The following is a 56,455-nucleotide window of genomic DNA, read 5'->3' as shown; positions in this document are numbered from 1 at the left end:
AGACGCTGCGCCGCCGGCAGCCTGAAGGCCGGCCGCGCGGCCCTCGGCGATGGCTTCCGCGGTCGAGAAAGCGCCGGTGAAGGCGCCGGCGCCAATCCATTGCTGATTTGGCCAGCGCTGCGTCGGCTGCGGCGGCAGGAAGGCCTGCCTGGCGGGATCCCACACGGCCTTGGCGCCGGCCTGGCTGGCGAGATGGATGGTCGGCGACCAACCGCCCGACATAGCCAGGCAGTCGGCATGGATGCTGCGCTCGTCGCCGCTGAGCGCGCCGTTCATCACATCGAAGCGCTGCACCTTGAGGCCGGTGAGCGCCTTGCCGCCTTCGGTCGCGATCACGGCATGGCCGGCAAGCAGCTCGGCCTCGGCTTCGCTCGCCAGCCTGCGCATCTCGTTCGTGACGTCGCTTCGGACGTCGATGATGGCGACGACGGCGGCGCCGGCCTTCTTCAGGGCAACGGCCGAGCGATAGGCGCTGTCATTGTTGGTGAAGAGCGCGATGCGCTGGCCGGGCAGCACGCCGTATTCAACTGCGTAGCGTTCGGCCGCATGCGCCAGCATGACGCCGGGACGGTCGTTGCCGGGAAATACCAGCGGACGCTCGAAGGAGCCGGTGGCGAGAACCACTGTCTTCGCACGTATCACCCAATAGCGCTGGCGCGGCTCGCCCTTGGCCGAGGTTTCCTTGTGGTCGGTTACGCGTTCGAGCGCAGCAAGCGTATTGCCGTCGTAATAGCCCCAGACCGTCGTGCGCGGCAGCAGGCGGACATTGTCATTGCCTTCGAGCTGACCGACGATGCGTCCCGCCCAGTCGGCGGCCGGCGAGCCGTCGATGGTTTCGCCCGACCAGTTGGCCGAGCCGCCGAAATGTGCTTCGAGGTCGGCCAGGATCACGCGGGCGCCTTGGTCTGCTGCGGCCTTCGCCGCCATCAGCCCGGCCGGACCGGAACCGACAACCAGCACGTCGCAAAAGGCGTTCATGCGCTCGTAACGCGAGGTATCCGGCGCGGTGCCCGCTCTGCCGAGCCCGGCGGCGCGGCGGATGAAATGCTCGCAGAACATCCAGAAGCGCGTGCCCTTCAGCGGGCCGATCACCGGCCCCATGAAGGTCTTGTAGTAGAAGCCGGCCGACAGGATCTTGCCGCCAAGCTGGTTGAGCGCGCCGATATCCCAGGCGAGCGAAGGCGAGCGGTTCTGGCTGACGGCGACAAGCCCGTCATAGATCTCGACCATGGTCGCGGGGATGTTCGGCTCGCGCACGTCGCCGCGCAGCACCGTCACCAGCGCGTTCGGCTCTTCGACGCCGGCGGCGAGCAGGCCGCGCGGACGGTGGTATTTGAACGAGCGGCCGAACAGCGTCACGCCGCTGGCGAGCAGCGCCGAGGCCAGCGTGTCGCCGGCATGGCCGGTATAGGGCGCGCCGTCGAAGGTGAAGCGGATGGTGCGCAGCCGGTCTATGCGGCCGCCGGTCTCGGTGCGACGCGGGCTCACGGCTTGCCCTCCGTCCTGTGGCCGGCGGATTTGTGCCCGCCGCGGGCGAAGGCGGTGCTGAGGATCTCATGCGTGAGAGTATTGCGCACGACCCTCAGATGCGCGCGGCAGCCGCCGGAATGCTGCCAGATTTCATTGTGGTCGCCGGCCGGGTTCAGTCGGTCGTAGACATAGGCGTTCCAGGCGTCGAGATTCTGCGAGGCGGGCTGCGGGCGCTCGCGGTTGCCGTCGCCCTGATAAGTGAATTCGATGACGTCGCGCGGGCCGCAATAGGGACAAGTGATCAGCATTTCATAGTATCTTTTTGTTGAACCATGATCTTTTCCAAAAACCGGTTTCCACTTTTTGGGATCATGGTTTCCTAATGCAGTCGTGGATTCGCGCCCTGGCCTTTGTCGTCGATGATCAGGCCGCGATAGAAACGATCGAGCGTGAAGGGTGCGTTGAATTCGTGCGGCTCGTCCCTGGCAATGGTCCAGGCGAAGCACCAGCCGGAGGCGGGCGTCGCCTTGAAGCCGCCATAGCACCAGCCGCAATTGAGATACATGCCGGGCAGCGGTCCGGTGGTGATGATCGGCGAGCCGTCCATCGTCATGTCGCAAAGGCCGCCCCAGGAACGCAGCATGCGCACGCGCGCCAGGCCCGGGAACAGCGCCAGCATCTCGCTCATCACCTCGTCGACGATCGGCAGGCTGCCGCGCTGGGCATAGCTGTTGTAGCCGTCCAGGTCGCCGCCATAGACCAGGCCGCCCTTGTCGGACTGCGAGATGTAGAAGTGGCCCATGCCGAAGGTGAGAACGGTGTCGACGATCGGCTTCAGCGATTCCGTGACGAAGGCCTGCAGCACGTGGCTTTCGATCGGCATATGGGAAATGCCTGCCAACTGCATGACGCTGCCGGTGCTGCCGGCAACAGCAAGCGCCACCTTCTTGGCGCGGATCTCGCCGCGTGTCGTCGTCACGCCAACGACCTTGTCGCCGTCGCGCAGGAAGCCGGTGACCTCGCAATTCTCGATGATGTCGACGCCGCGCCGGTCGGCGCCGCGCGCATAACCCCAGGCGACGGCATCGTGGCGGGCGGTGCCGGCGCGCGGCTGCATCAGCCCGCCAAGGACGGGAAAGCGCGCCGAACCCGAGACGTCCAGCGCCGGGACAAGCCGCTTGATCTGGTCGACGTTCATCAGTTCCGCATCGACGCCGAGATGGCGCATGGCATTGCCTCGCCGTGCATAGTCGTCGAGCTGGGCAGGCGTATGCGCGAGGTTGAGGCAGCCGCGCTGCGAGAACATGACGTTGTAATTGAGGTCGTGCGACAGGTTCTCCCATAGCTTCATCGAATGTTCGTAGAAGCGGGTGTTCTGCGGCAAAAGGTAGTTGGAGCGCACCGCCGTGGTGTTGCGGCCGACGTTGCCCGAGCCCAGCCAGCCTTTTTCCAGCACCGCGACATTGGTGATGCCGTGTTCCTTGGCGAGATAATAGGCGGTCGAGAGCCCGTGGCCGCCGCCGCCGATGACGATCACATCATAGGACGCCTTGGGGTCCGGCTTGCGCCAGGCCGGCTTCCAGTCCTGGTTGCCGGTCAGCGCATTCTTGAGCAGCGAAAAGGCTGAATATTCCGCCATTCTTCCCATCGTCCTTTTGGTGCGAGGCGGCAGACTATAGAGCAGGCGGGAAGCGCAAAGCCAAGATTGCGCCATCGCTTTTCGACAGGCCGACTCCGATCCGCGCCGTCAACCCGCGCATGGAGACGGCTTGCCGCCCGGTATGACGGTCTTTATCAAGGGCGGAATTTTCGAGGATTTCCGCCGCGAGTCGCCCGCCACGTCATGATTTTCCGACTGCTACACCTGATCATGGTCGCCATTGTCGTCGTCGCGGCGCAGCCGTCGCCCGGCGCGATGGCGCAGGCGATCGGCCAGGGCTCCGCGCAGCTCGTCGCCGACCAGACCAAGGCCATCCAGGACCTGACGGCGAAGACCGACGGCCTGGAGAAGAAGATAAGCGCCCCCGACCAGGACGATGCCGGCCTTGTCGATATCCGCTTGCAGCTCGAGGATATTTCGCGGGCGGCGCTGAACAGCGCGCTCGCATTCCGTTCGCGCCTCAACGACATCAACAGTCGCATCGAGGTGTTGGGGCCGCCGCCGGCGCAAGGGCAGCCGCCGGAGCCCGCGGTCGTCGCCAATGAGCGCGCCGCGCTCACGGCCGAGAAGGCCGAGATCAATGCGGTGGTGGCCAGCGCGCAGAACCTGTCGATCCGCATCAGCGGGCTGGTCGACAAGATCGCCACCATGCGCAGCGAGCTTTTCCGCAGCGTTCTGACGAAACGCTACGAATTGACCGATGCGCTGAGCCCGCAGGCTTTTTCCGACGCGCACGACCAGTTCACCGGCCTCTACAAGGCGGTGGCGTCCTGGCTCTCCTTCGCGTTGAAGTTCAAGTTCCAAGCCATGCTTGCGGCGACGCTGATGGCGCTGGTGCTGGCAGCCGTGCTGCTAATCGGCGGCAGGCGCCTGTTCGGCCGCATCTTCGAGGCCGATCCTTCGGTCGAAGAGCCGTCCTACCTCAGCCGGCTTTCGGTGGCGTTCTGGTCGACATTGCTGCCGACCGTGGCGCTCGGCGCGTTCCTCGCCTCGACCATATTCTTCTTCAACTATTACAACGTGCTGCGCGGCGACATCGGCGAACTCCTCAATGCGCTGCTCGCGGTCATCGCGGTGGTGTTCTGCGTCAACCGGCTGACCAACGCGGCACTCGAGCCGCGGCTGCCGAACTGGCGGCTTATTCCGGTGGAGACCGGCCCGGCGCGCTGGCTGGTGCGGCTGACCACGGCCATGGCCGTGGTTCTCGGCTTCAACTACTTTCTGTCGGTCGTCAATGAGAAGATGGGTTCGCCGCTGTCGCTGACGATCGCGCGAAGCTTCGTCGCCACCGTCATCGTCGGCGTCATCCTGATCCTGATGGGCGTGCTGAGGCCGTTCAAAGCGCATGACGGGTCCTGGCGCCCGTGGCCGGCATGGCTTCGCCTCATTGCCATCGGGCTCGGACTGTTCACCATCGCGGCGGCGCTGCTCGGCTATATCGGCCTTGCGCTTTTTGTCTCGATCCAGGTCGTGGTCACCGGCACCACCCTGGTCACCGCCTATATCGGCTTCCTGTCGGCGCGGGCGATCGGCGAGGAGGGCGGCTTCGCCGACACTTCGGTCGGGCGCTGGCTGTCGGCCAATTCCAGCTATGAGGACACCGCGCTCGACCAGCTCGGCCTGGTGGTCAGCATCGCCATCAACCTGATGATCGTGCTGGTGTTCCTGCCGCTGATCCTGTTGATGTGGGGCTTCCAGCCCGGCGACATCGAGGCCTGGGCCTACAAGCTGGCGACGGGCGTCACGATAGGCTCCGTCACTATCTCGTTCCTCGGCATCCTCACCGGCGTCGTCGTCTTCGCCATCGGCTATTTCCTGACGCGCTGGTTCCAGGGTTGGCTCGACGGCTCGGTCATGGCGCGCGGCAAGGTTGACACCGGCGTGCGCAACTCTATCCGGCTGGCTGTGGGTTATGCCGGCGTCGCGCTCGCGGCGCTCGTCGGCATATCGGCGGCGGGCATCGATCTTTCCAATCTGGCGCTGGTCGCCGGCGCGCTGTCGCTGGGTATCGGCTTCGGCCTGCAGAACGTGGTCTCGAACTTCGTCTCGGGCCTGATCCTGCTTGCCGAACGCCCGTTCAAGGTCGGCGACTGGATCGTCGCCGGCGACATCAGCGGCACGGTCAGAAAGATCAGCGTGCGCGCGACGGAGATCGAGACGTTCCAGCGGCAGTCGGTGATCCTGCCCAACTCGAACCTCATCAACAACGCGGTCGGCAACTGGACGCACCGCAACAAGCTCGGCCGCGTCGACATCAAGGTCGGTGTCGCCTATGGCAGCGACATCAAGCGCGTCCATGCCCTTCTGCTCGGTATCGCGCGCGCGCATCCGATGGTGCTCAAGAACCCCGAGCCCTTCGTGCTCTTCGCCAATTTCGGCGCCGCCGCGCTCGAATTTGAAATCCGTGTCTTCGTGGCCGACGTGATGAACGGCAGCATCGTGCAGAACGACATTCGCTTCGCGGTTTTCGATATCTTCGAGGACGAGCACATCGAGATCCCGTCGACGCCGCGCGCCGTGGTCGAGACGAAGAAGCACGAATCGTGGCCGATCGACGACGACAAGATCGAGGCGGAATTTGCCGAGCGTGAACGGCTGGAGGCGGAGGCCGCGGCCGAGCGCGAGCGGCTCGCCAAGATGAAGCGGAAGGGTCGTAAGCCCGATCCGGGCTAGGCTTGCGCCGTTAGCGTGGACGGAACTAATGGCGACAAGGCCGCGCGAATCTCCGTCTTGCCGTATCGTATTTCGCCAACGCCCTGTTCCGCGTCGATGCGGCCGGCATTGTGGGCATCGAATAAGTCAGCGACGAGTTGGGCGTAGCTCGCACTCATGCCGCCGGCGACCAGCACAGAGATCCAGTCCTGCCGCGGCATTTCATGCGCCGCGATTTCGCGGCCGGTGATCCCGCTGAGCGCATCGGCCACGTCGACGGCGCTGTAGCGGCGCGGTCCCTCGGCGTGGACGATACGTATTGCATCCTTGCGATCCGCCAGCAGCAGATCCGCTGCGATCAGGCCAACATCTCCTGCCGAGACGGTCGGGAAAATTTTGGATATCGGACGATGCAGGCTGGCAAGCACACCGGTCTGCAAAGCCCGTCCGGTTCCACGGCCCCAGTTCTGCATATGCTCGGCCGAGCGCAGGAAAGTCAGTGCCGCGGGAAGCTTCTTAAGTTCCGATTCCAGATGACGGAAGGTGAGCGTGATGCCGGTGCCGGTCGGCAGCTGAGCGCCATAGTCCGAGATCGCCAGCACGTGCGCCGGTCGGGTCCGAGCCAGCGCATCCGTAATCGTGCCGATCGTGGATTTCATGGCGGCCGATGCATTTTCAGCCTGAACGCGGGTCGGGCAGATCACCTGCACCGCCGAAGCGTCTTTTGTTGCCTCAACCAGCGCTGGCTCATCGTCGAAGTCGGCGACGGCGATGTCGCAGCCGAGCGCCTGAAGTCCATCGGCCTTCGAGAGATTGCGAACAACCGCTCTGACCGGAACCCGATTCTCGCGTAGCGCGCCGATCGTCGCCCGCCCGATCTTTCCCGTGGCGCCCAATATCACGAACATCTCTGCATCCTTCTGTCTGATCGTGGAGCGCTGGATGCCGGATTGCGAAGGCGGCGTCGCTCAGATTTGGACGAAGGAGCGCACGAAAAGACAATGGAATCGATGATCGTGCGACCGAAGGTGCGGGCGCCAGTCACCGCTTCAGGCGGGCGAGTGCCGCTGGTGTGACGCCCAACACGCGCTTCATGCTGCGAGCCATATGGCTTTGATGGGCGAAGCCGGCCTCCAGCGCAATCTGGCTGAGCGGCATCTCGTTCTGATCGAGCAGCAACCGGGCGCGCTCGACCCGTCGGTGGATAACATATTGATGGGCCGGCACGCCGAAGCTGCGGCGAAACAGAGCCTTCAGATGCGACACGCTGATGGCCGCAACCTGCGCCAGATCATCCAGGGAAACATCCTGATCGAGGTTGGCCTCGATGAAGTCCTGCAGCCGCCGCTTCTGGCCTGACGACAGCATTTGTCCTGTCGGGATCCTTTGCGACGCCCCGTGAACCAGTTGCACGGCGAGCGCCCTGGCCAGGCTTTCGACATAGAGCCGGTCCGACGGCAGCTCGGGGTGCAGCCCGCTCGCCAGCGCCAATGCGACATGTTCGATCCTGGGGTTACGGTGCTGGAACTGCGGCTCGACGACGATCCGGTCCGGATCGATTTCGAGATCGCGGGCGGTTTGCCGAACCAGTGCCGGATTGACCCACAAGCGAAGGATGGTGCAGTCGGCGTCGTCTTCCCAGTCGCCGTCCAGCCCCGCCGGAACGATGTCTATGTCGCCATGCGACTGGACCCGCCGATGCCTCTTCCCGTCACAGCGGCAGAAGGCGTTGACGGGCGGCCCGATATGGATGCCCAGCCTGTGGTATGGCGAAGCTGGCACATGGGTCAGGCCCGCGGCGATCTTCCGGTGCTCAACCTCCACACCGATCGTTTCCAGCCAAGTACCGGCCATCGTCTGCGCCTCGCGATTATCCATCTTCGGCATCATATCGGCTTGATGGGCAAAATTAACAGGGTGGCCAGGGCGCGAGAACCAATTGTGGCATGAATGCGGCATTCAGTTGCGGTTCAGGTTACATCTCATATAAGCTCTCACGCAAAGGGCGAGAATGCCTTGCGAAATTGAACAGAGGCGGTGTGGAAACACCGGAAATTGCAATGTGGAAGTCTGTCGTTGCCGCCATCGCTTTTCTGGCCCTGGGCGGTTCGGCTTTTGCCGCCAGCGCGGTCAACAAGGACGCTCAGACGCGGACGTTGATCGTGACCGAAGGCGGCGGCAAGACCGAGCTGGCGCTGGCCGCCGGCGAGACGGTGGAGTTCTGCCAGAATGGCTGCTTCGTCACCCTACCCAATGGTGACCTCGAAGCACTGACCGGCTCTGAGACGGTCGAAATCTCGGGCGGCGTCGCCCGCATCAAGTAAAAACTTAAACATGATCGGCAAAGGCCGGGCGAATGCCTGGCCTTTTATCGTTTCCGGTAGCCGCTGCTTAACGATGACGCCGGAAATACTGTCTGCACAGCGCGCTGCAACCGGACGTTTTAACGTTCGCTCCGCCATCTCCCGTTATATCCGTTGCAAAGACGCCGACACGCGGCGTGGGGCGCAGGGCAGGGCAATGGACGCGCGGTCGGACAGGAACGCAATTCCGCTTGCGGTCGATCTCGATGGCACGCTGATTGCAACGGACCTTCTGTGGGAAGGCCTGTTCATTCTGCTCAAGAAGAACCCGCTCTATCTCTTTCTGTTGCCGCTTTGGCTGACCGGCGGTCCGGCGCGGCTCAAGCAGGAAATCGCCCGGCGCATCGACATCGATCCGGCCTCGTTACCCTACCGGGTTGAATTGCTCGAGCGGCTCCGCACCGAACATGAGGACGGCCGCAAGATCGTGCTGGCGACCGGCACGCCGCGCAAATTCGCCGAGGCGATCGCTGCCTATCTCGGCATCTTCGACCGTGTGCTGGCAACGGACGGGCCGCACAATCTGACCTCGGGCAGAAAGCGGGCGTCGCTGGTCGCCGCCTATGGCGATGCCGGCTTCGACTATGCCGGCAACAGCCGTCACGATCTCAAGGTGTTCGACGCAGCGCGCAACGCCATCGTGGTGGCGCCGGACCGCAGCGCCCAGCGCTGGCAGGCGGCGCACGGCGCCGAAACCATGCCGGCGCCGAAGCCGACGCTCAAGACCTACATCAAGATGCTGAGGGTCCATCAGTGGCTGAAGAATTCGCTGATCGCGGTGCCGATGGTGCTGTCGCATGAGTATTTCAACATCGGCATGATCTGGCAATGCGCTCTGGCCTTCGTTTCCTTCAGCGCGGTGGCCTCCGCCATCTACATCGTCAACGACTTCTTCGACCTCGCGCTCGACCGCAAGCATCTGACCAAGCGCAACAGGCCCTTTGCCAGCGGTGCGCTGTCGATCCCGTTCGGCCTCGGCGCCATCCTTGTGCTGCTCGCGATCGGCATCGCCACCGGCTGCCTGCTGCCGATCGAGTTCCTCGGTGTGCTTTGCGGCTACATAGTCGTCACCACGGCCTATTCGCTGTCTTTCAAGCGCATGTTGCTGATCGACGTGCTGACGCTCGCCGGCCTCTACACGATCCGCGTGCTGGCAGGTGCGGCGGCCACCGGCGTCGACGTTTCCTTCTGGCTGCTCGCCTTCTCGATCTTCTTCTTCCTGTCGCTGGCTCTGGTGAAGCGCTTTGTCGAATTGCGCACCACCGCCATCCCGGCCGGCGAGCGCATCGCCGGCCGCGGCTACCGCACCGAGGACCAGGAGATCGTCGCCCAGGCGGGCATGGCCTCGGCCTTCTCCTCGGCGCTGGTGCTGGCGCTCTACATGGACAGTGTCGCGGTGCGCGAGCTCTATCCGCATCCGTGGGTGATGTGGCCTCTGGCGCCGATCGTGCTTTATCTCACCATGCGCGTCTGGATCCTCGCGCGCCGCGACGAAATGCATGACGATCCGGTCGTCTTCATCATCCGCGACTGGCGCAGCCAGATCGTCGTCGCCATCGGCGCGGTTCTTCTGGTCGCGGGAGGCTGGGGCTGGTGAGGGCGGGCGGCGAACGCTTCGGCAGCTTCGGACTGGCGACGCCGCCGGCGCGCCAGGCGATCCCGGCCGACGATGCCATTGCGCTGCTGAAAAGTGGCGCGGTCAGGCCGGGCTCGCTTATTGGCTATGGTAATGGCCGCTCCTATGGCGACAGCTGCCAGAACAACGCCGGCATGGTCGTCGACATGCGGCCGCTCAACCGTATCCGTTCGTTCAACGCCGAGACCGGTGTGATCGAGGCCGATGCCGGGGTGCTGCTTTGCGACATCATTGCGCACGCCGCGCCCTACGGCTTCTTTCCGGCCGTGGTCCCAGGCACGCAGTTCGTGACGCTCGGCGGCGCCATCGCCAACGATGTCCACGGCAAGAACCATCACCGGCGCGGCACGTTCGGCTGTCATGTCGAATCCTTGACCTTGCTGCGGTCCGACGGCCGGATGTATCGCTGCTCCGACACCGAGAACGCGCGTCTGTTCCGGGCGACTATCGGCGGCATGGGGCTGACCGGACTGATCCTGTCGGCGTCGATCCGGCTGATGCGCGTGCCCTCGCTCGACATCATCGAAAAAGCGACACGGTTCCGCGATCTCGGCGAGTTCTTCGATCTTGCCGGCGCAGCCGACCAGGCCAACGAATATGCCGTTGCCTGGATCGATCAGCTTGCGGGCGGCCACGCGCGAGGGCGGGGTCTTTTGTTCACCGGCAACCACGCCGAGCGCGGCTCGCATGCCGCCTCGCAGGCCGGCGGCCGGCTTTCGGTGGCCGTGCAGCCACCTTTCAACGTACTCAACCGCCCGTTCCTGACCGTCTTCAACGCTGCCTACCGGTGGAAGAAGGGCCGCTCGTCCGATGCGCGCCATACGGGCTATCAGGGCTTCTTCTTTCCGCTCGACGGCGTTCGCGACTGGAACCGGCTCTATGGTCCGCGTGGGCTCTTCCAGCACCAGAGCGTGGTTCCCGAGGCTGATGCGCGCCGCACTGTTCCGGCACTGCTCGACGCGGCGCGGCGAGCCGGGCAGGGCTCGTTTCTCACGGTGCTGAAGCGATTTGGCGACGTCCGTTCGCCGGCGCTGCTGTCGTTCCCGCGACCCGGCTACACGCTAACGCTCGATTTCCCCAACAGGGGTGAGAAGACGCTGAAGCTGCTCATGGAACTGGACCGCATCACGGTCGAGGCCGGTGGAGCAGTCAACCCCTACAAAGATGCCCGCATGGGCGCTGAGATCTTTGCGGCGTCCTTCCCGGAATGGCAACGGCTGGAGGCGCTTCGCGATCCCGCCTTCCTGTCGAGCTTCTGGGCGCGGACGGCGAAAAAACTGGATGCGAGGCGTGGTGCTGCGGAGGCGGCGGAATAGATCGAATTTGAGTAATTCTTGGTAAATGAAGTGTTAATATCAGAGTTTACTCAAAATAATCATGTGATTTCACGAAATATTTGCAGGTTTGTAGTAGGACCGCTCAAGGGCGGGGTGGCAACAATGAAATACATCGTCTTCATTCTCTTCACGGTCATGACCAATGCCGCTGCGCAGCTCATGCTGAAGCAGGGCATGATGTCGCTGGGACCGATCTCGTTCGACGGCGTCAATCCGCTCGTCAAGCTGCTGCAGATCATCTTCAGCCCGTGGGTTTTCCTCGGGCTGTGCACCTTCGTCATCTCGATGGCCTCGCATCTCTACGTGCTGTCGAAGGTCGAGCTCAGCTTCGCCTATCCGTTCCTCAGCCTCGCCTATGTCGCGGTCGCCGTCTTTGCCTATTTCGTCTTCCGCGAGGACCTCAACGGCTGGCGCATCGCCGGCATCGCCTGCATCTGCGTCGGTACAATTCTGATCGCGCAAAGTGGGCGAGGGCATGAGGACCAGACCGCTTCCATCACCTCCGACAAGGTCGGCACTAGCGAGATCCTTCGATGAGACATGTGATTTTCGGCGGCGACGGCTTCGTCGGCCGTCATCTTGCGCCCAAGCTCGTCGCTGACGGCGAGAACGTCGTCGTCGCCGACATCGTCAAGAGCGACCTGCCGCATTATCGTTCGGTGCGCTTCATCACTTGCGACGTCACCAATCCGGCTTCGGTCGCGGCGGTCGGGCTCAGGGCCGACGACATGGTCTACAATTTGTCGGCCAAGATGCTGTCGCCGATCCAGGTCCGCGCCAAGCGGCACGACTTCTTCTTCCCGGTGAATTTCCACGGCACCGAGCACATCATCCAGGCGATGGACAAGGCCGGCGCCTCGAAGCTGGTCCACTACACGACCGACATGATCTACGGTCACACGGTGGTGCTGCCGATGACCGAGGATCATCCGGTCTCGCCGCTCGGCGAATACGGCCTGTCGAAGCTCAGGACCGAGGAGCTCGCGGCCGAGTGGCGTAAGCGCGGCATGTCGATCTCGTTGTTCCGGCCGCGCCTGATCATCGGCCCCGGGCGCCTCGGCATCCTGGAAAAGCTCTTCAAGCTGATCGACTGGAATTTGCCGGTGCCAATGATCGGCTCGGGCAGGAATCCATATCAGTTCATCTCGGTGTTCGACTGCGCCGAGGCGGCGCGCGCGGCCTGGAAGGCCGGCGTGCCGAACGAGGCCTACAATCTCGGCTCGCTCAATCCGCCGCCGGTCAAAAAACTGCTCGGCGACTTGATCCGCCATGCCGGTTCGAAATCGATCCTGCTGCCGACGCCGGGCTGGGCGGTCAAGCGCACGCTCGACCTGCTCGACCTCATGAACATGCCGATCATGGATCCGGAGCAGTATCTGATCGCCGACGAAGAGTGCGTGCTCGATGTGTCCAAGGCCGAGCGTCAGCTCGGCTGGGTGCCGCAATACCGCGACGAGGACATGCTGATCGCCGCCTACAGCGAATACCGCGCCAAGAAGGACGGCCACGCCGTCGCCACCGAACATGTGCCTGCCAAATAAAGGCGACGAAGGGGAGATTTCGAGATGACCGTCATGGCCAAGCCCGAACACACGAGCACGCACGCGCTGGTCGAAGCGCCGGCGCTGTCGCCCGCAGCAATAGCCAAGCCCGACCTGATCAGTGTCGAGCAGGCCAAGGCGATGGATGTCGCCCGCATCACCGACCTGTTCAAGGCGCATCTCAATCCGGGCCAGCTGCATTTCATGAAGCTGCTCGGCTTCCACAAGGTCAAGATCGAGCGTGCCGAGGGCATGTTCTACATCGACCAGAACGGCCGCCAGATCCTCGACTTTTTCGGCGGCTTCGGCTCGCTGGCCTTCGGTCACAACCACCCGCGCATCCTGGAGGCTCGCAAGAAATTCCAGGAGGAGAAGCGCCAGGAGATCGCCATCGCCTTCATGTCGCAATATGCGGCAGCCCTTGCGCACAACATCGCCAAATGCTCGCCCGGCGACCTCGACATGGTGTTCCTGGGCTCCTCCGGCTCGGAGGCCATGGAAGCGGCGGTGAAGCTCGCCGAGCGCGCCGCAGGCCCGAAGCGGCCGAAGGTCGTCTATGCCGAGAATTCCTTCCACGGCAAGACCAAGGGCGTGCTGGCGATCACCGACGGCCAGCTCTACCGCGCCGAGTTCAGGTTGGCGGACAATGTCGTGCGTGTTCCCTTCGCAGACATCGACGCCGTCGAACGCCTGTTCAAGAGCGATCCCGCTGTCGGCGTCATCGTGCTCGAAACCATCCAGGGCGGCGGCGGCATCATCCAGGCAGAGGCGCAATATTGGCGGAAGCTGCGTGCGCTTTGCGACCAGTATGGCGTGTTGTGGGTCGCGGACGAGGTTCAGTGCGGTTATGGCCGCTCCGGCCGCTTCTATGCCTTCGAGCACTACGGCGTCGTGCCGGATGTGACGGCGCTGGCGAAATCGCTCGGCGGCGGCAAGGCCGCGGTCGGCGCCATGATCGCCAAGCGCGACGTCTACATGAAGGCCTATGGCACGCCGAAGACGGCGATGATCCATGCCATGGCGACCTTCGGCGGCATGGGCGAGGCCTGCGTCACAGCGATCGAGGCGCTGAACGTCCTCTATGACGAAGGGCTGATCGACAATGCCGCTTCGACCGGCGAGTACCTTCTGCAGCGGCTGCAGGCGCTGAAGGAGAAATATCCGAAGATCATCAAGGACGTGCGCGGCAAAGGCTTCATGATCGGGCTCGAGTTCCACGATTTCTCGCAGACCCTGCCGATGGTGCTGCGTCCAGTGGTGAGCGTGCTCGACGACAAGCTGAAGGGCTCGCTGTCGGGCTTCGTCGGCTCGCTCTTGTTGCGCGACTACGACGTGCTCGTCGCCTTCACCGAATACAACCGCAACGTCATTCGGCTCGAGCCGCCGCTGATCTGCCAGCGCGAGCACGTCGACCGCTTCGTCGATGCCTTCGACAGCCTGCTCTCGCGCGGCATCGTGGCCATCGTGAAGGACTTCGTCAAAAGCCAGGTCCGCTGAGACAGACGATGCTGACCAGGCTGCCAGCCGCTCCCGCCAATCCGCTCGACCGGCTGACTGGAGCCGGCCTTGCCTGGGGCGAGGGGACTTATGCGCGATGGGCCGCGCCGATCGGCGCGATTACCTTCTCGCTCTATATCCTGCTCACTGCTGTGATGGCCTGGTTCATGCCCGATGCCAATTGGGACATGCTGCCCTATCTGGCGATCGCCGAAGAAGGCACTTATCCCGACCCGCAGGCGCTTCATGACTATGCCTACAGCGCGGTCAAGGAAGGCGTCTCGGCTGGCGACTACAAGACGCTGACCGACGATGGCGGCGGCTTTCGCAGCCACATGATGGAGAATGCCGCCGACTTCCACTCGCTGCTCGGCATGTACCGGATCAAGTTCCTCTATGCCGAGATCCTGTCGAGCCTCAGCCATGTCGTGTCACCGGTCGAGGCGATGCGGCTGGTGCAGGTGTTCTCGGTGCTTCTGTTCGGCGCCATCACACTGCTTTGGCTGCGCGCGGAAGGCGCGCTGGCGCTGGCGCCGGTTGCGGGCGCCATCCTGATCATGGCCGAGTTCGGCGATGCGGCACGGGCGTCGACACCTGATCTTTTGTGCTCGGCGCTGTTCCTCGGCGGGCTGTTTGCCTATGTCCGCAAGCGCGAAGTGGCGACGGCGATCCTGCTTTTCCTCGCCTTCATGGCGCGGCCGGACAACGTCGTTTTCCTGGCCATCTTCGCCGTGCTTTTGGTCACCTTCCGGCAGAAGGCGTGGGGCGCGCTCGCCGGTTTTGCCGCCTCCTTCGCCGCCTATTTCGCCATCTCGCACTGGGCGCAGCATCCCGGCTGGTGGCCGCATCTGTGGTTCTCCAGCATCGAGCAGCACTACAACATGGACGGCTTCGAACCGCCATTTTCGGTGGCGGCCTATCTCAAGGCATTCGCCGCGTCGGTGGTGCGTGCCGTAAACGTCAACAGCTGGGTCGGCGTCAGCGTGCTTGCGCTCGCCGGCTGGTATGGGCTCGACCGCGCCGGCTTGCGGCTCGACCGCCGCGCCGGCATCCTGCTCGCGGCACTCGTGCTCGGCGTGCTTGCCAAGTTCACGGTCTTCCCGATCCACGATACCCGCATCTATTTCCCCAATCTTCTGCCGCCCTTCCTGCTGTTGGCCGCGCCGCTGATGGCGCTGTGGGCATCGGCGAGCAAGGGCCGCGCCGCGTTGCAAGTCATTCCCGAAGACAAATCATAAGCGCGGTTTCCGGCCTCGCGCGCGTTCTCCTGTCGCTCGACTGGCCGGTTGGCCTGACCTTCGCTGTAGGCTTACGCTCCATGACCGCTGTCGGCCCGGTTGCCTGCCCGGCCATGACGCGCTTGACAAACCGGCGAAGGGCCGTTCAACTTGAAGCATTCACCAGGGGAGTCCCGGCAAGGGGCTGAGATACTGCTGGCTTTCGCGGCGCAGTGACCCGTTGAACCTGATCCAGTTCATACTGGCGTAGGGACGGTGCAAGCGCTTTGCGGGACTCCATGCCCGAAGACCTGTGTCGAGCAGGCAGACCAAAGCGTCCTACATCCTTCCGGCACAGAACTGGGTCTCCAATGCAGTTGAGCAAAGGAGCCTCAAATGAATGCCTTGACACCCACCGTTTCGACGGGACCACTGCCCGCCTCACGGAAGATCCACAAGGCCGGCATTATCCATCCGCAGATCGAAGTGCCGATGCGCGAAATCTCCGTTCATCCGACAGCCGGCGAGCCGCCCGTCACCGTCTACGATCCATCAGGCCCGTATACCGATCCGGCGATCGAAACGAACATTGAAAAGGGGCTTGTCCGGCTTCGCCAGGACTGGATCGCTGCGCGCGGCGATGTCGAAGCCTATGACGGCCGCCACGTCAGGCCGGAGGACAACGGATTTGCGACCGGCGAGCGGCTGACGCCGGAATTTCCCGTTCGCAACCATCCGCTGCAGGCGAAAGCCGGCAAGGCGGTGACGCAGCTTGCCTATGCGCGCGCAGGCATCATCACGCCCGAGATGGAATTCGTGGCCATCCGCGAGAACCTTGGCCGCGAGATGCTGCGTGGCAAGCTGCAACAGGATGGCGAGGCATTCGGCGCGTCGATCCCGGATTTCGTCACGCCGGAATTCGTGCGCGACGAGGTGGCGCGCGGCCGCGCGATCATCCCCGCCAACATCAACCATCCCGAGAGCGAGCCGATGATCATCGGCCGCAATTTCCTGGTGAAGATCAACGCCAATATCGGCAATTCCGCCGTCACCTCCTCAATGGCCGAAGAGGTCGAAAAGATGGTCTGGGCGATCCGCTGGGGCGCCGATACGGTTATGGACCTGTCGACCGGCCGCAACATCCACAACATCCGCGAATGGATCGTGCGCAATTCCCCGGTGCCGATCGGTACCGTGCCGCTCTACCAGGCGCTGGAAAAGGTCGGCGGCATCGCCGAAGACCTGAGCTGGGAAGTCTATCGCGACACGCTGATCGAGCAGGCCGAGCAGGGCGTCGACTATTTCACCATCCACGCCGGGGTGCGGCTGCACTACATCCCGCTGACCGTCGACCGGGTCACGGGCATCGTCTCGCGCGGCGGGTCGATCATGGCCAAATGGTGCCTGCACCATCACCGCGAAAGCTTCCTTTACGAGCATTTCGAGGAGATCTGCGACATCGCCAGAGCCTATGACGTCTCCTTCTCGCTCGGCGACGGCCTTCGCCCAGGCTCGATCGCGGATGCCAACGACAAAGCGCAATTCGCCGAGCTGGAAACGCTTGGCGAACTGACCAAGATCGCCTGGGCGAGGGATTGCCAAGTGATGATCGAAGGCCCTGGTCATGTTCCCATGCACAAGATCAAGCAGAACATGGACAAGCAGCTCGCCGTCTGTGGCGAAGCGCCGTTCTACACCCTCGGGCCGCTGACGACCGACATCGCGCCGGGTTACGACCACATCACGTCCGGCATCGGCGCCGCCATGATCGGCTGGTTCGGCACGGCCATGCTTTGTTATGTGACGCCGAAGGAACATCTCGGCCTGCCGGACCGCAACGACGTCAAGACCGGCGTCATCACCTACAAGATAGCCGCTCATGCCGCCGACCTCGCCAAGGGCCATCCGGCGGCGAAGGTCCGCGACGATGCGCTGTCACGGGCGCGGTTCGAGTTCCGCTGGGAGGATCAGTTCAACCTGTCTCTCGATCCCGAAACGGCGCGCGAGTTCCACGACGAGACCTTGCCCAAGGAAGCGCACAAGGTGGCGCATTTCTGCTCCATGTGCGGACCGAAATTCTGCTCCATGCGCATCTCCCATGACATCCGGGCCGAGGCGCAGAAGGAAGGCATGGCGGCCATGGCGCAGAAATACCGCGCCGGCGGCGACCTCTACATGCCGGTAAGCGAAGCTGAACCCAGCACGAGCGAACGATCATGAGAGTGCTGGTCAAGGGGGCCGGCGTGGCCGGCCTCACCGCGGCGTTCGAACTTGCCGGCCGCGGCGCGTCGGTCACTGTCGCCGAGTTCCGGCCTCACTTGGGCGGCAATGCCTCATGGGCCGCGGGCGGCATGCTGGCGCCATGGTGCGAGCGCGAGAGCGCCGAGCAGCCGGTGCTGGATCTCGGGCGGGGCGCCGCCGATTGGTGGGATGCTGTTTTGTCCGGCCAGGTGACGCGGGCGGGAACGCTCGTCGTGGCTGCGCCGCGCGATGCGGGTGAGCTCGACCGCTTCGCCAACCGCACCTCGGACCATCGCTGGCTCGGCGAGGAGGACATCGCTAGGCTGGAGCCCGACCTCGCCGGCCGTTTCAAGCGCGCGCTGTTCTTCCCCGGCGAAGCGCATCTCGACCCGCGCCTGGCGATCGCGGCGCTTCATGACAAACTCGTCGGCATGGGTGTCGACTTCCGTTTCGCAACCGACGGCCAAGGCCTTCCAGGTTTCGAATACGAGGTCGACTGCCGGGGGATGGCGGCGGACGATGCGGCGCTGCGCGGCGTTCGCGGCGAGATGATGATCCTACACACCCACGATATCTCGCTGTCTCGCCCCGTCCGGCTGCTGCATCCGCGTTTTCCGCTCTACGTCGTGCCGCGCGCCGATCACCATTTCATGGCCGGCGCGACAATGATCGAGAGCGAGGATGCCGGCCCGGTCACCGTCCGCTCCATGATGGAACTGGCAAGCGCCGCCTGCACGCTCCATCCGGCCTTCGGCGAGGCACGAATCGTCGAAACGAGCGCCGGTGTCCGTCCGGCCTTTGCCGACAATTTGCCAAGCGTCGAAACGCTCGGCAACGGTGTCGCGATCAACGGGCTTTATCGCCATGGCTTTCTACTTGCCCCCGCCATGGCCCGGCACGCGGCCGACATCCTGTTCAATTCCGATAAACGCGTGGGAGCTTGCGCATGAAGCTGATCGTGAACGGCGAAGCGCTCGACAGTGCCGCAGCGACGTTGGCGGCACTGCTTATCGAGCTTGACTATGAAGGCAATTGGCTGGCGACGGCCGTCAACAGCGACATCGTACACAAAGCCAACCGGGGGGAATTCCAACTGAGCGATGGCGACCGGATCGAAATCCTTTCACCCATGCAAGGAGGCTAACCATGTTCGACCTTCTTGGAACTGCGCTGCCTTCGCGCTTGCTTCTCGGCACCGCCCAGTATCCTTCGCCGGCTATCCTGGCCGATGCGGTCAAGGCGTCAGGCGCCTCGGTGGTGACGGTCTCGCTGCGCCGTGAAATGGCCGGTGGCAGGGGCGGCGAGAAATTCTGGTCGCTGGTCAACTCGCTGGGCGTGAGGATCCTGCCCAACACCGCCGGCTGTCACTCCGTGAAGGAAGCCGTCACGACCGCGAAGATGGCGCGCGAAGTCTTCGGCACCACCTGGATCAAGCTCGAAGTGATCGGCAACCATGACACGCTCCAGCCGGACGTGTTCGGCCTGGTCGAAGCCGCCCGCATTTTGTGCGAAGACGGTTTTACGGTGTTCCCGTATACGACCGACGATCTCGTCGTCGCTGAGCGGCTGCTCGGCGCGGGCTGCAAGGTCCTGATGCCGTGGTGCGCGCCGATCGGCTCGGCTCTCGGGCCGGTCAACATCATGGCGCTGCGCTCGATGCGCGGACATTTCCCCGACGTTCCGTTGATCGTGGATGCTGGGCTCGGACGGCCGTCGCACGCGGCAACCGTCATGGAACTCGGCTTTGACGCCGTGCTCCTGAATACCGCGGTCGCCAAGGCGGCCGATCCGGTCGGCATGGCGCGCGCTTTCGGCAAGGCGGTCGATGCCGGCCGCGAGGCCTTCGGTTCGGGATTGCTCGAGCCGCGCGATGTCGCCGTGCCGTCGACGCCGACATTCGGCAGGGCGGTTTTTTCATGAAGCTCGATCCGTTCTACCTGATCATCGACAGCGCTGCCTGGATCGAGCGGCTGGTGCCGCTTGGCGTCAAGCTGGTGCAGCTCCGCATCAAGGACATGGACGAGGACGGGCTGCGCGCGGAAATCGGCAAGGCAAAGGCCTTGTGCGCCCGACACCGTTGCCAGCTCATCATCAACGATCATTGGCGTCTGGCGATCGAGGAGGGCTGCGACTTCGTCCATCTCGGCCAGGAGGATCTGCAAACTGCCGACCTTCCGGCGATTCGGGCGGCCGGCGTCAGGCTCGGACTGAGCACACATGATGATGCCGAGCTGGAAACGGCCGTTGCGGCGGAGCCCCACTACGTTGCGCTCGGCCCAGTCTATCCCACCATCCTGAAGAAGATGAAATGGGCGCCGCAGGGGTTGGAACGGATCCGAGCGTGGAAGGAACGGGTCGCACCTCTTCCGCTGGTCGCTATCGGCGGCCTCAACGCCGAGCGGCTCGACGGCGTTTTCGGGGCCGGCGCCGACAGCGCGGCGGTGGTCACGGACATAACGCTGAATTCCGATCCTGAAGCGCGCACCAGGGAATGGATCGAAAAGACGGATCAATGGCGCTGAACCGAGACCCGCATGTGTTTGTCGTCGGCGGATCGGATTCCAGCGGGGGTGCCGGGATTGCACGCGATATCGAGACGATCTCCTCGATCGGCCTGCGGACCTGCCTTGCCGTTACCGCTGTGACGGTGCAGACGCATGGCGCCGTGAAGGACATCCTTCATCTGCGACCCGGCCTGGTCGCCGATCAGATGCGAGCAGCGTTGGAGGCCAACGAGGTGGCGGCCATCAAGATCGGTATGCTCGCAAACGCCTCGATCACCGCCGCTGTTGCCGGCGTGCTTAGCGAAAATCCGCAGATACCGGCAGTCCTCGATCCAGTGCTGGCTTCCTCGTCAGGCAGGCCACTGGTGGAACCGAATGCCGTCGACGTCATGAAGCGTGACCTCATGCCGCTTTGCCGTCTGGTCACGCCGAACCTCATTGAGCTGGCGGTGCTGACCGGATCGGATTTGGCCGTGGACGACGAAGAGGTGCTGCGGCAGGGGAGGCGATTGCTTGCGGACGGGCCGCAGGCGCTGCTGCTCAAGGGCGGCCATGCGGCGGGACCAAGCTCAACGGATATCCTATTGAGCCCCAACCAGGAACCTATCCACCTCGACATGCCCAGGCTTGCCGGATCGATGCGCGGGACGGGCTGCATGCTGGCCAGCGCGATCGCCGCGCATCTGGCCAGTGCGAAGTCGCTTGAGGACAGTGTGCGCGAAGCCAAGCAGCGTGTCTTCGACAAGCTCATGGAAGTTTCCGCCTGACTGCGGCGCGCAAAGGAATTCCAGATTGGCGGCATCTGGGGAAGGGTGTTCGTTCATCAGGGTCGCTCGGCTTTTTCGTAATGTCGCAAACAGGCTTCAATCGCCCCACCGCTCGGCCCTATAGTCCGCCCACTTTACCACTTTGGAGTCACGGGCATGGCAGGGTTTCCGGAAAAGGCGAAGGTCGTCATCGTCGGACTGGGCGGGATCGTCGGCGCGTCGGTCGCCCATCACCTGATCGAGCGCGGCTGGAACGATATCGTCGGCATCGACAAGTCGGGCATCCCGACGGACATCGGCTCGACCGCGCACGCTTCCGATTTCTGCTACACGACCAGCCACGATTTTCTGTCCTGCTGGACGACGCTCTATTCCATCGATTTCTACGAGAAGATGGGCCATTACGCCCGTATCGGCGGCCTCGAGGTCGCGCGCGTCGGCGACGATGGCCGCATGGACGAGATCAAGCGCAAGATCGCCTCGGCCAAGGCGTTCGGAACACGCGCGCGGCTGATCGAGCCGGCCGAGATCAAGCAAAAATTCCCGCTGATCGAGGAGGATCTGGTGCAGGGCGGCTTGTGGGACCCCGACGCCGGCCTCGTCATCCCGCGCTCGCAGACGGTGGCCGGCAAGCTGGTCGACCAGGGTGTCGCCTCCGGCAAGCTCCAGGCCTTCGCCAACACCTCGGCCAAGGAGCTGATCGTCGAGGATGGCCGCATCAAGGGCGTGGTGACCGAGCGCGGAACGATCGAGGCCGACTATGTCGTGGTCTGCACCGGCATCTGGGGCCGGCTCACCGCGGCACTGGTCGGCGAAGACCTGCCGGTCATGCCGATCGACCATCCGCTGACCTTCTTCGGCCCCTACAACGAGTTCGCCGGCACCGGCAAGGAGATCGGCTGGCCGCTGCTGCGCGACCAGGGCAACTCGGCCTATATGCGCGACACCGGCGATCCCAAGACCGCCGAGGGCGGGCAGATAGAGTGGGGCTATTACGAGGAGACCAATCCGCGTCTCTGCCACCCGCGCGACCTGCTCGAGAAGGACCAGGCGCGGTTGTCGCCCTCGCAGCGCGACCTCGACATGGAGCAGATCATGGCGCCGCTCGAGCGCGCCATGGAGCTGACGCCGATTCTCGGCGAGCTCGGCTACAATGAGGGCCATTCCTTCAACGGCCTGCTGCAGGTGACCACCGACGGCGGCCCGTCGATGGGCGAGAGCCAGAAGGTGAGGGGCTTGTGGTACGCCGTCGCCATCTGGGTCAAGGACGGCCCGGGCATGGGCAAGCTGATCGCCGACTGGATGACCGACGGCCGCACCTCGATCGACCATCATGCGATCGACTATTCGCGCTTCTACCCGCACCAGACGAAGGAAGAGTTCATCTGGGATCGCTGCACCGAGACGGCGATGAAGGTCTACAATCCGGCGGTGCATCCGCGCGAACCCTTCTCCAAGGGCCGCAACATCCGCCGCTCGCCGTTCTGGGAGCGCGAGAAGGAACTCGGCGGCTATTTCATGGAGCTTGGCGGCTGGGAACGCGCACACGGCTACGCCGCCAACGAGCATCTCTTGGAAAAATACGGCAACCGCGTGCCGGTGCGCGAGAACGAGTGGGACAACCGCCATTTCTGGCGCGTCTCCAATGCCGAGCACCTGGCGATGAGCGAGGATTGCGGCATCGTCAACCTGTCGCACTTCTCGATGTATGACGTCGAAGGGCCTGACCATGTCGCGCTGCTGGAATGGCTGTGCGCGGCCAAGATCGGCGGCGACAACAATATCGGCAAAGGCATCTACACCCACTTCCTCGACGAGGAAGGCATGGTGCGCGCCGACTTCACGGTGATCCGCATGGCCGACCGCTGCCGGGTGATCGACGGCGCCGATGCCGGTCCGCGCGACTTCCGCTACATGCAGCGTACCGCGCAGGACAAAGGTTTTGACGTCACCGTCACCGACGTGACCGAGAAGTACGTCACCATCGGCATCTGGGGGCCGAATGCGCGCACGACCCTGCAGAAGGTGGTCGAGGATCCGAACGGGCTGACGCCGGAGAATTTTCCGTTCGCCGCGATCAAGCCGATCCGCATCGCCGGCAAGGACGTCACCGCCTTCCGCATCTCCTATGTCGGCGAGCAGGGCTGGGAACTGCATATGCGCTACGAGGACGGGCTCGCGGTCTGGGACGCGCTGCGCTCCACCGGCGTCATGCCTTTCGGCGTCGAGACCTATGCCAACACGCGCCGCATGGAAAAGAGCCTGCGGCTGCAGAACGCCGATCTCTTGACCGAATACAATCTGCTCGAGGCCGATCTTGCCCGCCCGAAGGTCAAGGAGAACGATTTTTGCGGCAAGGCCAAGCATCTCGAATATCGCGCCCGCGAGCACCAGCCGGCGATGCTCTGCACGCTGGTGATGACCGAGAACACCGATTCCAAGGGCGTCGCCCGCTATCCGGTCGGCATCATGCCCGTGCTTGATCCGGCCACCGGCGAGACGCTGGTCGATGAGCTCGGCCGCCGCTCCTTCACCACCTCGGTCGCCTACGGTCCGACGATCGGCAAGAACATTGCGCTCGCCTATCTGCCCTGGGCGTATGCCCAGGAGGGTCGCAAGCTCAATGTGGAATATTTCGGCGAGACCTATCCGGTCGAGGTGGCCGGCGTCGGCTACAAGCCGCTCTACGACCCTGAGAACCTCAAGCCGCGCAGCTGAGCGCGTTCTCGTCTGAATACGCAAAAAGGCCCGGTCGACGCCGGGCCTTTTTACTTTGTTCATGCACGATTATCGCCTACCCTCGCGTCATGTCCGCTTTCGGCCGAACAGGGCATTGGCTTTCCGGCGCCGCCGCGCTGGCGCTGCTCCTTAGCCTGACCGCGCGATCGACCGCCGTGGAGTCCGTTGACGTCGAGCTGGTGCTGGCGGTCGATGTCTCGCTCTCCATGTCGCCGGCCGAACTCGAGATCCAGCGTCATGGCTATGCGGCGGCACTGACGCATGACAATGTGCTCAAGGCCATCGCCGACGGCGTCTATGGCAAGATCGCGGTCACCTATGTCGAGTGGGCCGGCACCAGATGGCAACGTGTCGTCGTGCCGTGGACGGTGATCGCCAATCGCGCCGATGCCGAACGGGTCGTCGCCCAGCTCAATGCGCATCCGCCGGACAGCGCGCGACGTACCTCAATTTCCGGCGCGCTGACTTTCGGCAGCGATCTTTTCGCCGAAAGCGGTTTTCAGGGCACCAAGCGCGTCATCGACGTTTCGGGCGACGGACCCAACAACCAGGGCGCGCCGGTCGACATCACTCGTGACGAGGTGGTGAAGCAGGGCATCACCATCAACGGACTGCCGCTGATGACACGGGGCGGCTTCAGCGGTGCCTTCGATGTCGACAACCTCGACCGCTACTACAGCGACTGCGTTATCGGCGGCCCTGGCGCCTTCATGATCCCGGTCAACGATTGGACGCAATTCCCGGAAGCGATCCGCCGCAAGCTGGTGCTCGAGCTCGCGGGTCCAGCCTCGCCACAATGGGCGGCGGAAGAGGCGGCGCACCCGCCGGTCGTGCTCGCCGACGACAGGCCGGCCGCCGATTGCCTGGCCGGCGAAAAGATGTGGCGCAACCGCGGCTGGATGTTGGACAGCCGCTAAAAGCAATTCCAGGAAAAGTGCGTAGCGGTTTTCCGTCCGGAATTGCGTCAGACAAGAGAGCGATTCCAGTAAAAGTGCGCAGCGTTTCCGTCTGGAAACCATCGCCGAGGATCGCCGGGGCGCGGGCTTGCTTCTCGCGATGGCACGATGGCAAAGTGCCGTGGGGTCGGCGCAACCACTCGAAGCGATCAAACGAGGAAAATTACAATGAAACGCCTGCTCATTCCGACCGTATTTGCGTCTCTGCTTTGCGCGGGCAGCGCCAGCGCCCAATTCTACGGCGAAGCAGCCTGCGTGCTATTCGAGAACGGGAACTTCCGCGGACGCTCGCTCGAAATGGGCCCCGACGACTCAGTCAATTTCCGGGGCGGGTTCTGGAACGACCGCGTCTCCTCGGTGCTCGTGCGCCGGGGCTGCACGCTGGTTGCCTATGAGAATTCAGGAAGGCGCGGCCGCTCGATCGAGCTCAACCGCAGGGTCCGCGATTTCGGAGGCACCGGCTGGAACGACCGCATCTCGTCGGCCGAGTGCTATTGCGACCGGTATTGAGAGCCGTCGGCTGTTTCAGGAGAAGGGCGCGCCTTATCATGTGTTCCATGGGCGGCACGTTCGAGGATCTCCGACTTGTCGCCAGCGGTGACTATCCCGCCGACGTGCCGTAGGCGGATAATCAGCAGCCGCGCCGCAGTTCAGGCGGCCAGCAACTGTTTGCGGTCGACGCGTTCCTGCTGCGGCGAGCGGGCATAGAGCTCGCGGTAGCATTTGGAGAAGTGCGAGGCCGAGACGAAGCCGCAGGCCACCGCCACCTCGACCACCGGCATCGACGACTGGATGAGCAGATGCCTGGCGCGGTCGAGCCGGATCTCGAGATAATAGCGGGCAGGGGACCGGCCCATCTCGGTGCGGAACAGGCGTTCGATCTGACGGCGCGACAGATCGACGTGGTCGGCGATCTCGATCAGCGACAGCGGTTCGGAAAGGTTCGCCTCCATCAGTTCGATGATGGTCAGCACCTTGGAATTCTGCACACCCAGGCGCGCCCGCAACGGCAGACGCTGGCGATCGGTCGGGCTGCGCACGCGGTCGGTCAACACCTGCTCGCAGACGCGGTTGACGAGGCTTTCGTCGAAGTCGTCGCCGATCAGCTTCAGCATCATGTCGAGGGCGGCGGTGCCGCCGGCGCAGGTGTAAACGTTTTGGTCGACCTCGAAGAGGTCGGCAAAGACATTGGCCTTCGGGAAAGCCTCCGAAAAGCCCGGCAGGTTCTCCCAATGGATGGCGCAGCGCTTGTTGGACAGGAGGCCCGCGGCCGCCAGGATATGGGCGCCGGTGCACAGGCCGCCGACGGCGACGCCGCGGTTGTACTCCTCGCGCAGCCAGGCGAAGGCCGACTTGTTGTGATAGCGCTCGACATTGATGCCGCTGCAGACGATCGCCATGTTCGGCCTGTCCGCCCCGGACATCTTCCTGCGCTCTTCCTCCAGCGAAGTGTTGACGGCGCATTCGACGCCGTTCGAGGCGCGCACCGGCTTGCCGTCGATGCTGGCCAGCCGCCAGCTATAGGCCTCGTAGCCGAGCATGCGGTTGGCTGAGCGCAGCGGGTCGAGCGCCGTCGCGAAGGCGATCATGGTGAAGTCGGGAACGAGGAAGAATACAAACGATCTCTTGATCGGGTGCTTTACGGCATTCACGGGAAACCTCACGCGGCCATGACGCGAACAGAATGTCGCGAACAGCATAGCGTCATCAGGAAAAACCATTCCTGTCAATCGGCTAGGCGGCTAAGTGAAGATTAAATTTGCGACACGGGTCGCAAATGGGCAATTGGTCCTAGGCCGATGCCTCTGCCATGCAACGAAAGCCCGATAAAAATGAAAACGCCGCCACGGCAAGGTCGGGCGGCGTTGAATTTCTTTCAGCGCGACGGCAGCAAATACCGTCTGAAAGCGGCTGTCTCAGGCAACGAAGCCGAGGCGAGCAGCGGCCATGGCGCCGGTCTGGCCGGGCATGGTCTTGGCGAGACGCTGACGCTCGAGGGCGGTCGTCAGGTTCATTTCGCGACGGGTGAACAGGCGGGCAAAGAGCTTCATCATCATCTCCATTTGGTTGCTCAGACGGGTCGCCTTCGCTTAATGGAGTGGGGCAGCTCGTTTTGGCTGCCGGTGATATAGGCTTGCTTCAGCGAAAACTAAATCGCAAAAACGAAGCGCTTGATATGAAAAGCGACATCAATTGCGACATCTTTGGGCGGTGTGCCCGAAATTTACCATTTTTTACAAAGCGTTAAGTGGGAAATCGCGACGCTATGCGAGTGGTTCATATGCGTCATGCGCCACCAGCATGGCTGGAAAATTTGTTTGAATACAAACAAAAAGGCCTGCCGGTCTGACGCCTCAGCAGGCCTTTAGTACTCGATGCACACTTTATCTACTTTGCTCCGGCCCAGCTTCCAACGCCGAGGCGCACACCGGTCTTGGCATCGGCGGCTTCCGGCCAGCCGATATCCTTCTGCAGTTCGATCGGCAGCGCGTGGATTGCGCGTTCGGTCTGATAGCGGGCGCGGGCCGCGCTGAATTCGGTCGCGAGCCGACCGATGGACGACAGGATAGACATCTCTTTCTCCTCGAATCGGGCTGGGAGGCGCCCGGCAATGCGTTACGTCAGGTCTGTTTCAGCTTCATTTCAGATCGATTGCAGGTCCGCGTCGGGGTCGTTTCATGGCTGCTTGTGGCAGCATCCCGCATCGATCGAGTTGACTATGCGCCCGAAGTGATGTTCAATCAAACGAAATGGGATGATCGTTTGCATCAGAAAAATTGAAGGCAAGCTCCAATGAACGCCCCACTTAACCATCCTCTGCCGCTGCTCGATCTCGATGTGCTGCGCACCTTTGTTGCGATCGCCGAGACCGGCAGCTTCACCACCGCCGCCAATGCGGTGTTCCGCACGCCCTCGGCCGTCTCCATGCAGATCAAGAAGCTGGAAGACATTCTCGGCCGCTCCGTTTTTGCGCGCGACGCGCGTTCGGTGACGCTGACCACCGATGGCGAGATGCTGCTCGGCTATGCGCGGCGGCTTTTGTCGATCAACCGCGAGGTGGTGTCGAAATTCATCATTCCCGACATCGTCGGCGTGGTGCGGCTGGGTTCCCCGGACGACTATGGCGAGCGTATCCTGCCGCATGTGCTGAAGCGCTTCGCGCAATCGCATCCGTCGATCGCCGTCGACGTCACCATCGACCAGAGCATCAATCTGCGCCGGCGCATGGACGACCGGGCGCTCGACCTCACGCTGCTCACCAATTCCTACAAGACCAGCGCGCTCGGCGCCGAGGTGCTCCTGACTGAGCCGATCGTCTGGGCCGGTGCCAAGGGCGGCTGCGCGCATCTGCGCGAGCCGCTGCCGGTGTCGCTGTGGGAAGAAGGCTGCGCCTGGCGGGCCGGCGCCCTGGAAGCGCTCGGCCGCGAGGGCCGCAACTACCGCATCGCCTATATGAGCGCCCATACCGCCGGCCAGCGCGCCGCGATCATGGCCGACCTTGCGGTGGCGCCGCTGCCGAAGTCGTTCCTCGGCGACGACATGGTGGAACTCGGCCAGAAGGACGGCATGCCCGATATCGGCACCTACAACCTCGCCATGGTGGTGGCGCCGGATGCCAGCGCGCCGGTGAAGGCGGTCGCCGACCACATCCGCGCGACCTTCGAGCTGTTCCGCGAAACCGGCAAGTTCTGATTTATTCGGCCGCCGGCGCGGGCCGGGTTGTGACGGCCATTTTCGTTCTGCGCGACGCGCCGGCGAACTGCCGCGTCGCTTCGCCCGTCAGAAAGCCGATGATGCTGTCGCGCGCGCGTCGCGCCTCCGGCATCTCGATCAGCGGCCAGACGTGGAACATGCCTTCCTCGTAGACCACCTCGACCTCGACGCCGGCGGCGCGCGCCCTCTCGGCGAAGATCAGATTGTCGGGACTGAGTAGGTCGTGCGATCCGGTGAGCAGCAGCGTCTTCGGCAGCACCGAGAGATCGCCATAGAGCGGGCTGATGCGCCAGTCGGCGCGGTCGATGCCAGCGCTGTAGAGTCGGATCGCCTCGAGCCCGCCGGAAATGCCGAGCCAGGGATCGTTGCGTTCGGCCTCGAACACTTCCGGATTGGACAGCGACATGTCGAGGCCGGGCGAGATCAGCACATGGCGCGACGGTAATGGCAGACCTTCCTCCGCGGCCATCATGGTGAGCACGACGGCCATGTTGCCGCCGGCGGAATCGCCCATGAAGACGATGTCCTCGGCATCGGTCTCTTCGAGCATGCGCCGGTAGACGTTGCCGACCATGCCGAACATGTCATGGAAATTGTGCTCCGGCGCGATCGGATAGATCGGCACGGTGATGCCAAAGCCCAGCCGCTCCGCCATCTCGGCGATCAGCACCCAGTGATAGGAGGTGATCTGAAAGACGAAGGCGCCGCCATGCATATAGAGGATGCGCCGGCGCTCGCCGGTTTTCGGCGCGATCTCATAGACGGGAAAGCCATCGATCGTGCTTTCTGTCATGTCCAGCCGGGCCTTGAGCAGCGCCGGCGGATGATAGTCCTCGGTCTTGCGGGCGTAGGCGATCCAGCGCTGCAGATTTTCGGGACTGGAAAAGGCCTTCTTGCGGCTGTGCCTAAGAATGAACGAGACGACGTGGCTTTTCAAACTGGGCATTCGGATACACGGACTTCGGCAGAGCCGACTAAGAGAATTCCCCCCATTATCCGAAGATCGTAGCTCAGTTAAAAATGTCAAGGCTCGCCATGGGCACATCGGCGTGATGCGACGGCGGCTGCCTCACCGTCGACCCGGCAGCAACGCGGCGCGCAGCTTGTTGTCGCCGGTCGCCGAGGCCGCTTGCCGGCCCCGGCGCCTGCCGAGCAGCTTGCATTTGTCGGCGAAGGTCATCAGCGCGGCGTTCCCAGGAGCAGCGCGTGAAGGGCTGCCTGCGGGTCGCTAGGCGGCGAGGCCGGCCAACCAATGTCCTTCTGGACATGCGCCGGCAGGTCGTTGAGCGCGCGGATCGCCTTGTTGCGGGCATGGGCCTGCCTGATGGTCACACCGAGGCGGCCGAGATTTTCGTACATCGACATTGTGGTTCCTCCGGAAGGTCGCGCCGGCCTGAAGACATTTCACGCCAGCCCTTCGATGGCGGGCTAAATGCGCCCGACATGTTTCCAGCGGATTTCACGAAAACGGCGTTTCGGTTTCCAGATCGGGCCGATCTGGAAACATTTGCATGCAAATGAAATCGAAATGCGTTTCGGTGAGAAGCGGGCCTATTCGCGGCCGCGCCGTGCCGCACGCTCCTCGCGCGAGCGCCGGCGTGGGGTGGCATCGCCGGCGCCCCCATCCTCGCTCGCCGCCTTGCGCGGCGGCAGCTTTACCGCGGCGGCCAGCTTCGGAAAGGGGTCGACCTTGTTCGGCAGCGCCATGGCGTAGACGAAGTGCTCCTGGAACTTCGGCTCCAGCGCCGTCTCGATCTTTTCGATCCTGCTCACCGTCTCCTCGATCTCGCGGCGGTACCCTCGATTGAGCAGCGCCATGCGCGCGCCGGCGCCGGCGGCGTTGCCGACAGCCGAGACCTTGTCGAGGTCGCAGTCCGGGATCAGCCCCAGCACCATGGCGTATTTCGGATCGATGAAGGAGCCGAAGGCGCCGGCGAAATGGATGCGGTCGACATGGTCGGTATGCTGCTTTTCCATCAACAGCTTGGTGCCGGCATAGAGTGCTGCCTTGGCGAGTTGGATGGCGCGCACGTCGTTCTGGGTGATGGTGATCTTCGGCTCGCCCTCCTTCAGCACGTAGGAGAAGGTGCGGCCGTTGGGGACGATGCGCGGCGAGCGCATGCCAAGCGATCCATCGACGACGCCGTCCTCGGAGATGATGCCCGACAGATACATCTCGGCGATCACTTCGATGATGCCGGAGCCGCAAATGCCGGTAACGCCAGTCGCCTGCACGCTTTCGGCGAAGCCCGGCTGATCGGACCAGAGCTCCGAGCCGATGACGCGATAGCGCGGCTCCAGCGTGTCTGGGTCGATGCGCACGCGCTCGATGGCGCCGGGTGCCGCGCGCTGGCCGCCGGAGATCTCGGCACCCTCGAAGGCCGGACCGGTGGGGGAGGAGGCCGCGACCACGTGCGTGCTGTTGCCGAGCACGATCTCGGCATTGGTGCCGACATCGACGATCAGCATCATCTCGTCCTGACGATGCGGACCTTCCGACAGGGTGACCGCGGCGGCGTCGGCGCCGACATGGCCGGCGATACAAGGCAGCATGTAGAGGCGCGCGCCCTGGTTCAGCTTCAGGCCGAGATCGGAGGCCTTGATGCGCACGGCGCCGGAAACCGCGAGCGCGAACGGCGCACCGCCGAGTTCGGTCGGATCGATGCCGAGAAACAGATGGTGCATGATCGGATTGCCGACGAACACCGCGTCAAGGATGTCGTTGCGGTGGACATTGCCTTCGGCGCAGACCTTGTCGACGAGGCCGGAAACGGCCTCGCGGACCGCAACCGTCATGCCCTCGCGGCCGTCCGGGTTCATCATCACGTAGGAGACGCGGCTCATCAGATCCTCGCCGAAGCGGATTTGAGGATTGGAGGTGCCGGAAGACGCGGCGACGCGGCCGGACAGGAGCGACACCAGATGCATGGCAATCGTGGTCGAGCCGATATCGCAGGCAAGGCCATAGGCTTCGTTCTTGAGGCCGGGCCACAGCGCAATGACGCGCGCGATGTCGCTGTCGGCATCCTTGTGGATGGCGGCGGTGGCGGTCCAGTTGCCCTTGCGCAGGATACCCTGCACCTGCGGCAGCAGGTAGAAGTCGAATTCGAGGCTCTTGAAGCCCCAGTCCTTCATCAAGGCGATCTTGAGCCGGTCGAGATCGCCGAGCGGCTTGTGCATGTCGGGCTCTTCGATCTCGACGTAGCACATGCGGATCGCGGTATCGCGGGCGATGACCCTGGTGTCGGCATCCTTGCGGATGGTCTGGGCGTTGATGACCGTGTCCTGCGGCACATCGATGACGAGATCGCCGAGGATCTGCGTCGAGCACGAGAGGCGGCGGCGCTCGGGCAGGCCGCGTACGCGCTCGTAGCGCTCTTCCTTGGCGCCCTTGGGTGAGATGTGGTCGTTGGACGAGACGATCTTGTGCTTGGCGAAATTGCCTTCCTGCACCTCGATCTGGCAGCGCCCGCAAGTGGCGCGACCGCCGCACACGCTCTCGACATAGACGCCAAGCTGGCGCGCGGCATCGAGCACCGGCGTGCCGACAGGAAACCGCCCGCGCTTGCCTGACGGCATGAACAGCACGAGCGGGTCGGTGATATTGGGAGGCGGGTTCACGATTGCATGCTTATCCGCGAGCCATCCGGGCTTCACGGCCGCCGCGGCGGCGACCGCCATTAGCGGCGCTGCCTTCGCCAGGGGCGGTTACCGCCACCGGAGCGGCAACGGCATGGCCGCCTTCGGCGGGCTTGTAGTCCTTGTAGGTGCGGATCCAGTTGGTGCAGTTCTCGTCGGTGCCGTTGAGCACATTGGCGCCGCGCACGGCTTCCATTTCCTGCGGACGGACCGGGTTCATGATGGCGCTGGTCATGCCGGCGCCGATCACCATCGGGATGAAAGCGGCGTTGATGCCGTGGCGGTGCGGCAGGCCGAAGGAGATGTTGGAGAGGCCGCAGGTGGTGTTGACCTTGAGTTCCTCGCGCAAGCGGCGCAGCAGCGCGAACACCTGGCGGCCGGCATCGCCCAGCGCGCCGATCGGCATCACCAGCGGGTCGACGACGACGTCATGCGAGGGAATGCCGTGGTCGGCGCAGCGCTCGACGATTTTCTTGGCGACGGCGAAGCGGACGTCGGGATCCATCGAGATGCCAGTCTCGTCGTTGGAGATGGCGACCACCGGAACGTTGTATTTCTTGACCAGCGGCAGGATGGCCTCGAGCTTTTCTTCCTCGCCGGTGACGGAGTTGACTAGGGGGCGGCCCTTGGCGACCTTCAGCGCCGCCTCGATCGCGGCGGTGACCGAACTATCGATCGACAGCGGCAGGTCGACCAGGCCCTGCACGATCTCCAGCGTCTGCACCAGCAGCGCAGGTTCCGTGGCGTTGGGATCGACGGCGGTGACGCCGGCGTTGACGTCAAGCATGGTGGCGCCGCAGGCGGCCTGCTCCAGCGCATCCTTGATGACGGTCTCGAAATTGCCGGCCACCATCTCGGCGGCAAGCTTCTTGCGGCCGGTCGGGTTGATACGCTCGCCGATCACGCAGAAGGGCTGGTCGAAGCCGATGACGATTTCTCGGGTCGCCGAGGCGACGATGGTACGGGTCATGCGATCTCTCCGTCGGGATATAAAGAGTTCTTTATATCGTTATCTGATTTTGTTCAAGGCGAATGGTGATCGGCCGCGATTCAGTGCGCGGTCTTCACCATGTCCACCTGGGTTTCGGTAATTTCGTCATGCAGTATGTGGTCGAGCCGCTCGGCGACCACCTGGTCGTCGCGGCGGATCTCCCGCTTCCAGGGCTGGCGGCCCTTCAGCACGCCCGATTCATCGACGATCTCCGCGACATACTCTTCCTGGCGGTAGGCCATCACATGGACGCCGGCGACGCCCGGAATTTCCTTCACCTCGTTGATGATGTCGATGCAGAGCTGCTTGCCTTCCTTCTTCTGGTCCTGCGCGCCTTCAAGCCGCTTGATCACCGCTTCGGGAATGTGGATGCCCGGCACGTTGGAGCGGATCCATTTGGCCGTCTTGGCGGAAGCCAGCGGCCCGACGCCGCACAGGACGAAGACTTTTTCGGTGTGGCCGAGGTCGCGCGCCTTCTGCATGAAGGTTCTGAACATCGGCACGTCGAAGCAGTACTGCGTCTGCACGAACTGCGCGCCCGCGGCGATCTTCTTGCCGAGATGGATCGGGCGGAAATCGAAAGGCGGCGCGAAGGGGTTGACGGCAGCACCCAGGAAGACCTGCGGCGGCGTCGTCAGCTTGCGGCCGGACAGGAACTTGCCGTTGTCGCGCATGATGCGGATGGTTTCGAGCAGCGACATGGAATCGAGGTCGAAGACCGGCTTGGCGCCCGGCTGGTCGCCGGCCTGCACACCGTCGCCGGTGAGGCAGAGCATATTGGCGACGCCCATCGCCGCGCCGCCCAGCACGTCGCCCTGGATGGCGATGCGGTTCTTGTCGCGGCAGGCGATCTGCATGATCGGGGCATAGCCCATGCGGGTGAGCAGCGCGCAGATGCCCACCGACGACATATGGCAATTGGCGCCCGATGCATCGACCGCGTTGATCGCATCGACCCAGCCGTCGAAGATCTTGGCGCGGTTGTAGACGTCTTCCGGATCGGCGCTGTCTGGCGGGTTGAGCTCGGTCGTCACCGCGAACTCGCCGCGCCGCAGCACGCGCTCCAGCCGGCCGCGCGACGTGTGGCCGGGCAGAGGATCGAGCGGCAAGTGGATGCCGGCCGGGTTCTCGTCGCGCTGGCGGGCGTTCATGCCGAAGCTCCGGGGTTTTGGGTCGTTTCCCGCGCGGCGGCGGCCTGCGCCGTCACCCTCAGCCAGGCCGAGGTTTCGCGCAGCGACTGATCGACCGGCTTCTGCACGGTGAGGATCTTGTCGCCATGCACCATGTTGCGCGAGCCTTCCCAGGCCTTGACCCAGACGCAGGGCATGTCCGGCTCGACCTCGCAATTGCCGTTGGCGCGCACGCCGCCGCACGGGCCGTTGCGCAGTTGCTTCGGGCAGTTCATCGGGCACGACATGCCGGTCGACGACAGGATGCATTGGCCGCACATGCGGCAGTCGAACATGAAGCCCTTGACGCGCTTCTCGACGAATTTCACCGGCGCCTCGACGCGGCCATAGCCGATGCCTTTCCACAGCGGATGCAAGAGCAGGAAGACATCCGCGAACCTGCTGTAGAACCATTCGAGCAATCGCGAATGGCGGATCGACCACAGACGCACCGCAAAGGTGCGCTGGACGCGCCGCTGCGGCGACACGTCGGCAGGCTTGTAGTCGGACTTCGGCGCTGCCTTCTTGACCAAAGTGGCCTGGGTAACCGTCGGCTGCTTCTCAGACATTTTCTTTCCCGCCAGCCTTGACCAGAGCGACCAGCCGCTCGCGGTCATATTTCGTGTCGAGTTCCTGGTAGGCTTTCTCGACCTCGGCCTCGATGTCGTCGCCGACCGGAACCGGATCGGCCTTGCGCCATTCCGCCAGATAGTCGTCGGTGCCGCCGGCGCCGGTGCGCATGGCGCACATGTCGATCGCCTCGGTGAAGCGCAGCGGCAATTCACGCTTGGCGTTCTGCCGGCCCTTCTTGACGATGACCTGTGCAGGGATGTCGCGCCAATAGACGACGATCAGATCGGCCATGAAACTCTTGCTCCTTGATGCTGCGAGCATTGCCGCAAGCGCCATGAGGCCGCTTGTTATGGGACGACGCGCGCGCCTTCAAAAGCGACGCTGTCGATGACGCAAAGCGAATGCCGAAAATCCGTCGCCGGCTGACTACCAGATGCGCTTCGTGAGACCGGTCCAGAGATAGAACCAGATCGTCGGGTGATACCATTGCTTCGACGGCAGTCCGGGATCGATCGTCGCGAGCTTTCCGACCAAGGCGTCGCTGACTGCCTCGACGCAGATATCGCGGGAAAATGCAGCCTGGCGCAGCGCGTAGCTGGCGATGGTGTCGCCAGGTTTCGGCTTGCCGCGCGCCTGCTTCAGCACGCCGCCGGTGTCGACGCCGGCATCGACCAGGTGCACGGTGGTGCCGAAATTCTGCGCGTCGCTGGAGGCCAGCGCCCAGTAGCCGCCATTCATGCCGCGATATTTCGGGGCGATGCCGGCATGATAGTTGAGAACCGGGCAAGGCATCTTCGCGAGGATATCTTTGGACAGCAGTCTGCAGCCGGAAAGCAGCACGACGCCGGGCTTGATCTTGTCGATCGCCTGGAGACATTCCGGCCCGTTGGCGGAAGGCACATGGACGATCGCCTGGCCTGGGCGAGGCTCCGTCTCTAGCTTCTCCTCGGTAATCAGGCGCGCGGCCTGGCCGGCAAGGAACCGTTTGCCGAGCCTGGTCAGCACCATCGTGCCGAGCTGGCCGATGGCCGAGATCCAACCCTGGCGACGGGCGCGGCCGAGCAGCAAACGTTTTTTCGATTCAGGGGTTTCGAGGATGACGCTGACCGGGCCGACGCGATCGGCGATGGCGTTGACGATGGCCCAGATATGCGGGCCACCTTCGGTGACGACCACGATCGGTCGCGGACTGGATTCCGACGCTGCCATGGCAAGCACCCGCTCATAAAAACCGGGCGGATGCTATGCGGGGCGGGTTAATCCTTGGTGTGCCACGACCTTGGTCAGTTGTGCAGGCCCGACTCAGCGCTTGAGTTCCATGATGTCGAGCTTCGATTCGTAGTAGGGCGCGGGGAATTCGATGCGCCATTCGGTGGCGCTGTTGCGGAAGGCGTAGCCGACCTGGTCGCTTTCGGGGCCGCTGCCATAGGGCTTGGCCTTGTCGTCGTTGACCGAGAACGAGCCGAGATAGATGGCGCGCTTCTCACCGTCGTCGAAGAAGCGGCCCTGGGTGCGCTGCGAGCCGCTGATCTTCTGCAACCGCCAGCCGGAACCATCGTCCGTCACCTTGCATTTGAACCAGCCATAGATGACGAGCGGGCTTAAGCCGCCTGCCTTGATGGTGCGGCATTTCCAGTTGCCGGTCAGATCCTTGTCGGAGAAGGCGACCAACGGCTTGGCAAGCAGCGCATCGAGCTCTCTGACCTCGGCCGGATCGCCTGCCTTCGCCTCCTCGAGCGCTGCCTTGCGCGTCTCGCCATATTTGTCGAGCCGCGCCTTGTCGGCGGCGGTGATCAGTTTCTGCACTTCGCCGTCGGCATGGGCCGGCAGGGCGAAGCCGATCAGGCAAAGGGCGGCAAGCAGCCGGCGAGGGGTCATGATGTATTTCCCGGATTGGTGGCTGGAACAGTTGTTTTGTCTTCTGGCGCACAACTTACCCGTTCGCGGGCCGCTGTCATCCGTGCTTAACAGCGTGAGAGCGGAAATGGCGGTGATCGATGCGTATCTTGCTCACGGGATCGTCCGGTTGGTTGGGCAGCGCACTGGCGCCGAGGCTGAAGTCACTCGGCCATGAAGTGACCGGCCTCGACCCGGTTCCGTCGGCGCAGACTGAGGTGGTTGGTTCGGTTGCCGATCGCGAGCTCGTCCTGCGGACGGTCAACGAAAACGGCATCGAAGCCATCGTCCACAGCGGTGCGCTGCACAAGCCGAACATCGAGCACTATGATAATGCTGACTTCGTCGCGACGAACGTGCAAGGGACGCTCAATCTGCTCGACGCGGCGGTGGCGACGGGCGTACAGCGCTTCGTCTTCACCTCGACGACATCGCTGATGATTTCGCAAGCGATCCGAGCCGGCTTTCGGGGCGGTGCGCGCAAGGCGGCCTGGCTGACGGAAGACATGTCGCCGGAGCCGCGCAACATCTATGGCGTGACCAAATTGTCCGCCGAGCATCTCTGCCGCCTCTATCATATCGAGCACGGGTTGCCGGTAGTGGTGCTGCGCACGGCCCGCTTCTTTCCCGAAGCCGACGACATGGCGCATGCGATCGAGCAGTCCGACGCCAACACCAAGGCGAACGAGCTGCTGTTCCGGCGACTGACGGTTGAGGACGCGGCGGAGGCCCATGTTGCGGCGTTGGACAAGGCGCCGAGCCTTGGCTTCGACCTCTTCATCGTCTCGGCGCCGACACCGTTCCGGCCGGAGGATTGCGCCGAGCTGATCGCCGACGCGCCGGCCGTCGTCGCTCGCTATTTTCCTGGCTGCCCCAGGCTCTATGCGAGGAAGGGCTGGACAATGTTCTCCTCGATCGACCGCGTCTACGACCCGTCGCGGGCGAGGCAGCGGCTGGGCTTCGTGTGCAAGACGAGTTTTGCCGATGTGCTGACGGCGCTCGAAGCAGACGCGTGAGAACCTCAGGCGTCGCCTGCCGCCCGCGCCAGTTCGGCCGTTAGGTCGCCATAGCCGGTAGAACGGCGCTCATAGGCGAGGCCGAGCATGGCCGCGGCTTTCTCGGCGACCTTGTCGAGCTCCGGATCGTCGGTCTGCGCGAGATAGATCAGCTTCTCGTAATTGCCGAAATAGTCCTCGATCAGCTCGGGATGCCTGTCGAGGCCGAGCGGCTTGATGAAGAAGGCATCGAACTGGCGGCAGAGGAAGTCGGTCATGTAGAACGACATCATGTCGTCGTCGGCGACTTTCGCATAGGCATCCATGCCCTGGTAGAAGGCAAAGCAGTGCGGGCCGGCCATGCGCTCGACGCCATGCTTCTCGATGACGCGGTCGAGCAAGCCGCCGGTGCCGCAATCGGCATAGCCGACGAAGATGTGCTCGTAGCCTTCCGCCTTGGCCTTTTCGATCGCCTTGTCCATGGCCGGCGCGATTCGGTCCGGATAGAAATGGAACTCGGCCGGCAGACAGGTCAATTCGAGATGATCGAGCTTTAGCTGCTGCTTGACGGCCAAAACCTCGCGCGCAATCATCCCGCAGGCGATGACGAGCAGCCTGTCAGTTTGATTCGGTTTCGTTTTTTGCGTCTTGACCAAGTCGGGCCGGCTTTCGCTGCGGGGCTTAATATCTGTCGAGGGAGACACCGTCCATGAAACTGCTACGCATCGCGCCGATGGTCATTCTTGCCTGCGCGCTTGCACTCACCGCCTGCGCCAACACTATCCGGGGTGTCGGCAAGGACGTCAAATCGACGGCGAGGGCGGTCAAAGACACTGTCAACTGATCGGCAGCCTCGTCCATCATCTGGGAACAAAAAAGCCGCGCTGCAAGGCGCGGCTTTTCTTGTAGGTCCATCCTGATGCCCTGGGATCAGGCAGACGCGCGAACGTTGTGCTTGCGCTTCATGAAGTCCTTGGCGGTCTCGACCGCCACCGCGGCGTCGCGGCAATAGGCATCGGCGCCGACGGCTTTGCCGAATTCCTCGTTGAGCGGCGCGCCGCCGACCAGCACGACATAATCGTCGCGGATGCCCTTTTCCTTCATCGTGTCGATGACGACCTTCATGTAGGGCATGGTGGTGGTGAGCAGCGCCGACATGCCGATGATGTCGGGCTGGTGCTGCTCGATCGCGTCCAGGTATTTTTCGACCGCATTGTTGATGCCGAGGTCGATGACGTCGAAGCCGGCGCCCTCCATCATCATGCCGACGAGGTTCTTGCCGATGTCGTGGATGTCGCCCTTGACGGTGCCGATCACCATCTTGCCCTGCTTGGGCGCGCCGGTGGCGGCAAGCAGCGGACGCAGGATCGCCATGCCGGCCTTCATCGCGTTGGCCGAGAGCAGCACTTCCGGCACGAACAGGATGCCGTCGCGAAAATCCTCGCCGACGATGCGCATGCCTTCGACCAGCGCCTCGGTCAGCACCTTGTACGGCGCCCAGTTGCGCTCGAGAAGGATATGAGTGCCTTCCTCGATCTCTTCCTTCAGCCCGTCATAAAGGTCGTCGTGCATCTGCTGCACGAGTTCCTCGTCGGAAAGCTCGGAAAGGATGATCTCGTCGTCGGACATTTTTTCTCGGGCTCCTTGCTGCTCGGAACGCTTGTTGCAGCTTAAAAATCGATGCGCCAATACCTAACCCGCGAGGGCAAGGTAGCCATAGCTGATTTGCGACTTCCCGCAAAAGGAAAGCGACTGAAAAGTTGGCGCTTTTCTTGTCGATTTTGCGACAGGCGTTGGCGCTGGCGGGCCGTTTCCAATAGGGTGCATAGCTACGATCCGGAAAGAAGCGGCGGCAAACCGACCGCGAGCCAATTCAGGCCAAATCTAATAGGAAGAACGATCATGAGCGATAACGCGGCAGTCGAACAGGAAGCGTCAGGTGGACGACGCGGACGCGGCGCCAGCGGCGGCGCGGCGGCCAGACGCGCGGCGCGCGCCGGTGGCGGTCCAGGCACCCAGCTCACCTATATCAAGCGCAAGATCAACGTCTATGAGGTCCTCGACGAGGAAGGCCTGGCGCTGATCGAGAAGAACACCGACACGGTGCTGGAAGAGATCGGCATCATTTTTCGCGACGACGCCGAGGCGCTCGCGCTGTGGAAGGAGGCCGGCGCCGACGTCAAGGGCGAGCGCGTGCATTTCCCCAAGGGGCTCTGCCGCTCGCTGCTCAAGACCGCGCCCTCCATCTACACCCAGCATGCGCGCAATCCGGAGCGCTCGGTGCAGATCGGCGGCAATGCGACGGTGTTCGCGCCGGTCTACGGCCCGCCCTTCGTGCGCGACCTCGACGGCAACCGCCGTTATGCCACGATCGAGGATTTCCAGAATTTCGTGAAGCTCGCCTATATGGCGCCGTCGATCCACCATTCCGGCGGCACGGTGTGCGAGCCGGTCGACGTGCCGGTCAACAAGCGCCATCTCGACATGGTGTATTCGCACATCCGCTATTCGGATAAGCCGTTCATGGGCTCGGTCACGGCGCCGGAGCGGGCCGAGGATACGGTGGCGATGGCCAAGATCGTGTTCGGCGACGACTTCGTCGAGAACAACACGGTGCTGACCAGCCTGATCAACGCCAACTCGCCGATGGTGTTCGACGAGACCATGCTCGGCGCGCTGAAGGTCTATTCGCGCCACAACCAGGCCTGCATCGTCACGCCCTTCATCCTGGCCGGCGCGATGAGCCCGGTGACGGTCGCCGGCACGCTGACGCAGGTCCTGGCCGAAGTGCTCGCCGGCGCCTCGTTCACGCAGTTGATCCGGCCGGGCGCGCCGGTGCTGTTTGGCACCTTCGCCTCGTCGATCTCGATGCAGTCTGGCGCGCCGACCTTCGGCACGCCGGAGCCGTCGCTGGTCTCCTACGGCGCCGCACAGCTCGCCCGCCGGCTCGGCCTGCCGTTCCGCACCGGCGGCTCGCTCTGCGCTTCCAAGGTCCCTGACGCGCAGGCAGCCTATGAGAGCGCCAACACGTTGAACTCCACGATCCTCGCCGGCGCCAATTTCGTGCTGCATTCGGCCGGCTGGCTCGAGGGCGGTCTCGCCTCCTGCTACGAAAAATTCATGATGGACATCGACCAGCTCGGCATGACGCAGAAATTCTCGGAGGGCGTCGACCTGTCGGAAAACGGCCAGGCGATGGATGCCATCCGCCAGGTTGGCCCGGGCAGCCATTATCTCGGCTGCGACCACACGCAGGCGAATTTCCAGACCGCCTTCTACCGCTCCAACATCGCCGACAACAATTCTTACGAGCAGTGGCTGGCCGAGGGCGAGAAGACGGCGCCGCAGCGCGCCAACGAGCTCGCCCGCCGCTGGCTGGAAAGCTACGAGGCGCCGCATCTCGATCCGGCGATCGACGAGGCGCTGAAGGAGTTCATCGCGAAGAAGAAGGGTTCGATGCCTGACGCCTTCACTTGAAAGGAGCCCGAGTCAGGCCGGGCTAAAGTCGCCAACATCATTCACAAGGAAGTCTGGCGGAGCGCGTTCTCCGACCCGGACCGGAAGGGATGATTTTTTCGCGCGGCACGATTGATGGAATCGCGGCCGCGTTGGCAACCAATGGCCTGATCCTTCGTGGTGGCTTTCGCTTTGCCAGCGCCGAAGCCGCGCCCGAAAGTCTTTCAGGTGCGCCGGCAAGGTCCGTCTTGCTGGTCGGGCAGGCGGGCGCGGCGCCCTGGCCGCATTTCCGGCGCTGGCTGGAGCGGCAGGCGAGGGGCATCGCCAACCCGCTTGATACCTGGTCGCGCGACGTGATCGGCGCGGTCGCGCTAGAATTCGGCGCCCGCATGGTGTCGCCTTCCGACAGGCCCTATCTGCCGTTCCAGCAATGGGCGATGCGGGCGGAGCGGCTGAAGCCGTCGCCGCTCGGCATCCTCATGCATCCGGAGTATGGGCTCTGGCACGCTTACCGCGGCGCGCTGCTGTTCGAGGAGGAGATTTTCCTCCCTGAATCTGAAGAGGCAATTCATCTCTGCGACAGATGCGCCGAAAAACCCTGCCTAAAATCCTGTCCGGTCGATGCCTATTCCGAGCAGGGTTTTGCTCATGAGTCTTGCCTCGGCCATGTGCGCGGACCTCAAGGTGGGCCTTGCCGGACCGGCGGCTGCCTCGACCGCAATGCCTGCCCGTACGGCACGGAATATCGCTATCCACCGGAGGTGCAGGCCTTTCACATGGCGAGTTTCGCCGGTCTGTAAACCTTTGCCATTGCTCGCACAAAATCTTGAATGCAGCTGAACGGTTGCCGCTTGTCCAGAGGGCGCGCGGAGATATGTATCGCGCAGCAATAAACGGAGCGCGCAATGACGAAGCAGGACATCGAGATCAGGACCCGGGACGGTACAGCCAAAGCAGGGCTGTTTCGCCCGGCGGCACCGGCCAGGGCCGGCGTTGTCATCTACATGGATATTTTCGGCCCCCGCCCGGCTCTCGACCAGATGGCCGAGCGCCTCGCTGGGCATGGCTATGCCGTGCTTGTGCCCGATCTCTTCTACCGCAGCATGCCCTATGGCCCGTTCGACCCGAAGACCGCTTTTGGCGAGGAAAGGACAAAGGCTCAACTGACGGCGTTGCGAAATGAGACGACGCAGGACATGACGATCCGCGACGGCAAGGCCTTTCTCGATGCCCTGGCGGAAGTTGTCGCCGGACCTGTCGGCGTCGTCGGCTATTGCATGGGCGGCGCGCGGGCGTTGAACACCGCGGCGGCCTATCCTGATCGCATCGCTGCGGCGGCCAGCTTCCATGGCGGCAATCTGGCAAGCGATGCGCCCGACAGTCCGCACCGCAAAGCGACGTCGATCAAGGCGCGGGTCTATGTCGGCGTCGCGGGTATCGACGGCAGCTTTCCGCCCGAACAGTCGGCGCGGCTAGCAGAGGCGTTGCGCGTGGCCGAGGTCGACCACGTGATTGAGAACTATGTCGACATGGCGCATGGCTGGTGCATCAAGGACCACAGCGTCTATGACGAAGCGGGGGCCGAGCGCCACTGGAAGCGGCTGGTGACTTTCTTTGGCGAAACACTCGGCTAGCCTGTCTCGCCGTTCTCGGAGAAGCACCGCGTAGCGCGAGCCTTCGAATGTTCGCGCCGCCCCTCATCCGCCCTTCGGGCACCTTCTCCCCGTTGAACGGGGAGAAGGAAAAGGCAGCTCCACAAAAAAATCTTTCCATCGCCCCAAGGATTGGCCATTAGCCTTCGTCCAACAGGCAAATGACGGCGATGATGCTGGACAGCGAAGCCTCCGATGCCGAATTGATCGGGCGGGCGAGGGGCGGAGACAGGGGGGCTTTCGGCAAACTGCTCGAAAGGCACTATGGCTTCGTCTATCGCGCCGCCTATCGCTGGTGCGGGCGCAAGGCGGACGCCGAGGACATCGCCCAGGACGTCTGCGTGCGGCTCGGCCGGGCGATCCGCGACTACCAGGGCAACGGCGCCTTCACAACCTGGCTCTACGCCATGACGCTGAACGCGGCGCGCGACATGATGCGCAAGCGCGCCCGCGATACCGCCAAGACCGAAGCCTTCGGCACCTATGCGCTGATTGCGGGATCGGGCTCGGCGGAGGCCCAGGACCCGACCGAGGCGCTGTGGGCAGCGGTGCGCATGCTGCCGGACAAGCAGTGCGACGCTGTGCTGCTCGTCTATGGCGAAGGGCTGAGCCACGCTGCGGCCGCCGAGGTGATGGCGATCTCGGAGACGACGGTTTCCTGGCACATCCATGAAGCGAAGAAACGGCTGAAGGTGCTCATGCGTTCAGCCGGGGAAGTGTGACCATGGTCGACGATAACGAACTCGAAAGGCTGCGCGACCTCGCAGTTCCAGCGCCAGACGACGAGGCGAAAGCTCGCGCGTTCGCCGCCGCGATGCGTGCCTTCGACGGCCAAGAAAAAATTTCGACCGCCACCCAAGGATCGCCGGCAGGTCTTCGTCTCACGGAGCGAGCACAAAAGCTCTGGAGAGAGATCATGCAACGGAAACTCATTACCACGCCGGCCATCACCGCGCTGGTCGCGCTGCCTATTGCCGGATATGCCGCTTTTGAGATGTTGAAGGAACAGCTGCCCGTCATCGGCGGCAACGGGAAGATCACCGAAACGGTGGCCGACAAGCCGGCGGCACAGAAGCCAGTGGTCGAGCAGCCGGCGATCAACGAACCGCTCGCCGCGGCGCCCGCCAGGGAGAAGAAGACCGACGCCGACAGCGAAAGGCGCGTCGAGGACGAGGCGCAAGGTGCGCCGGCGTCGCCGCCGAAGCCGGCGACCGAGGTCGATAGCCTGGCCAAGCAGGAGATGGCGCCCGAGGCGATGCCGGCGCCACCGGCTGCGCCGGCAGAGAGCGGTCAACTCGCGTCCGGCGGGCGCGCGAATGCTCAAGCGCCCTTAGCGGCGATGCGGTCTGCCCAGGCGCCAGCCGGCGCAGCCGCCGATTCCAAACTGATGGTGCAGCCGGCGCCGATGCCGACCGATCAGTTGCAGCCGCAGGAGGAAAACCGCGACCGTATCGAGACCTTCAAGACCAATCCGGTGCATGAGACCGCCCAGGATCCGGTCTCGACCTTCTCGATCGATGTCGACACCGCCTCCTACTCCTTCGTGCGCCGGTCGCTGAAGGAAGGCACGCTGCCGGACCCCGATACGGTTAGGGTCGAGGAGATGATCAACTACTTCCCCTACGACTGGAAGGGTCCGGACTCGGCCGCAACGCCGTTCAATTCGACCGTCACTGTCATGCCGACGCCGTGGAACGAACACACCAAGCTGATGCATGTCGCCATAAAAGGCTTCGACGTGAAGCCGGCCGAGCAGCCCAAGGCCAACCTGGTGTTCCTGATCGACGTGTCGGGCTCGATGGACGAGCCGGACAAGTTGCCGCTCTTGAAGTCGGCCTTCCGGCTGCTGGTCAGCAAGCTCAAAGCCGACGACACCGTCTCGATCGTCACCTATGCCGGCGATGCCGGCACGGTGCTGATGCCCACCAAGGCAGCCGAGAAGGAGAAAATCCTGTCCGCCATCGACAATCTGGCGCCCGGCGGATCGACGGCCGGCGAGGCGGGCATCAAGGAAGCCTACAAGCTTGCGCAGCAGTCCTTCGTCAAGGACGGCATCAACCGGGTGATGCTTGCCACCGACGGCGATTTCAATGTCGGTCAGACCGATGACGATGATCTCAAGCGGTTGATCGAGAAGGAGCGCAAAACCGGCGTGTTCCTCTCGGTGTTCGGCTTCGGCCGCGGCAATCTGAACGACCAGATGATGCAGACCATCGCCCAGAACGGCAACGGCACGGCGGCCTATATCGACACGCTTGCCGAGGCCGAGAAGGTGCTGGTCGAGGACGCGTCCTCGACGCTGTTCACCATCGCCAAGGACGTCAAGATCCAGGTCGAGTTCAATCCGGCTACGGTCTCCGAATATCGACTGGTCGGATATGAGACGCGCGCCTTGAAGCGCGAGGATTTCAACAATGACCGCGTCGATGCCGGCGACATCGGCTCTGGCCATTCGGTGACGGCGGTCTACGAGATCACGCCGAAGGGCAGCGGCGCCGAACAGGTCGATCCGCTGCGCTACGGCCAGGCGAAGGTCGACAATGGCGGCGTCGCCAACGCGGACGAATACGCCTTCGTCAAGATCCGCTACAAGCTGCCGAACGAGAATGTCTCCAAGCTGATCACCACGCCGGTGACCAAGGGCAATGAGGTCGCATCCTTCGACGAGGCCGGCGCCGACCAGCGCTTCTCGGTCGCGGTCGCCGCCTTCGGGCAGAAGCTGCGCGACGAGGATCAGACGGCGAATTTCGGCTACGACCGGATCCTGGAGATCGCCAACGCCGCTCGCGGCGCCGATCCGTTCGGCTACAGAGCCGAATTCCTGTCGCTGGTGCGCCTGGCCTCGTCGCTCGGAACCAGCAAGTAGGACGTTCGGCGCTTTCTTGAACAAAAGGCCGGCGGGGAAAACCCGCCGGCCTTTTTGCAGATCGTTAAATTGCACGGCTTTTCCGGAACCTCATCGCAATGCCCCCCTGTTAGTCAAAGCCGATAGAGGACTTTGAGGGGCTGGAATTGCATATCACCGGGAATGTGGCGTCGACCGCGGGCAATCTTCAGGCGCGGGCACCATCCGCGCCATCAGCCGACTCCACGCGCATCAAAAGTGATGTCGAGGCGGCCCGCAACACGGCGCTTTCGGCGCTCAACAACGATCGCTTCCGCGTGATGCTGGAGCAGATCAGCGATCCGCGGACGTCCGGCGCGTTGATGACGATGGGCGCCGGCAGCAACGACAGCGCCGCTACCGACCTCAATACCGCGCTGTCGCGCTACGCTGAAAACAGCGAATAAAGCGGGACCATTTTCAGGCGCGGCTGCGCCGGCGCTCGCGGCGGCCCTCGCCTGCGTCGCCTGCGCTCGCCGTCTTGTTGCGCATCGGGCCGATGCGCTCGACGATCGTCTCGACGGTCGGGCGCGCCGATTTTTTATGCGCGTCGAGTGCCTTGCGCATCGCGGCAAGATGGGCGAACGAGGTGCCGCAGCAACCGCCGACGATCTTTGCGCCGGCGTCGACCGCCAGCCGGACATAGTCGGCCATCAGCTCGGGCGTGCCGGAATAATGGATCTCGCTGCCGCGGAATTCCGGGATGCCGCAATTGCCCTTGACGATCACCGTCGCCTCTGGCTTCGCGTCTGTCATGTCGAGCAGCGACGAGAGGATATCGGACGCGCCAACGCCGCAATTGGCGCCGACGCCGAGCGGCGCCTGCGACAGCCCGTCGGCTACGCCATGGATGTCCTTCGGCAAAAGCCCCATCATGGTGCGGCCGGCGGTGTCGAAGGAACCGGTATAGGTATAGGGCAGGCCGACGCGGATCGCAGCTTCCGCCGCGGCGCGGATCTCGTCGGGCGCCGACATGGTCTCGATCCAGGCGACTTCGGCGCCGCCGGCCTTGAGGCCCTCGATCTGCTCGGCAAAGGCATCGACCGCATCCTCGTAGGTCATGGCGCCAAGCGGCACCAGCAACTCGCCGGTCGGGCCGACGGAGCCGGCGACGATAACCTTGCGGCCGGCCTTGTCGGCGACGGAGCGGGCGATCTCGGCGGCACGCTTGTTCAGTTCGCGCACCCGGTCCTGGGCATGATGCAGCTTCAGCCGGTGGCGGGTGCCGCCGAAGGAGTTGGTCAGGATGATGTCGGCGCCGGCATCGACGAAATTCTGGTGCAGGCTGACGATGGTTTCGGGCGACGTCTCGTTGAGCAGCTCGGGCGCTTCGCCGGCCTCGAGGCCCATCGCGAACAGATTGGTGCCGGTGGCGCCGTCGGCCAGCAGCACGCCCTTTTCAGCAATCAGCGCGTCGATCGGATTGGTCGCGGTCATGGCTTTGGCTTTCGTGTCCTGAATTCGGATAACGATATAAAGAAGTCTTTATATCTAGTCAATGAATTTGCGGCCGCAGCGGTGCCAACATGATGGCCGGCAGTCTTCAGACAGAGCCTGAGGGGAAGGACATACCGGCCAGCTTCTGCGTGAAGCTCGCGGCCTCATGCGCGTTGACGTCGGCGGCGCGGATCAAGTTGTCGAAATGGCTGGTCAGGGTGCGGATCGGCTGGGTGGCGCTCAGCACCAGATACATGTCGCCGACATAGATTGCTGCGCGGTAGGGCCCGAAGATCGTGTAGGGGATCGAATAGCGCATGCGGCCGTCATAGAGGAACAGGCGGAAGGTCGGGTAAAGGTCGTCGAGCAGGGTCGCCATGTGCAGCAATTGCCTGCGGCGCTCGGCCTCGGGGAAGCGGTCCCAGACGCCGAGTCCGCGTGCGAAGATCTCCAGTGTATGGCGCGGCATGCAGACCTCCATGTCGGTCTCGGGGCGCCTGTTGTAGTCGATGCGGTATTGCGTTTCGCCGGCCTGCGCCTCGCGGCTCTTGTTGGCGATGCCGGCCTCGTAGTCGACCAGCGCGTCGGTGCGTAAAAGGTCCGGAATGCCTGCGGGAACATAGCGGATTTTCGTGCCGGCCGCCTCGGCGTGCCACTTGGCGAGCAGCGTGCGATCGAAGCCGTCAGGCGCTTCCTCGATCTCCAGGCTCTCGCGGATCTCGCCGGTAACGCCTTCGTCATGGCTCAAGCCCAGCAGCCAGTCGAGCGATACCTTGAACTCGGCGGCGATGTTGAGAAGCGTCTCGGCGCGGGGCAGGCGGGTCGAAGCGCCCGAAAGCAGCTGCGAGAGCGCCGAACGGTCGATGCCGACGGCGGTCGCGAAGGCCGACTGGTTCAAGTCGGAGCGTGTCAAGAGCAATTTCAGACGCTCCCGGAAGATCGTCGACAGATCACGCTTGTCCATGACACTTCTCCTGGTCGAGGGAGGAAAAATTTGCGCTAGCGGGCGTCCCAGTGTCGACGCCAGCGGAAATGAATCCCCAAGTTTGTTTACAATACATAACATGTGCCGTCAAAAATGCGCGTTCGCAACAGTTTGTGCGCTTTGTCGCGTTGCGACAACGCATGGCTCCTGACACAATGTTGTCAGGAATCAAACTGGTTCCGGCGACTGGAGGGCAGTGGTCGATAGCATGACTGGCATAAGCAAGAGACGCAGCATCACCCCGGCCGTGGAATGGCCGACGGTATTCCTCACACTTTTCTGCTACGGCACATGGCTCGCCACCGGCTTGCTGCTTTGGCCCTCCTATCCGCTGCTGGCGCTCGCAGCGCTCGCCTTGATACTGGCGCTGCAATCCTCGCTGATGCACGAAGTGCTGCACGGGCACCCGACGCGCAACGCCAGGATCAATGAAGCCTTCATCTTCCTGCCGATCGGCATGGTCTGGCCGTTCCGCCGCTTCAAGACGATCCATCTCCGCCATCATGCCGACGAGCGGCTGACCGATCCGCTGGACGACCCGGAAAGCTATTATCAGGCGCTCTGGATGCATGCGGAAATGCCGCCGGCGATGAAATTCCTGCTCAAGATCAACAACACCATGGTCGGCCGCTTCATTCTCGGCCCGTGGCTGTCGTCGGTCGGCTTCTTCATCGATGACGCCAGGCAGATGGCCGCCGGCGACAAGGCGATCCGCAAGGCCTGGCTGCTGCATGCCGTCGGCCTTGCCGTGGTTGTGCCGATCGTGACGTTCGGCTTCGGCATCCCGCTTTGGCTCTACATATTGGTGCCGGTGTGGCTCGGTCAGTCGCTGATCTCCGTCCGCACCTATGCCGAGCATCAATGGTCGGAACATCCGGAGGGCCGCACGATCATCGTCGAGCGGTCGCCGCTCTCGTTCCTGTTCCTCAACAACAACCTGCATTTCGTGCACCACAAGAGCCCGACGGTCGCCTGGTACAGACTACCGAAGATGTTTCGCGATCGCCGCGAAGAATGGCTGCGGATGAACAATGGCTATGTCTATCCGAATTATTTCGCACTGATCAAATCCTTTGCCTTCAAGGCCAAGGAGCCGGTGGTGCATCCGGCGTTGCGCCGCGCGCCGGAACCCGGACGGGCCTTCAAGCCGCGCGTCAGGGCGCGTAATGTGAATGGACTTGGAACGGCTCCGGTGCCGGCTGAGCCGCCCAAGGAATAATTCGACCTTCCGCGACTGTTTTTTTAGCCGCGGGACGCAGGCGCCGATGGCTGCCTGTTTTTGAAAGCTGTTCATCATGAGTAAGTTCGTTGCGGCCCTGCCGATGTATGACTGGCCTGAAGAGCGTGGCGAGGTCGACGCGCAGTGGGCACGGCTTCGCGACGCCTTCCGGCAGAAGGGCATCGATGCGCCGGAAGCGACGGCGCGCAGCAATCGCGACCTGCCGCCGGTGCCCGGTGGCATCCGCGACGGCGACGGAAAGCTGATCGCCCCCGATCCGGCGACGCTGCCTCCGGACGAGTTCGATTTCCACCAGCTTTGGCTGAGCCCGGCGCTGCTCTTCGGGCAAACCTGCTGGGGGCCGATGGAACTCGGCCTGGCCCGGCATGTACAGGTGGTTGCCCAGCCGAGCTACGACGCTTGCGAGGGCGGGCGGGGCGAGCTCTATTCCAGTGCGCTGGTGATGCCGGCCGACGGTGGACCGTCGGTTGCGTCGCCTGCAGATGGCAAGGCCGTCGTCCCGCTCGATCTCATCCGCGGCAAGCGTTTCGTCTTCAACAATCCAGATTCGATGTCCGGGCTGCTCGGATTGACGCGAGACCTCGAGGCGATGGGCGAGAGTCTCGACACCTTCGGCTCGCGCAGCGAGAGCGGTGGCCACCGGTCATCGATCGTGGCGGTCGCCGAGGGCAGGGCCGATGTCGCCGCCATCGACTGCCAGAGCTGGGCATTGGCGCAGCGTTTCGAGCCGGCGGCGCGGCGCGTCAAGGTGGTCGGCTGGACGGCCAGGCGCAAAGGGCTGCCGTTCATTACCGCCAGGACCACACCGGTGGACGTCATTGCGGCCATGCGCGAAGCCCTCGCCGAGCTTGGTTTGGGCGTGTCAGTTGCCAAGCAGCCTTTCGTCGAGCGGGTAGGCTGAGAGCTTCTCGTTGCCCGTTTCGGTGATCAGGATCTGTTCCTCGATCTTGACGCCCTCGCGCCCGCCGAGCCTGCCGATATAGCTTTCCACGCACAGCACCATGCCGGCTTCGAGCACGCCGTCGGGCGTGTCGTCCGTCCAGTCGCCGGCATGCAGCAGGGTCGGGTATTCGTCCGCCAGGCCGACGCCGTGATAGAGCACGCCGTAGCGCGCCGGGAAGCAGTCGCCGGGCGGCACCGCCGAGCGCTCGACCAGATCGCGGAAGGAGATGCCCGGCCGCATCAGTTCGGTGTTGTGGGCGATCTGGTCGGCTGCAATGCGGAACAGGTCGCGCTGCTCGTTCGACGGCCTGCCGTCGCCGCAGAGCCAGGTGCGCGAGAGGTCGGCGCAGAAGCCGTAAGGGCCGATGAGGTCCGTATCGAAGGCGACGAGATCGCCGTTCTCGATGACGCGTGACGAACATTCCTGGAACCAGGGGTTGGTGCGCGGGCCGGACGACAGAAGCCGGGTCTCGATCCATTCGCCGCCGCGCGCGATGTTGCCGCGATGCAGCTCCGCCCATAGTTCGTTCTCGGAAATGCCCGGCTTCAGCGCTGCTTCCATCTCGCCCATCGCCGCTTCGCAGGCGACGATGGCGCGCCGCATGGCGAGGATCTCGTCCGGCGATTTGATGAGGCGCGCGTTCTCCATCACCGCCTCGCCATTGCCGACTGTGATGCCCCGGCGGGCAAGCTCGTCAACGCCTTCCGGGTTGATATGGTCGACGGCGATGCGACGGTTGCCGCCGCCGTGTTCGGCAACGAGATCGGCGATACCGGCGGCCCAGCGGCGGACTTTCCGGACGGTCAGCTCGCCGCTGTAGAGATACATCCACGACACCGCCGGACGCACCTCGTCGACGACGCCGGCATGGTCCGACAGGTGCTCGCAGGAGAAATAGTCGAACAGCACCACCGTGCCTTCCGTCGCCACGAAACAATGGCGTGTCGGATTGTGCGCGACCCAGGGCTGCATGTTGGTCGAATCCGTCGCGTAGCGGATGTTGACCGGGTCGTAGAGCAGGGCGCCAGCATAGTCGCGCCGCTTGAGCTCGGCGCGGATGCGCTCGAGCCGGTAGCTTCGCATGGCCGGCAGGTCCGGAGCGGCAATGCCGGCCGCCGCCCATTCGGCTTCGACTGTCGCGCCATAGCCCAGCACATGCTGGTTGAGCGCGGCTGCCTTCTCGCGGGAAGCCTCGCGCAGCGCTTCGACCGAACCCGGCTCGAACGGCATGATCTTGCGGTGGCGGCCGAAGCGTAGTTTGTCCATGCGGTTCCCCCCGGGCGCTCTATTGCGCCTTGATCCTGCGAAGTCTGGTGATCGTGACCTGGCGGGTCGCCGGCGCGCTGCCAAGCAGTTGAGGCACCGCGATGCGCCGATGGACGGTGTCCATCCCGTAGCCGGCCTCGGCGATCCTGTCGAAAATGACAGAAGCCGGTTCTTCGTCATCCGCCAGGACAAGCACCGCGGGTTCGCGAATCGACTTGGAGAAATCGGGGATCTCGTCGTCGAGCACGATCAGATCGGGATCGACCAGGCGAAGATTGCCGATCCAGAACCAGTTTGAAACCACTGTACCGACCGGTCCGTCGGCCGTCAGCTGACTGTGGAGCGAAGCGTAGTCGATCCGCACGATGCCGCCGCGGTTGTCGCCGCCATGGACGTGCATGTACCAGCTCGCCGGCAGCATCAGGATGGCGATCACGGCGCCGACGAAGACGATCGTGGCTTGCGTCTTCCTGCCCCTTTCTCCCATCATGTCCAGGCGCATGGCGAGGGCAGCCGGCAGCAGCACAAACACAGGCAGCATCCAGCGATCGCGAAACTTCGTGATGCCGCCGGCGAGCACCACCGCCAACGTGATCACCACGGCAAAGCCAATCGCGCGCCAGAGCAGCTTTTCGGACCATAGTCCAGGTCCGGATGGTGGTGCGGGTTCCTTGCGTGCCAGGAAAAACGCGACGGCAAAGACCGCCACCGGAAGCCCGGCAAAATTGAGTATCGCATTGCCCAGGCCGAGAACGCCGCGAGACAAGGTCTTCGCAGCGCTGCCACCCTCTGCGACGCCCAAGCCCCCGCTGTGGGCCAACAGGTCTCCCAGATGCGTCAGGCTCCAGTAGAATGTCGGCAGGCACACAAGGACCGCCACGACCACGCTGATCAGGAAACGACGGTCGAAGATCGCGTCGCGCGTTTCGCGAAAGGACAGAGCCGCAACGAACAGCGCGGCAATGAAGATGACGATGTTGTATTTCGACAGCATCGCCGCGGCGGTCGCCAGGCCGAGCAGCACGTAGGCGACTGTGGATCGCTGTTTCTGCACCTCGACCAGCGCCAGGAGCAGCAGCGCTGAAAAACAAAAAACCGCGACCGAGTGGGTGAGTGCGTGCTGCATCTCCCACGCGATCTGCGGAAAGAGCAGCAGGCCGAACATGGCGGCGGCCGCCGCGCGGGTCGAGTAGCCCAGGCGGCGCACGGCGGCGAAGCATGCGATCAACCCACCGGCCAGCAGGGCGTATTTGACGATCTTGAGCGCGAGGATGTTGGTTCCGACCAGCGAGGCCGTGAGAATGCCGAGCCAGGTGTATAGAGGCGGCTGCGAGCTGCCATAGCCGGCCGCGAGGAACCGCATCGCCATCAGCTGTTCGGCGTCGTCGACACCGACACCAGTTCCGACGAAGTGGGACGAGAGCGTCATCACCACGATCTGGACAAGGCAGTATGCAAGGACAAATGCGGTCGCGGCGCTGAAAGGGCCGACCCGTCCGTCAGTGAGCCAGTCGGTCCATTTCTCTAGCAACTGCAAGGAGGTCGTCTTCTCATCTAATGTGTTGGTGGCCGGTTGCTATATAGCCGGCCACCCACGAGATCCGAAAGTGGTACAGGTCCTTATGCGCGCATCTTCTCGCCGCTCGGGTCGAAGGGCGGCTCGACATTGATGCGGGCCGGGCGGCGGTGGCCGAGGATCTCGATCTCGAACAGGCCGGCGCTTTCGTCCTCGGCAAGGGCCGCGGGCACATAGCCCTGCGCCATCGACTTCTGCACATAATGCGCATAGCCGCCCGAGGTCACCCAGCCGACGACGCGCCACTCGCCGTCGACGATGCCGCGCACGGCGGAGGCGCCTTCGGCGGCCTTGGAGCCGCGCACTTCCTTGCCCGTCTCATCGAAGCGCGGCGCGCCATAGCCATGCGGCTTTTCCACCGTGCCATAGTCCTTGCTGACCTTGGCCCAGATCGGCTCGTCGCCCATCACGTCGGCGTCAATCGCGTCGACGATGAAGGAGACACGGCGCAGCTTCGGCCCTTGCGCCTGCTCCTTGGCTGACGCCTCGCGGCCAACAAAATCGTTCTTCTCCAGCTTGATGAAGCGGTCCATCGAGCCTTCGAACGGGCCGTAGATCGGGCGCAGTTCGCGGAACCAGGTCGGGAAGTTCTTTTCCAGGCGCATCGACAGCAGAGCGCGCATGCCGAAATCGACGAGGCCGAATTCCTCGCCGGCGTCCTTGATCGCGTGATAGACAAGTCGCTGATAGGCTGGCGCCATCCAGATCTCGTAGCCGAGGTCGCCGGTGTAGGTGATGCGGTTGACCATGCAGGGCGCGCCGCCCACCGCCATCTCGCGGAAGTCCATGAAGCGGAAGGCCTTGGTCGAGACGTCGACATCGACCAGCTTCTGCAGCAGGTCGCGCGATTTGGGTCCGGCGATGGAAAGACCGACCAGCGTCTGGTCGAAGCGGTGGATGCGAACCTCTGATGCCTTTGGGCCGTCCTTCGGCAGGTGCTTCTCGAACCAGCGCATATGGTACTTCTGCGCCGCCGACGAGCCCCAGATCATGAAGCGGTCCTCGCCGGTCTTGGCGATGGTGAAGTCGCCGATCAGCTTGCCGAATTCGTTGACCATCGGGGTCAGCACGATGCGGCCAACTTTAGGCATGCGGTTGGTCATCAGCCGGTTGAGGAAATCCTCCGCCGCCGGTCCGGAAACCTGATATTTGGCGAAGTTGGCGATCTCGGTGACGCCGACCTTTTCGCGCGTGGCGCGCACTTCCTCGCCGATCGGCCCGAAATCGTTCGAGCGATGGAAGGAGACGATATCCTTCGGCTCTGTGCCCTTCGGCGCGAACCAGAGTGGGGTTTCCAGGCCCCAGCTATCGCCCATGACCGCGTTGTTGGCGAGCATGGTGTCGTAGAGCGGCGTCGTCTGCGCCGGACGCGCGGCGGGCAGTTCCTCGTTGGGGAAGCGGATCGAGAAGCGCCGCGAATAGTTCTCGCGCACCTTGGCGTTGGTGTAGCGCAGGGTCGCCCATTCGCCGAAGCGCGCGACATCCATGCCCCAGACGTCGAAGCCCGGATCGCCATGCACCATCCAGTTGGACAAAGCGAGGCCGACGCCGCCGCCCTGGCTGAAACCGGCCATAACGGCGCAGGCGCACCAGAAATTGGTCAGGCCCTGGACCGGACCGACCAGCGGGTTGCCGTCGAGCGCGAAGGTGAAGGGGCCGTTGATGATCTGCTTGATGCCGGCCTTTTCGATGCCGGGGAAATGCTTGAAGCCGATTTCCAGCGACGGCGCGATGCGGTCGATGTCGGGCTGCAACAGCTCGTGGCCGAAATCCCAGGGCGTGTTGACCGGCGACCACGGCTTGCAGGCCTTCTCATAGGTGCCGAGCAGGATGCCGTTCCGCTCCTGGCGGGTGTAGATCTCGCCCTTGAAGTCGAGCACGCCGATCATCTCGCGGCCGGTTGACTTGTTGAATGCCTCGACCTCCGGCATCGGCTCGGTCAAGAGGTACATGTGCTCCATCGCCAGCACCGGCAGCTCGACGCCGACCATGCGGCCGATCTCGCGCGCCCATAGGCCGCCGCAGTTCACGACATGCTCGGCGTGAACCGTGCCTTGTTCGGTGACGACGTTCCAGGTGCCGTCCGGCTGCTGCGTCAGGTCGACGACGCGGTTGCGCAGCACGATCTCGGCGCCGAGTTTTTTCGCCGCCTTCGAATAGGCGATCGTGGTGCCCGAAGGATCGAGATGGCCTTCGACGGGATCCCACATGGCGCCGACGAAATTCTTCTCGTCCATCAGCGGGAACATCGCCTTCGCTTCCGAAGGCGTGATCAGCTCGGTGTCCATGCCGAGATAGCGGCCCTTGGCGTGGGCAAGGCGCAGGAAGTCCATGCGCTCGGGCGTATCGGCCATCATCACGCCGCCGGTGAGATGCAGCGAGCAGGACTGGCCGGAGAGCTCCTCGATCTCCTTGTAGAGCTGCACTGTGTAGGCCTGCAGCTTGGCGACGTTGGGATCGCCGTTTAGCGTGTGGAAACCGCCCGCCGCGTGCCAGGACGAGCCGGAGGTGAGCTCCGAACGCTCGATCAGCATGATGTCGGTCCAGCCGGCCTTGGCGAGGTGATAGAGCACCGAGCAGCCGACGACGCCGCCGCCGATGACAACCGCTTTTACATGAGATTTCATACAGATAGGTCCGTTTTTAAAGAGACTGAATCGAGTGAGCGGGGCGTGAAAACAAAGCGGAGATCGGAGACGGCGATGTTTTCGGCCAGCTTGCCATCAAGCGCGGCAAGGATGGTTTCACAGACGGAAGTACGATGTTTCAGGACATCATGGTTCCAAAGACGCAGGATCGAATAGCCTTGAGCGCGCATGAAGTCGTCACGGCGGCGGTCATATGAGCTGCCGGCGTGTTGGTGTCCGTCGACTTCAACAACAAGCCATTTTTCGCGGCAGGCGAAGTCGGCAAAGAAAGGGCCGATGGAAAACTGACGCGTAAAGCGGCAGCCGCCGAGCTTGCGTGCCTTTAGTTCAAGCCAAAGCAAGGCTTCCGCTTGATTGCCAGCTTGCCGGAGACTACGCGCTCGCTCAGTTGTGCCTAGTTTGCGGCGACTTCGCGTTTCGCGAAGGGCTTCCCCCACTCCGTCGCCGCTTCGCGGCGCCACCTCTCCCCCCTCCAGAGGGAGAGGAAGGGCGCCAGCTGGAATCGCCCCGCGCCTTTCCTCTCCCCCGTCGATCGGGGGAGAGGTGTCGAGCGAAGCTCGACGGAGTGGGGGTTGACTGCCTGCGTGGCGCAAGCTGGGCGCCAGGTTGGTTGTTTCTTTTTTGCGGCGACTTCGCGTTTCGCGAAGGGCTTCCCCCACTCCGTCGCCGCTTCGCGGCGCCACCTCTCTCCCCTCCAGAGGGAGAGGAAGGGCGCCAGCTGGAATCGCCTCGCGCCTTTCCTCTCCCCCGTCGATCGGGGGAGAGGTGGGGGGCGTGGGGCGGAGGCGGGGGGGGGGGGGAGTGGGGAGGG

The 56,455-nt window shown here is 63.6% G+C and carries 53 protein-coding genes and 1 riboswitch (1 of these 54 cut by a window edge); of the genes, 29 read left to right on the top strand and 24 right to left on the bottom strand.

The annotated features are described in order from the left end of the window. From AC4FWB_RS28250 to AC4FWB_RS28240, 3 genes are all read right to left on the bottom strand, one after another. Positions 1–1,488: the 5' end (the start) of a sarcosine oxidase subunit alpha gene (locus tag AC4FWB_RS28250; RefSeq protein WP_491029521.1), read on the bottom strand. It extends 1,521 nt beyond the left edge of the window; the window shows 1,488 of its 3,009 coding nt (coding positions 1–1,488); its start codon is at positions 1,486–1,488; its stop codon lies off the left edge, out of view. Then, positions 1,485–1,778, bottom strand: coding sequence for a sarcosine oxidase subunit delta (locus AC4FWB_RS28245; protein ID WP_491029520.1), 294 nt, complete (start codon positions 1,776–1,778; stop codon positions 1,485–1,487). The genes AC4FWB_RS28250 and AC4FWB_RS28245 overlap by 4 nt, the downstream gene beginning before the upstream one ends. Positions 1,779–1,849: 71 nt before the next feature. Next, on the bottom strand, positions 1,850–3,109 hold the full coding sequence (locus AC4FWB_RS28240; protein ID WP_491029519.1) for a sarcosine oxidase subunit beta: 1,260 nt from the start codon (positions 3,107–3,109) through the stop codon (positions 1,850–1,852). A 204-nt stretch (positions 3,110–3,313) separates the two neighbouring features. On the opposite strand from AC4FWB_RS28240, the gene AC4FWB_RS28235 reads away from it, so the two are divergent. After that, positions 3,314–5,803 carry a mechanosensitive ion channel family protein gene (locus AC4FWB_RS28235; RefSeq protein ID WP_491029518.1) on the top strand — a complete coding sequence of 830 codons (2,490 nt, stop codon included), beginning with the start codon at positions 3,314–3,316 and terminating at the stop codon, positions 5,801–5,803. Here AC4FWB_RS28235 and AC4FWB_RS28230 read toward each other — a convergent pair. After that, a complete protein-coding gene (locus tag AC4FWB_RS28230) occupies positions 5,800–6,690 on the bottom strand; it encodes an NmrA family NAD(P)-binding protein (protein WP_491029517.1) in 891 nt (296 codons plus the stop codon). The genes AC4FWB_RS28235 and AC4FWB_RS28230 overlap by 4 nt on opposite strands. 133 nt (positions 6,691–6,823) lie before the next feature. Next, positions 6,824–7,660, bottom strand: a complete 837-nt coding sequence (locus AC4FWB_RS28225; RefSeq protein ID WP_491029516.1) for a helix-turn-helix domain-containing protein — start codon at positions 7,658–7,660, stop codon at positions 6,824–6,826. Positions 7,661–7,842: 182 nt separating this feature from the next. On the opposite strand from AC4FWB_RS28225, the gene AC4FWB_RS28220 reads away from it, so the two are divergent. The 16 genes from AC4FWB_RS28220 to AC4FWB_RS28145 all read left to right on the top strand — a co-directional run bounded on the left by AC4FWB_RS28220 (position 7,843) and on the right by AC4FWB_RS28145 (position 25,090). Further along, on the top strand, positions 7,843–8,106 hold the full coding sequence (locus AC4FWB_RS28220; protein ID WP_491029515.1) for a hypothetical protein: 264 nt from the start codon (positions 7,843–7,845) through the stop codon (positions 8,104–8,106). A gap of 196 nt (positions 8,107–8,302) precedes the next feature. Continuing rightward, entirely contained in the window at positions 8,303–9,742 is a 1,440-nt protein-coding gene (locus tag AC4FWB_RS28215; RefSeq protein ID WP_491029514.1) for a UbiA family prenyltransferase, read from the top strand. Further along, on the top strand, positions 9,739–11,097 hold the full coding sequence (locus AC4FWB_RS28210; protein ID WP_491029513.1) for an FAD-binding oxidoreductase: 1,359 nt from the start codon (positions 9,739–9,741) through the stop codon (positions 11,095–11,097). The genes AC4FWB_RS28215 and AC4FWB_RS28210 overlap by 4 nt, the downstream gene beginning before the upstream one ends. A gap of 123 nt (positions 11,098–11,220) precedes the next feature. Then, entirely contained in the window at positions 11,221–11,655 is a 435-nt protein-coding gene (locus AC4FWB_RS28205) for an EamA family transporter (RefSeq protein ID WP_491029512.1), read from the top strand. Beyond that, positions 11,652–12,659, top strand: coding sequence for an NAD-dependent epimerase/dehydratase family protein (locus tag AC4FWB_RS28200; protein ID WP_491029511.1), 1,008 nt, complete (start codon positions 11,652–11,654; stop codon positions 12,657–12,659). Before AC4FWB_RS28205 ends, AC4FWB_RS28200 begins: the two co-directional genes overlap by 4 nt. Before the next feature lie 24 nt (positions 12,660–12,683). Next, positions 12,684–14,156, top strand: coding sequence for an aspartate aminotransferase family protein (locus tag AC4FWB_RS28195; RefSeq protein WP_491029510.1), 1,473 nt, complete (start codon positions 12,684–12,686; stop codon positions 14,154–14,156). An 8-nt stretch (positions 14,157–14,164) separates the two neighbouring features. Further along, entirely contained in the window at positions 14,165–15,394 is a 1,230-nt protein-coding gene (locus tag AC4FWB_RS28190; RefSeq protein ID WP_491029509.1) for a hypothetical protein, read from the top strand. Positions 15,395–15,548: 154 nt separating this feature from the next. Further along, a riboswitch (TPP riboswitch) is annotated at positions 15,549–15,665 on the top strand. 104 nt (positions 15,666–15,769) lie between these two features. Continuing rightward, complete coding sequence (thiC, locus tag AC4FWB_RS28185) at positions 15,770–17,593, top strand: phosphomethylpyrimidine synthase ThiC (protein ID WP_491029508.1); 1,824 nt, start codon at positions 15,770–15,772, stop codon at positions 17,591–17,593. Beyond that, positions 17,590–18,564, top strand: a complete 975-nt coding sequence (gene thiO / locus AC4FWB_RS28180; RefSeq protein WP_491029507.1) for a glycine oxidase ThiO — start codon at positions 17,590–17,592, stop codon at positions 18,562–18,564. Before thiC ends, thiO begins: the two co-directional genes overlap by 4 nt. Next, positions 18,561–18,758: a sulfur carrier protein ThiS gene (thiS, locus tag AC4FWB_RS28175; protein WP_491029506.1), complete on the top strand. Its 198-nt coding sequence runs from the start codon at positions 18,561–18,563 to the stop codon at positions 18,756–18,758. The genes thiO and thiS overlap by 4 nt, the downstream gene beginning before the upstream one ends. 2 nt (positions 18,759–18,760) lie before the next feature. Beyond that, positions 18,761–19,534 (top strand): thiazole synthase, encoded by a 774-nt coding sequence (locus AC4FWB_RS28170; RefSeq protein WP_491029505.1) that lies wholly within the window; start codon positions 18,761–18,763, stop codon positions 19,532–19,534. Further along, positions 19,531–20,136, top strand: coding sequence for a thiamine phosphate synthase (locus tag AC4FWB_RS28165; protein ID WP_491029504.1), 606 nt, complete (start codon positions 19,531–19,533; stop codon positions 20,134–20,136). Before AC4FWB_RS28170 ends, AC4FWB_RS28165 begins: the two co-directional genes overlap by 4 nt. Next, on the top strand, positions 20,127–20,885 hold the full coding sequence (locus tag AC4FWB_RS28160; protein WP_491029503.1) for a hydroxymethylpyrimidine/phosphomethylpyrimidine kinase: 759 nt from the start codon (positions 20,127–20,129) through the stop codon (positions 20,883–20,885). Before AC4FWB_RS28165 ends, AC4FWB_RS28160 begins: the two co-directional genes overlap by 10 nt. A gap of 156 nt (positions 20,886–21,041) precedes the next feature. Continuing rightward, positions 21,042–23,603, top strand: coding sequence for a GcvT family protein (locus tag AC4FWB_RS28155; RefSeq protein ID WP_491029502.1), 2,562 nt, complete (start codon positions 21,042–21,044; stop codon positions 23,601–23,603). An 89-nt stretch (positions 23,604–23,692) separates the two neighbouring features. Further along, entirely contained in the window at positions 23,693–24,541 is an 849-nt protein-coding gene (locus AC4FWB_RS28150; RefSeq protein WP_491029501.1) for a DUF1194 domain-containing protein, read from the top strand. A gap of 207 nt (positions 24,542–24,748) precedes the next feature. Next, complete coding sequence (locus AC4FWB_RS28145) at positions 24,749–25,090, top strand: peptidase inhibitor family I36 protein (RefSeq protein WP_491029500.1); 342 nt, start codon at positions 24,749–24,751, stop codon at positions 25,088–25,090. A 140-nt stretch (positions 25,091–25,230) separates the two neighbouring features. Here the strand turns inward: AC4FWB_RS28145 and AC4FWB_RS28140 are convergent, their stop codons facing one another. Beyond that, positions 25,231–26,169 (bottom strand): GlxA family transcriptional regulator, encoded by a 939-nt coding sequence (locus AC4FWB_RS28140; RefSeq protein WP_491029530.1) that lies wholly within the window; start codon positions 26,167–26,169, stop codon positions 25,231–25,233. A 243-nt stretch (positions 26,170–26,412) separates the two neighbouring features. Between AC4FWB_RS28140 and AC4FWB_RS28135 the strand changes: the two genes are divergently transcribed. Then, positions 26,413–26,712, top strand: coding sequence for a hypothetical protein (locus AC4FWB_RS28135; protein WP_491029532.1), 300 nt, complete (start codon positions 26,413–26,415; stop codon positions 26,710–26,712). A gap of 256 nt (positions 26,713–26,968) precedes the next feature. Here AC4FWB_RS28135 and AC4FWB_RS28130 read toward each other — a convergent pair whose 3' ends face one another. Continuing rightward, complete coding sequence (locus AC4FWB_RS28130) at positions 26,969–27,154, bottom strand: hypothetical protein (protein WP_296743861.1); 186 nt, start codon at positions 27,152–27,154, stop codon at positions 26,969–26,971. Positions 27,155–27,373: 219 nt separating this feature from the next. On the opposite strand from AC4FWB_RS28130, the gene AC4FWB_RS28125 reads away from it, so the two are divergent. Further along, on the top strand, positions 27,374–28,273 hold the full coding sequence (locus tag AC4FWB_RS28125; RefSeq protein WP_491029498.1) for a LysR substrate-binding domain-containing protein: 900 nt from the start codon (positions 27,374–27,376) through the stop codon (positions 28,271–28,273). 1 nt (position 28,274) lies between these two features. Here the strand turns inward: AC4FWB_RS28125 and AC4FWB_RS28120 are convergent, their stop codons facing one another. The 9 genes from AC4FWB_RS28120 to AC4FWB_RS28080 form a co-directional block, all read right to left on the bottom strand. After that, positions 28,275–29,240, bottom strand: a complete 966-nt coding sequence (locus AC4FWB_RS28120) for an alpha/beta hydrolase (RefSeq protein ID WP_491029497.1) — start codon at positions 29,238–29,240, stop codon at positions 28,275–28,277. A gap of 233 nt (positions 29,241–29,473) precedes the next feature. After that, on the bottom strand, positions 29,474–29,659 hold the full coding sequence (locus AC4FWB_RS28115; RefSeq protein WP_491029496.1) for a hypothetical protein: 186 nt from the start codon (positions 29,657–29,659) through the stop codon (positions 29,474–29,476). Positions 29,660–29,845: 186 nt separating this feature from the next. After that, positions 29,846–31,975: an ASKHA domain-containing protein gene (locus tag AC4FWB_RS28110; RefSeq protein WP_491029495.1), complete on the bottom strand. Its 2,130-nt coding sequence runs from the start codon at positions 31,973–31,975 to the stop codon at positions 29,846–29,848. Next, complete coding sequence (locus AC4FWB_RS28105; RefSeq protein ID WP_491029494.1) at positions 31,926–32,903, bottom strand: methyltetrahydrofolate cobalamin methyltransferase; 978 nt, start codon at positions 32,901–32,903, stop codon at positions 31,926–31,928. The genes AC4FWB_RS28110 and AC4FWB_RS28105 overlap by 50 nt, the downstream gene beginning before the upstream one ends. An 80-nt stretch (positions 32,904–32,983) precedes the next feature. After that, entirely contained in the window at positions 32,984–34,075 is a 1,092-nt protein-coding gene (locus AC4FWB_RS28100; RefSeq protein ID WP_491029493.1) for a methylenetetrahydrofolate reductase, read from the bottom strand. Next, a complete protein-coding gene (locus tag AC4FWB_RS28095; RefSeq protein ID WP_491029492.1) occupies positions 34,072–34,662 on the bottom strand; it encodes a methylenetetrahydrofolate reductase C-terminal domain-containing protein in 591 nt (196 codons plus the stop codon). Before AC4FWB_RS28095 ends, AC4FWB_RS28100 begins: the two co-directional genes overlap by 4 nt. Next, positions 34,655–34,957 carry a virulence factor gene (locus tag AC4FWB_RS28090; RefSeq protein WP_066999671.1) on the bottom strand — a complete coding sequence of 101 codons (303 nt, stop codon included), beginning with the start codon at positions 34,955–34,957 and terminating at the stop codon, positions 34,655–34,657. Before AC4FWB_RS28090 ends, AC4FWB_RS28095 begins: the two co-directional genes overlap by 8 nt. Before the next feature lie 135 nt (positions 34,958–35,092). Further along, positions 35,093–35,875 carry a formyl transferase gene (locus AC4FWB_RS28085; protein WP_491029491.1) on the bottom strand — a complete coding sequence of 261 codons (783 nt, stop codon included), beginning with the start codon at positions 35,873–35,875 and terminating at the stop codon, positions 35,093–35,095. Between the two features lie 93 nt (positions 35,876–35,968). Further along, entirely contained in the window at positions 35,969–36,544 is a 576-nt protein-coding gene (locus AC4FWB_RS28080) for a DUF4893 domain-containing protein (protein ID WP_491029490.1), read from the bottom strand. A gap of 119 nt (positions 36,545–36,663) precedes the next feature. On the opposite strand from AC4FWB_RS28080, the gene AC4FWB_RS28075 reads away from it, so the two are divergent. After that, positions 36,664–37,578, top strand: coding sequence for an NAD-dependent epimerase/dehydratase family protein (locus tag AC4FWB_RS28075; RefSeq protein WP_491029489.1), 915 nt, complete (start codon positions 36,664–36,666; stop codon positions 37,576–37,578). Positions 37,579–37,583: 5 nt separating this feature from the next. Here the strand turns inward: AC4FWB_RS28075 and AC4FWB_RS28070 are convergent, their stop codons facing one another. Then, positions 37,584–38,213: a DUF1638 domain-containing protein gene (locus tag AC4FWB_RS28070; RefSeq protein WP_491029488.1), complete on the bottom strand. Its 630-nt coding sequence runs from the start codon at positions 38,211–38,213 to the stop codon at positions 37,584–37,586. Positions 38,214–38,266: 53 nt separating this feature from the next. On the opposite strand from AC4FWB_RS28070, the gene AC4FWB_RS28065 reads away from it, so the two are divergent. After that, entirely contained in the window at positions 38,267–38,401 is a 135-nt protein-coding gene (locus AC4FWB_RS28065; RefSeq protein ID WP_491029487.1) for an EncA/B family entericidin, read from the top strand. Between the two features lie 86 nt (positions 38,402–38,487). On the opposite strand, the gene AC4FWB_RS28060 is transcribed toward AC4FWB_RS28065, so the two are convergent. Then, complete coding sequence (locus AC4FWB_RS28060) at positions 38,488–39,186, bottom strand: corrinoid protein (protein ID WP_126099636.1); 699 nt, start codon at positions 39,184–39,186, stop codon at positions 38,488–38,490. A 273-nt stretch (positions 39,187–39,459) separates the two neighbouring features. Here AC4FWB_RS28060 and AC4FWB_RS28055 point away from each other — a divergent pair, with 273 nt between their 5' ends. From AC4FWB_RS28055 to AC4FWB_RS28030, 6 genes are all read left to right on the top strand, one after another. Beyond that, entirely contained in the window at positions 39,460–41,034 is a 1,575-nt protein-coding gene (locus AC4FWB_RS28055; protein WP_491029486.1) for a trimethylamine methyltransferase family protein, read from the top strand. Positions 41,035–41,123: 89 nt separating this feature from the next. Beyond that, a complete protein-coding gene (locus AC4FWB_RS28050; protein ID WP_491029485.1) occupies positions 41,124–41,813 on the top strand; it encodes a hypothetical protein in 690 nt (229 codons plus the stop codon). 105 nt (positions 41,814–41,918) lie between these two features. Continuing rightward, positions 41,919–42,647: a dienelactone hydrolase family protein gene (locus tag AC4FWB_RS28045; RefSeq protein WP_491029484.1), complete on the top strand. Its 729-nt coding sequence runs from the start codon at positions 41,919–41,921 to the stop codon at positions 42,645–42,647. A 179-nt stretch (positions 42,648–42,826) separates the two neighbouring features. Next, entirely contained in the window at positions 42,827–43,387 is a 561-nt protein-coding gene (locus AC4FWB_RS28040; RefSeq protein ID WP_491029483.1) for an RNA polymerase sigma factor, read from the top strand. A gap of 2 nt (positions 43,388–43,389) precedes the next feature. Further along, complete coding sequence (locus AC4FWB_RS28035) at positions 43,390–45,531, top strand: vWA domain-containing protein (protein ID WP_491029482.1); 2,142 nt, start codon at positions 43,390–43,392, stop codon at positions 45,529–45,531. 164 nt (positions 45,532–45,695) lie between these two features. Further along, complete coding sequence (locus AC4FWB_RS28030; RefSeq protein ID WP_491029481.1) at positions 45,696–45,956, top strand: hypothetical protein; 261 nt, start codon at positions 45,696–45,698, stop codon at positions 45,954–45,956. A gap of 13 nt (positions 45,957–45,969) precedes the next feature. Here the strand turns inward: AC4FWB_RS28030 and bmt are convergent, their stop codons facing one another. Next, complete coding sequence (gene bmt, locus AC4FWB_RS28025) at positions 45,970–46,986, bottom strand: betaine--homocysteine S-methyltransferase (RefSeq protein WP_491029480.1); 1,017 nt, start codon at positions 46,984–46,986, stop codon at positions 45,970–45,972. Between the two features lie 106 nt (positions 46,987–47,092). Then, on the bottom strand, positions 47,093–47,950 hold the full coding sequence (locus tag AC4FWB_RS28020; protein WP_491029479.1) for a helix-turn-helix domain-containing protein: 858 nt from the start codon (positions 47,948–47,950) through the stop codon (positions 47,093–47,095). A gap of 229 nt (positions 47,951–48,179) precedes the next feature. Between AC4FWB_RS28020 and AC4FWB_RS28015 the strand changes: the two genes are divergently transcribed. Then, complete coding sequence (locus AC4FWB_RS28015; protein ID WP_491029478.1) at positions 48,180–49,190, top strand: fatty acid desaturase; 1,011 nt, start codon at positions 48,180–48,182, stop codon at positions 49,188–49,190. Between the two features lie 76 nt (positions 49,191–49,266). Next, positions 49,267–50,112, top strand: a complete 846-nt coding sequence (locus tag AC4FWB_RS28010) for a phosphate/phosphite/phosphonate ABC transporter substrate-binding protein (RefSeq protein WP_491029477.1) — start codon at positions 49,267–49,269, stop codon at positions 50,110–50,112. Here AC4FWB_RS28010 and AC4FWB_RS28005 read toward each other — a convergent pair. From AC4FWB_RS28005 to AC4FWB_RS27990, 4 genes are all read right to left on the bottom strand, one after another. Beyond that, complete coding sequence (locus AC4FWB_RS28005) at positions 50,074–51,420, bottom strand: M24 family metallopeptidase (protein ID WP_491029476.1); 1,347 nt, start codon at positions 51,418–51,420, stop codon at positions 50,074–50,076. The genes AC4FWB_RS28010 and AC4FWB_RS28005 overlap by 39 nt on opposite strands. A 19-nt stretch (positions 51,421–51,439) precedes the next feature. Beyond that, complete coding sequence (locus AC4FWB_RS28000) at positions 51,440–52,957, bottom strand: ArnT family glycosyltransferase (RefSeq protein ID WP_491029475.1); 1,518 nt, start codon at positions 52,955–52,957, stop codon at positions 51,440–51,442. An 83-nt stretch (positions 52,958–53,040) separates the two neighbouring features. Next, positions 53,041–55,623, bottom strand: a complete 2,583-nt coding sequence (locus tag AC4FWB_RS27995) for a GcvT family protein (protein ID WP_491029474.1) — start codon at positions 55,621–55,623, stop codon at positions 53,041–53,043. After that, a complete protein-coding gene (locus AC4FWB_RS27990) occupies positions 55,620–56,081 on the bottom strand; it encodes an endonuclease domain-containing protein (protein ID WP_491029529.1) in 462 nt (153 codons plus the stop codon). The genes AC4FWB_RS27995 and AC4FWB_RS27990 overlap by 4 nt, the downstream gene beginning before the upstream one ends. Between the last annotated feature and the right edge of the window lie 374 nt (positions 56,082–56,455).

The sequence above is a fragment of the Mesorhizobium sp. LEGMi-168a genome, from assembly GCF_058312955.1.
The sequence above is the reverse complement of the archived record's forward strand: the minus strand, read 5'-3'. Positions and strand labels throughout refer to the sequence as shown.

Excerpts from the sequence above, each read along its gene's own strand:
- AC4FWB_RS28120 (WP_491029497.1), bottom strand. The coding sequence starts at position 29,240 with ATGCCCAGTTTGAAAAGCCACGTCGTCTCGTTCATTCTTAGGCACAGC.
- thiS (WP_491029506.1), top strand. The coding sequence starts at position 18,561 with ATGAAGCTGATCGTGAACGGCGAAGCGCTCGACAGTGCCGCAGCGACG.
- AC4FWB_RS28050 (WP_491029485.1), top strand. The coding sequence starts at position 41,124 with ATGATTTTTTCGCGCGGCACGATTGATGGAATCGCGGCCGCGTTGGCA.
- AC4FWB_RS28150 (WP_491029501.1), top strand. The coding sequence starts at position 23,693 with ATGTCCGCTTTCGGCCGAACAGGGCATTGGCTTTCCGGCGCCGCCGCG.
- AC4FWB_RS28035 (WP_491029482.1), top strand. The coding sequence starts at position 43,390 with ATGGTCGACGATAACGAACTCGAAAGGCTGCGCGACCTCGCAGTTCCA.
- AC4FWB_RS28095 (WP_491029492.1), bottom strand. The coding sequence starts at position 34,662 with ATGTCTGAGAAGCAGCCGACGGTTACCCAGGCCACTTTGGTCAAGAAG.
- AC4FWB_RS28080 (WP_491029490.1), bottom strand. The coding sequence starts at position 36,544 with ATGACCCCTCGCCGGCTGCTTGCCGCCCTTTGCCTGATCGGCTTCGCC.
- AC4FWB_RS28245 (WP_491029520.1), bottom strand. The coding sequence starts at position 1,778 with ATGCTGATCACTTGTCCCTATTGCGGCCCGCGCGACGTCATCGAATTC.
- AC4FWB_RS28105 (WP_491029494.1), bottom strand. The coding sequence starts at position 32,903 with ATGACCCGTACCATCGTCGCCTCGGCGACCCGAGAAATCGTCATCGGC.
- AC4FWB_RS28195 (WP_491029510.1), top strand. The coding sequence starts at position 12,684 with ATGACCGTCATGGCCAAGCCCGAACACACGAGCACGCACGCGCTGGTC.
- AC4FWB_RS28090 (WP_066999671.1), bottom strand. The coding sequence starts at position 34,957 with ATGGCCGATCTGATCGTCGTCTATTGGCGCGACATCCCTGCACAGGTC.
- AC4FWB_RS27995 (WP_491029474.1), bottom strand. The coding sequence starts at position 55,623 with ATGAAATCTCATGTAAAAGCGGTTGTCATCGGCGGCGGCGTCGTCGGC.
- AC4FWB_RS28235 (WP_491029518.1), top strand. The coding sequence starts at position 3,314 with ATGATTTTCCGACTGCTACACCTGATCATGGTCGCCATTGTCGTCGTC.
- AC4FWB_RS28215 (WP_491029514.1), top strand. The coding sequence starts at position 8,303 with ATGGACGCGCGGTCGGACAGGAACGCAATTCCGCTTGCGGTCGATCTC.
- AC4FWB_RS28115 (WP_491029496.1), bottom strand. The coding sequence starts at position 29,659 with ATGTCGATGTACGAAAATCTCGGCCGCCTCGGTGTGACCATCAGGCAG.
- AC4FWB_RS28110 (WP_491029495.1), bottom strand. The coding sequence starts at position 31,975 with ATGGCGGTCGCCGCCGCGGCGGCCGTGAAGCCCGGATGGCTCGCGGAT.
- AC4FWB_RS28145 (WP_491029500.1), top strand. The coding sequence starts at position 24,749 with ATGAAACGCCTGCTCATTCCGACCGTATTTGCGTCTCTGCTTTGCGCG.
- AC4FWB_RS28200 (WP_491029511.1), top strand. The coding sequence starts at position 11,652 with ATGAGACATGTGATTTTCGGCGGCGACGGCTTCGTCGGCCGTCATCTT.
- AC4FWB_RS28160 (WP_491029503.1), top strand. The coding sequence starts at position 20,127 with ATGGCGCTGAACCGAGACCCGCATGTGTTTGTCGTCGGCGGATCGGAT.
- thiC (WP_491029508.1), top strand. The coding sequence starts at position 15,770 with ATGAATGCCTTGACACCCACCGTTTCGACGGGACCACTGCCCGCCTCA.
- AC4FWB_RS28065 (WP_491029487.1), top strand. The coding sequence starts at position 38,267 with ATGAAACTGCTACGCATCGCGCCGATGGTCATTCTTGCCTGCGCGCTT.
- AC4FWB_RS28140 (WP_491029530.1), bottom strand. The coding sequence starts at position 26,169 with ATGATCGCCTTCGCGACGGCGCTCGACCCGCTGCGCTCAGCCAACCGC.
- AC4FWB_RS28005 (WP_491029476.1), bottom strand. The coding sequence starts at position 51,420 with ATGGACAAACTACGCTTCGGCCGCCACCGCAAGATCATGCCGTTCGAG.
- AC4FWB_RS28230 (WP_491029517.1), bottom strand. The coding sequence starts at position 6,690 with ATGTTCGTGATATTGGGCGCCACGGGAAAGATCGGGCGGGCGACGATC.
- AC4FWB_RS28060 (WP_126099636.1), bottom strand. The coding sequence starts at position 39,186 with ATGTCCGACGACGAGATCATCCTTTCCGAGCTTTCCGACGAGGAACTC.
- AC4FWB_RS28055 (WP_491029486.1), top strand. The coding sequence starts at position 39,460 with ATGAGCGATAACGCGGCAGTCGAACAGGAAGCGTCAGGTGGACGACGC.
- AC4FWB_RS28045 (WP_491029484.1), top strand. The coding sequence starts at position 41,919 with ATGACGAAGCAGGACATCGAGATCAGGACCCGGGACGGTACAGCCAAA.
- AC4FWB_RS28135 (WP_491029532.1), top strand. The coding sequence starts at position 26,413 with ATGAAAACGCCGCCACGGCAAGGTCGGGCGGCGTTGAATTTCTTTCAG.
- AC4FWB_RS28125 (WP_491029498.1), top strand. The coding sequence starts at position 27,374 with ATGAACGCCCCACTTAACCATCCTCTGCCGCTGCTCGATCTCGATGTG.
- AC4FWB_RS28190 (WP_491029509.1), top strand. The coding sequence starts at position 14,165 with ATGCTGACCAGGCTGCCAGCCGCTCCCGCCAATCCGCTCGACCGGCTG.
- AC4FWB_RS28100 (WP_491029493.1), bottom strand. The coding sequence starts at position 34,075 with ATGAACGCCCGCCAGCGCGACGAGAACCCGGCCGGCATCCACTTGCCG.
- AC4FWB_RS28015 (WP_491029478.1), top strand. The coding sequence starts at position 48,180 with ATGACTGGCATAAGCAAGAGACGCAGCATCACCCCGGCCGTGGAATGG.
- AC4FWB_RS28010 (WP_491029477.1), top strand. The coding sequence starts at position 49,267 with ATGAGTAAGTTCGTTGCGGCCCTGCCGATGTATGACTGGCCTGAAGAG.
- AC4FWB_RS28040 (WP_491029483.1), top strand. The coding sequence starts at position 42,827 with ATGACGGCGATGATGCTGGACAGCGAAGCCTCCGATGCCGAATTGATC.
- AC4FWB_RS28225 (WP_491029516.1), bottom strand. The coding sequence starts at position 7,660 with ATGGATAATCGCGAGGCGCAGACGATGGCCGGTACTTGGCTGGAAACG.
- AC4FWB_RS28075 (WP_491029489.1), top strand. The coding sequence starts at position 36,664 with ATGCGTATCTTGCTCACGGGATCGTCCGGTTGGTTGGGCAGCGCACTG.
- AC4FWB_RS28240 (WP_491029519.1), bottom strand. The coding sequence starts at position 3,109 with ATGGCGGAATATTCAGCCTTTTCGCTGCTCAAGAATGCGCTGACCGGC.
- AC4FWB_RS28130 (WP_296743861.1), bottom strand. The coding sequence starts at position 27,154 with ATGTCTATCCTGTCGTCCATCGGTCGGCTCGCGACCGAATTCAGCGCG.
- thiO (WP_491029507.1), top strand. The coding sequence starts at position 17,590 with ATGAGAGTGCTGGTCAAGGGGGCCGGCGTGGCCGGCCTCACCGCGGCG.
- AC4FWB_RS28165 (WP_491029504.1), top strand. The coding sequence starts at position 19,531 with ATGAAGCTCGATCCGTTCTACCTGATCATCGACAGCGCTGCCTGGATC.
- AC4FWB_RS28155 (WP_491029502.1), top strand. The coding sequence starts at position 21,042 with ATGGCAGGGTTTCCGGAAAAGGCGAAGGTCGTCATCGTCGGACTGGGC.
- AC4FWB_RS28205 (WP_491029512.1), top strand. The coding sequence starts at position 11,221 with ATGAAATACATCGTCTTCATTCTCTTCACGGTCATGACCAATGCCGCT.
- bmt (WP_491029480.1), bottom strand. The coding sequence starts at position 46,986 with ATGACCGCGACCAATCCGATCGACGCGCTGATTGCTGAAAAGGGCGTG.
- AC4FWB_RS28020 (WP_491029479.1), bottom strand. The coding sequence starts at position 47,950 with ATGGACAAGCGTGATCTGTCGACGATCTTCCGGGAGCGTCTGAAATTG.
- AC4FWB_RS28170 (WP_491029505.1), top strand. The coding sequence starts at position 18,761 with ATGTTCGACCTTCTTGGAACTGCGCTGCCTTCGCGCTTGCTTCTCGGC.
- AC4FWB_RS28085 (WP_491029491.1), bottom strand. The coding sequence starts at position 35,875 with ATGGCAGCGTCGGAATCCAGTCCGCGACCGATCGTGGTCGTCACCGAA.
- AC4FWB_RS28220 (WP_491029515.1), top strand. The coding sequence starts at position 7,843 with ATGTGGAAGTCTGTCGTTGCCGCCATCGCTTTTCTGGCCCTGGGCGGT.